Annotated in this window: 54 protein-coding genes and 1 tRNA gene (2 of these 55 only partly in view); 41 read left to right on the forward strand and 14 right to left on the reverse strand. The window is 68.1% G+C overall.

Translation table 11 applies throughout. The features are described 5' to 3' along the window. The 4 genes from AC1DBE_RS13535 to AC1DBE_RS13550 form a co-directional block, all read left to right on the forward strand. On the forward strand, positions 1-248 hold the final stretch of the coding sequence (locus AC1DBE_RS13535) for a DMT family transporter (RefSeq protein WP_476970860.1). It extends 658 nt beyond the left edge of the window; the window shows 248 of its 906 coding nt (coding positions 659-906); the start codon falls outside the window, past its left edge; the stop codon is at positions 246-248. A 109-nt stretch (positions 249-357) separates the two neighbouring features. Beyond that, entirely contained in the window at positions 358-1,557 is a 1,200-nt protein-coding gene (locus tag AC1DBE_RS13540; protein WP_476970885.1) for a glycosyltransferase, read from the forward strand. Positions 1,558-1,680: 123 nt separating this feature from the next. Then, positions 1,681-1,754, forward strand: a tRNA-Ile gene (locus AC1DBE_RS13545). Positions 1,755-1,961: 207 nt separating this feature from the next. Then, a complete protein-coding gene (locus AC1DBE_RS13550; protein ID WP_476970861.1) occupies positions 1,962-3,152 on the forward strand; it encodes an acyl-CoA dehydrogenase family protein in 1,191 nt (396 codons plus the stop codon). 53 nt (positions 3,153-3,205) lie between these two features. Here the strand turns inward: AC1DBE_RS13550 and AC1DBE_RS13555 are convergent, their stop codons facing one another. Beyond that, positions 3,206-3,778, reverse strand: coding sequence for a murein hydrolase activator EnvC family protein (locus tag AC1DBE_RS13555; protein WP_476970862.1), 573 nt, complete (start codon positions 3,776-3,778; stop codon positions 3,206-3,208). 458 nt (positions 3,779-4,236) lie between these two features. Between AC1DBE_RS13555 and rpsB the strand changes: the two genes are divergently transcribed. The 6 genes from rpsB to AC1DBE_RS13585 all read left to right on the forward strand — a co-directional run bounded on the left by rpsB (position 4,237) and on the right by AC1DBE_RS13585 (position 9,195). Further along, positions 4,237-5,109 carry a 30S ribosomal protein S2 gene (gene rpsB / locus AC1DBE_RS13560; protein WP_476878717.1) on the forward strand — a complete coding sequence of 291 codons (873 nt, stop codon included), beginning with the start codon at positions 4,237-4,239 and terminating at the stop codon, positions 5,107-5,109. A gap of 143 nt (positions 5,110-5,252) precedes the next feature. Beyond that, a complete protein-coding gene (gene tsf, locus AC1DBE_RS13565) occupies positions 5,253-6,089 on the forward strand; it encodes a translation elongation factor Ts (protein WP_476903780.1) in 837 nt (278 codons plus the stop codon). A gap of 136 nt (positions 6,090-6,225) precedes the next feature. Further along, positions 6,226-6,963 carry a UMP kinase gene (gene pyrH / locus AC1DBE_RS13570; RefSeq protein WP_476878719.1) on the forward strand — a complete coding sequence of 246 codons (738 nt, stop codon included), beginning with the start codon at positions 6,226-6,228 and terminating at the stop codon, positions 6,961-6,963. Positions 6,964-7,038: 75 nt separating this feature from the next. Further along, positions 7,039-7,596, forward strand: a complete 558-nt coding sequence (gene frr / locus AC1DBE_RS13575) for a ribosome recycling factor (RefSeq protein ID WP_476878720.1) — start codon at positions 7,039-7,041, stop codon at positions 7,594-7,596. Continuing rightward, positions 7,596-8,516: a phosphatidate cytidylyltransferase gene (locus tag AC1DBE_RS13580; RefSeq protein ID WP_476970863.1), complete on the forward strand. Its 921-nt coding sequence runs from the start codon at positions 7,596-7,598 to the stop codon at positions 8,514-8,516. Before frr ends, AC1DBE_RS13580 begins: the two co-directional genes overlap by 1 nt. A gap of 94 nt (positions 8,517-8,610) precedes the next feature. Next, positions 8,611-9,195 (forward strand): DivIVA domain-containing protein, encoded by a 585-nt coding sequence (locus AC1DBE_RS13585; protein ID WP_476878733.1) that lies wholly within the window; start codon positions 8,611-8,613, stop codon positions 9,193-9,195. 89 nt (positions 9,196-9,284) lie between these two features. On the opposite strand, the gene AC1DBE_RS13590 is transcribed toward AC1DBE_RS13585, so the two are convergent. The 4 genes from AC1DBE_RS13590 to AC1DBE_RS13605 are packed head-to-tail and all read right to left on the reverse strand — an operon-like array spanning position 9,285 to position 13,124. Next, complete coding sequence (locus tag AC1DBE_RS13590) at positions 9,285-10,751, reverse strand: sodium/solute symporter (protein WP_476878722.1); 1,467 nt, start codon at positions 10,749-10,751, stop codon at positions 9,285-9,287. Between the two features lie 7 nt (positions 10,752-10,758). Continuing rightward, a complete protein-coding gene (locus tag AC1DBE_RS13595; RefSeq protein ID WP_476878723.1) occupies positions 10,759-11,169 on the reverse strand; it encodes a DUF485 domain-containing protein in 411 nt (136 codons plus the stop codon). Then, entirely contained in the window at positions 11,166-11,885 is a 720-nt protein-coding gene (locus AC1DBE_RS13600; RefSeq protein WP_476878724.1) for a LytR/AlgR family response regulator transcription factor, read from the reverse strand. Before AC1DBE_RS13600 ends, AC1DBE_RS13595 begins: the two co-directional genes overlap by 4 nt. A 21-nt stretch (positions 11,886-11,906) precedes the next feature. After that, positions 11,907-13,124 (reverse strand): sensor histidine kinase, encoded by a 1,218-nt coding sequence (locus AC1DBE_RS13605; protein WP_476970864.1) that lies wholly within the window; start codon positions 13,122-13,124, stop codon positions 11,907-11,909. Positions 13,125-13,351: 227 nt separating this feature from the next. Between AC1DBE_RS13605 and AC1DBE_RS13610 the strand changes: the two genes are divergently transcribed. Together AC1DBE_RS13610 and AC1DBE_RS13615 are read left to right on the forward strand one after the other, a co-directional pair. Further along, complete coding sequence (locus AC1DBE_RS13610) at positions 13,352-13,732, forward strand: DUF485 domain-containing protein (RefSeq protein WP_476903781.1); 381 nt, start codon at positions 13,352-13,354, stop codon at positions 13,730-13,732. Beyond that, positions 13,729-15,345, forward strand: coding sequence for a solute symporter family protein (locus AC1DBE_RS13615; RefSeq protein WP_476878727.1), 1,617 nt, complete (start codon positions 13,729-13,731; stop codon positions 15,343-15,345). Before AC1DBE_RS13610 ends, AC1DBE_RS13615 begins: the two co-directional genes overlap by 4 nt. A 155-nt stretch (positions 15,346-15,500) precedes the next feature. Here AC1DBE_RS13615 and AC1DBE_RS13620 read toward each other — a convergent pair whose 3' ends face one another. After that, a complete protein-coding gene (locus AC1DBE_RS13620) occupies positions 15,501-15,974 on the reverse strand; it encodes an Lrp/AsnC family transcriptional regulator (protein WP_476878728.1) in 474 nt (157 codons plus the stop codon). A gap of 196 nt (positions 15,975-16,170) precedes the next feature. On the opposite strand from AC1DBE_RS13620, the gene pdhA reads away from it, so the two are divergent. The 3 genes from pdhA to AC1DBE_RS13635 are packed head-to-tail and all read left to right on the forward strand — an operon-like array spanning position 16,171 to position 19,738. Beyond that, a complete protein-coding gene (gene pdhA / locus AC1DBE_RS13625) occupies positions 16,171-17,349 on the forward strand; it encodes a pyruvate dehydrogenase (acetyl-transferring) E1 component subunit alpha (RefSeq protein ID WP_476970865.1) in 1,179 nt (392 codons plus the stop codon). Further along, the gene (locus AC1DBE_RS13630) at positions 17,349-18,359 is read left to right on the forward strand and encodes an alpha-ketoacid dehydrogenase subunit beta (RefSeq protein ID WP_476878730.1); all 1,011 of its coding nucleotides are present in this window, start codon (positions 17,349-17,351) and stop codon (positions 18,357-18,359) included. Before pdhA ends, AC1DBE_RS13630 begins: the two co-directional genes overlap by 1 nt. Beyond that, complete coding sequence (locus AC1DBE_RS13635; protein ID WP_476903782.1) at positions 18,356-19,738, forward strand: dihydrolipoamide acetyltransferase family protein; 1,383 nt, start codon at positions 18,356-18,358, stop codon at positions 19,736-19,738. The genes AC1DBE_RS13630 and AC1DBE_RS13635 overlap by 4 nt, the downstream gene beginning before the upstream one ends. Positions 19,739-19,817: 79 nt before the next feature. Here AC1DBE_RS13635 and AC1DBE_RS13640 read toward each other — a convergent pair whose 3' ends face one another. Continuing rightward, positions 19,818-20,441 carry an SACE_7040 family transcriptional regulator gene (locus AC1DBE_RS13640; protein ID WP_476878732.1) on the reverse strand — a complete coding sequence of 208 codons (624 nt, stop codon included), beginning with the start codon at positions 20,439-20,441 and terminating at the stop codon, positions 19,818-19,820. Positions 20,442-20,616: 175 nt separating this feature from the next. Between AC1DBE_RS13640 and AC1DBE_RS13645 the strand changes: the two genes are divergently transcribed. The 7 genes from AC1DBE_RS13645 to AC1DBE_RS13675 are packed head-to-tail and all read left to right on the forward strand — an operon-like array spanning position 20,617 to position 28,633. Next, on the forward strand, positions 20,617-22,224 hold the full coding sequence (locus AC1DBE_RS13645; protein WP_476880144.1) for a carboxyl transferase domain-containing protein: 1,608 nt from the start codon (positions 20,617-20,619) through the stop codon (positions 22,222-22,224). Between the two features lie 7 nt (positions 22,225-22,231). Beyond that, a complete protein-coding gene (locus AC1DBE_RS13650; RefSeq protein WP_476970866.1) occupies positions 22,232-24,391 on the forward strand; it encodes an acetyl/propionyl/methylcrotonyl-CoA carboxylase subunit alpha in 2,160 nt (719 codons plus the stop codon). A 52-nt stretch (positions 24,392-24,443) separates the two neighbouring features. After that, positions 24,444-25,607, forward strand: a complete 1,164-nt coding sequence (locus tag AC1DBE_RS13655; RefSeq protein WP_476970867.1) for an acyl-CoA dehydrogenase family protein — start codon at positions 24,444-24,446, stop codon at positions 25,605-25,607. A 20-nt stretch (positions 25,608-25,627) separates the two neighbouring features. Next, entirely contained in the window at positions 25,628-26,425 is a 798-nt protein-coding gene (locus tag AC1DBE_RS13660; RefSeq protein ID WP_476970868.1) for a CoA transferase subunit A, read from the forward strand. A 2-nt stretch (positions 26,426-26,427) separates the two neighbouring features. Continuing rightward, on the forward strand, positions 26,428-27,189 hold the full coding sequence (locus AC1DBE_RS13665) for a CoA transferase subunit B (protein WP_476970869.1): 762 nt from the start codon (positions 26,428-26,430) through the stop codon (positions 27,187-27,189). Further along, positions 27,186-27,803, forward strand: coding sequence for a MaoC family dehydratase (locus tag AC1DBE_RS13670; protein WP_476880683.1), 618 nt, complete (start codon positions 27,186-27,188; stop codon positions 27,801-27,803). Before AC1DBE_RS13665 ends, AC1DBE_RS13670 begins: the two co-directional genes overlap by 4 nt. Next, the gene (locus AC1DBE_RS13675) at positions 27,800-28,633 is read left to right on the forward strand and encodes an HpcH/HpaI aldolase/citrate lyase family protein (RefSeq protein WP_476970870.1); all 834 of its coding nucleotides are present in this window, start codon (positions 27,800-27,802) and stop codon (positions 28,631-28,633) included. The genes AC1DBE_RS13670 and AC1DBE_RS13675 overlap by 4 nt, the downstream gene beginning before the upstream one ends. A gap of 432 nt (positions 28,634-29,065) precedes the next feature. On the opposite strand, the gene AC1DBE_RS13680 is transcribed toward AC1DBE_RS13675, so the two are convergent. After that, complete coding sequence (locus tag AC1DBE_RS13680) at positions 29,066-29,908, reverse strand: response regulator transcription factor (protein WP_476970871.1); 843 nt, start codon at positions 29,906-29,908, stop codon at positions 29,066-29,068. Next, positions 29,905-31,512, reverse strand: a complete 1,608-nt coding sequence (locus AC1DBE_RS13685) for an ATP-binding protein (protein WP_476970872.1) — start codon at positions 31,510-31,512, stop codon at positions 29,905-29,907. The genes AC1DBE_RS13680 and AC1DBE_RS13685 overlap by 4 nt, the downstream gene beginning before the upstream one ends. A gap of 173 nt (positions 31,513-31,685) precedes the next feature. Between AC1DBE_RS13685 and AC1DBE_RS13690 the strand changes: the two genes are divergently transcribed. From AC1DBE_RS13690 to AC1DBE_RS13750, 13 genes are all read left to right on the forward strand, one after another. Beyond that, entirely contained in the window at positions 31,686-32,690 is a 1,005-nt protein-coding gene (locus tag AC1DBE_RS13690) for a Bug family tripartite tricarboxylate transporter substrate binding protein (protein WP_476903787.1), read from the forward strand. Positions 32,691-32,692: 2 nt separating this feature from the next. After that, a complete protein-coding gene (locus tag AC1DBE_RS13695) occupies positions 32,693-33,214 on the forward strand; it encodes a tripartite tricarboxylate transporter TctB family protein (RefSeq protein ID WP_476880063.1) in 522 nt (173 codons plus the stop codon). After that, positions 33,207-34,739, forward strand: a complete 1,533-nt coding sequence (locus AC1DBE_RS13700) for a tripartite tricarboxylate transporter permease (RefSeq protein ID WP_476880064.1) — start codon at positions 33,207-33,209, stop codon at positions 34,737-34,739. Before AC1DBE_RS13695 ends, AC1DBE_RS13700 begins: the two co-directional genes overlap by 8 nt. Before the next feature lie 117 nt (positions 34,740-34,856). Further along, on the forward strand, positions 34,857-36,041 hold the full coding sequence (gene dxr / locus AC1DBE_RS13705; protein ID WP_476970873.1) for a 1-deoxy-D-xylulose-5-phosphate reductoisomerase: 1,185 nt from the start codon (positions 34,857-34,859) through the stop codon (positions 36,039-36,041). A 39-nt stretch (positions 36,042-36,080) separates the two neighbouring features. Next, positions 36,081-37,412, forward strand: a complete 1,332-nt coding sequence (locus AC1DBE_RS13710; RefSeq protein ID WP_476970874.1) for a M50 family metallopeptidase — start codon at positions 36,081-36,083, stop codon at positions 37,410-37,412. 132 nt (positions 37,413-37,544) lie between these two features. After that, positions 37,545-38,291, forward strand: a complete 747-nt coding sequence (locus tag AC1DBE_RS13715) for a MarR family transcriptional regulator (protein ID WP_476970875.1) — start codon at positions 37,545-37,547, stop codon at positions 38,289-38,291. Continuing rightward, entirely contained in the window at positions 38,288-38,848 is a 561-nt protein-coding gene (locus AC1DBE_RS13720; protein WP_476970876.1) for a hypothetical protein, read from the forward strand. Before AC1DBE_RS13715 ends, AC1DBE_RS13720 begins: the two co-directional genes overlap by 4 nt. 50 nt (positions 38,849-38,898) lie before the next feature. Next, a complete protein-coding gene (locus AC1DBE_RS13725; RefSeq protein ID WP_476880397.1) occupies positions 38,899-39,192 on the forward strand; it encodes a YciI family protein in 294 nt (97 codons plus the stop codon). Positions 39,193-39,254: 62 nt separating this feature from the next. Further along, positions 39,255-40,421 carry a flavodoxin-dependent (E)-4-hydroxy-3-methylbut-2-enyl-diphosphate synthase gene (gene ispG, locus AC1DBE_RS13730; RefSeq protein WP_476970877.1) on the forward strand — a complete coding sequence of 389 codons (1,167 nt, stop codon included), beginning with the start codon at positions 39,255-39,257 and terminating at the stop codon, positions 40,419-40,421. Next, on the forward strand, positions 40,384-41,295 hold the full coding sequence (locus AC1DBE_RS13735) for a GNAT family N-acetyltransferase (protein WP_476970886.1): 912 nt from the start codon (positions 40,384-40,386) through the stop codon (positions 41,293-41,295). Before ispG ends, AC1DBE_RS13735 begins: the two co-directional genes overlap by 38 nt. A gap of 377 nt (positions 41,296-41,672) precedes the next feature. Further along, positions 41,673-43,478, forward strand: a complete 1,806-nt coding sequence (locus AC1DBE_RS13740; RefSeq protein ID WP_476879513.1) for a proline--tRNA ligase — start codon at positions 41,673-41,675, stop codon at positions 43,476-43,478. Between the two features lie 20 nt (positions 43,479-43,498). Beyond that, positions 43,499-44,293, forward strand: a complete 795-nt coding sequence (locus AC1DBE_RS13745) for a sulfite exporter TauE/SafE family protein (RefSeq protein WP_476879514.1) — start codon at positions 43,499-43,501, stop codon at positions 44,291-44,293. 84 nt (positions 44,294-44,377) lie between these two features. Next, a complete protein-coding gene (locus tag AC1DBE_RS13750; RefSeq protein WP_476970878.1) occupies positions 44,378-45,784 on the forward strand; it encodes a pyridoxal phosphate-dependent decarboxylase family protein in 1,407 nt (468 codons plus the stop codon). Here the strand turns inward: AC1DBE_RS13750 and AC1DBE_RS13755 are convergent. The 3 genes from AC1DBE_RS13755 to AC1DBE_RS13765 all read right to left on the reverse strand — a co-directional run bounded on the left by AC1DBE_RS13755 (position 45,781) and on the right by AC1DBE_RS13765 (position 48,891). Continuing rightward, positions 45,781-46,848, reverse strand: a complete 1,068-nt coding sequence (locus AC1DBE_RS13755; protein WP_476903791.1) for an aminoglycoside phosphotransferase family protein — start codon at positions 46,846-46,848, stop codon at positions 45,781-45,783. The genes AC1DBE_RS13750 and AC1DBE_RS13755 overlap by 4 nt on opposite strands. 20 nt (positions 46,849-46,868) lie before the next feature. Further along, positions 46,869-47,600: a VIT1/CCC1 transporter family protein gene (locus AC1DBE_RS13760; RefSeq protein WP_476879517.1), complete on the reverse strand. Its 732-nt coding sequence runs from the start codon at positions 47,598-47,600 to the stop codon at positions 46,869-46,871. Between the two features lie 154 nt (positions 47,601-47,754). Beyond that, on the reverse strand, positions 47,755-48,891 hold the full coding sequence (locus AC1DBE_RS13765) for a DUF4439 domain-containing protein (RefSeq protein ID WP_476970879.1): 1,137 nt from the start codon (positions 48,889-48,891) through the stop codon (positions 47,755-47,757). Positions 48,892-48,979: 88 nt separating this feature from the next. On the opposite strand from AC1DBE_RS13765, the gene AC1DBE_RS13770 reads away from it, so the two are divergent. From AC1DBE_RS13770 to trxA, 6 genes are all read left to right on the forward strand, one after another. Then, entirely contained in the window at positions 48,980-49,594 is a 615-nt protein-coding gene (locus AC1DBE_RS13770; RefSeq protein WP_476970880.1) for a ribosome maturation factor RimP, read from the forward strand. Further along, positions 49,594-50,574: a transcription termination factor NusA gene (gene nusA / locus AC1DBE_RS13775; protein ID WP_476903792.1), complete on the forward strand. Its 981-nt coding sequence runs from the start codon at positions 49,594-49,596 to the stop codon at positions 50,572-50,574. The genes AC1DBE_RS13770 and nusA overlap by 1 nt, the downstream gene beginning before the upstream one ends. A gap of 205 nt (positions 50,575-50,779) precedes the next feature. Next, positions 50,780-51,121: a YlxR family protein gene (locus AC1DBE_RS13780; protein WP_476880634.1), complete on the forward strand. Its 342-nt coding sequence runs from the start codon at positions 50,780-50,782 to the stop codon at positions 51,119-51,121. A gap of 152 nt (positions 51,122-51,273) precedes the next feature. Continuing rightward, complete coding sequence (gene infB, locus AC1DBE_RS13785; protein ID WP_476903793.1) at positions 51,274-54,138, forward strand: translation initiation factor IF-2; 2,865 nt, start codon at positions 51,274-51,276, stop codon at positions 54,136-54,138. Between the two features lie 240 nt (positions 54,139-54,378). Next, positions 54,379-54,888 (forward strand): 30S ribosome-binding factor RbfA, encoded by a 510-nt coding sequence (gene rbfA, locus AC1DBE_RS13790; RefSeq protein ID WP_476880628.1) that lies wholly within the window; start codon positions 54,379-54,381, stop codon positions 54,886-54,888. Between the two features lie 152 nt (positions 54,889-55,040). Further along, the gene (gene trxA, locus AC1DBE_RS13795) at positions 55,041-55,484 is read left to right on the forward strand and encodes a thioredoxin (RefSeq protein ID WP_476970881.1); all 444 of its coding nucleotides are present in this window, start codon (positions 55,041-55,043) and stop codon (positions 55,482-55,484) included. On the opposite strand, the gene AC1DBE_RS13800 is transcribed toward trxA, so the two are convergent. Together AC1DBE_RS13800 and AC1DBE_RS13805 are read right to left on the reverse strand one after the other, a co-directional pair. Further along, positions 55,461-55,658, reverse strand: coding sequence for a hypothetical protein (locus tag AC1DBE_RS13800; protein WP_476880630.1), 198 nt, complete (start codon positions 55,656-55,658; stop codon positions 55,461-55,463). The two genes, trxA and AC1DBE_RS13800, sit on opposite strands and share 24 nt — an antisense overlap. Before the next feature lie 93 nt (positions 55,659-55,751). Then, a protein-coding gene (locus tag AC1DBE_RS13805; protein ID WP_476903794.1) for a pyridoxal phosphate-dependent aminotransferase crosses the window boundary here: on the reverse strand, positions 55,752-56,205 show its 3' end. 710 nt of this gene lie beyond the right edge of the window; 454 of the gene's 1,164 nt are visible here — the last part of the coding sequence; the start codon falls outside the window, past its right edge — the gene reads right to left on this strand; the stop codon is at positions 55,752-55,754.

Here is a 56,205-nt window from a genome sequence, read left to right on the forward strand (position 1 = left end):
GTGCCTACTCCGGCGGGCCGCCGGACCTGGTGATTGCCGGCCTGACCGTCATCGACCCGATCATCGGCATCGCGATCGGCATCGTGATCCTGGGCGAACTGCGCTCCGACGTCCACGCCGTGACGGCGATTGCCATGGGCGCGGCCGCTCTCCTTGCTATCGTGGGAGTGATCGCCCTTTCCCGGCACCACCCCGAGGTCACCAAGCGCAAGAAGGACGCGCGCAAGGCCGCGGGTCGGCTGTCCTAGGGGCGGCGCCACAGACTTCAGGCGCAGGCCCGGCGCCTGCACCGACGGCCAGCGGGCCTCACCAGCCCCGCTGACCGCCCCGTGACCACCAGGAGCCCTCCCCGTGACCATGCCCGTGAACGACCACCCCGACAAACCGCTGACCATCCTGATTGCGGCCGACACGTATCCGCCGGACGTCAACGGTGCCGCGCAGTTCGGCTACCGGCTGGCCAAGGGCATGACCGGCCGCGGGCACGACGTCCATGTCCTCGCCTGCCGCGCCAGCAAGGGAAAGAGCTACAGCGAGTTCCGCGACGAGGCCACCGTGCACCGCCTGCGCTCCCACTCCGTGCCGACCCACGAATACTTCCGGATCACGTTCCCATGGGAGATCAAGAAGGAAATCGGGCTGCTGTTTGACCGGATCCAGCCGGACGTAGTGCACATCCAGAGCCACTACATGATTGGCGAGCACGTCCTGTACGAGGCTGTCCGGCGCGGCATCCGCATTGTTGCGACCAACCACTTTATGCCGGAGAACCTGAACCCGTTCCTGCCCTTCCCGCAGTGGTTCAAGGACATCGTGGGCCGCGTCTCCTGGCGGGACATGGGCAAGGTGATGGGCCAGGCCGACGTCGTGACGACCCCGACGCCGCTCGCCGCCAAAGCCATGCACCAGCACGCCTTCCTCCGCAAGGTCCTGCCGCTGTCCAACGGAATCGATGCCGCGGCGTACGAGCTGCTGCCCGGCGAGGAGGCAACCAGGCACTCCAGCCCCACTGTCCTGTTCGTCGGCCGCCTCGCCGAAGAGAAGCACATCGACGTCCTGATCGATGCCGTATCCAAAACGCCGGCCAGCCTGGACGTCCACCTGGAGATTGTCGGCGGCGGCGAGGTGCGGCCCGCGCTCGAAGCGCAGGTTGACCGGCTCGGCCTCAAGGACCGGGTGAAGTTCCTCGGACTGGCCAGCGATGAAGAGCTCCGCCGGGCCTACCTCAGCGCGGACCTGTTCTGCATGCCCGGCACAGCTGAACTGCAGTCCCTTGTCACCCTCGAGGCGATGTCCGCGTCCACCCCCGTGGTGCTGGCCGATGCCATGGCGCTTCCGCACCTGGTGCGCGACGGCGAGAACGGCTACCTCTTCACGCCGAACGACAGCAGCGACCTCGCCGCGAAGATCGAAAGCGTGCTGTCGCTGCCGGCGGACGAACAGGCGGCCATGGGCAAGGCGAGCCGCAGCATGGTGGAAAGCCACAGCCTCGGGCGCACGCTGCAGACCTTCGAAGACATCTACCGCGGGGCCAGCTACGACGACCTCGTCGTCTAGGCGAACGGCGGGGCGGCCCGACGCATCCCGGCGCTAGTGCCCGGGCCGGGCCGTCTACTATTGCTAGAGTGTTTTTGCCCGGATCACTCCGGCCCGCCACGGGTCCGGGGTCGCCGGGCCCACGGGGCTATAGCTCAGCTGGTTAGAGCGCGGGACTCATAATCCTAAGGTCCTCGGTTCAAGTCCGAGTAGCCCTACAACAATCCGGATGCACCGGACCCACCCCGGCCGGCGGGGCCGCAGCAGGCGCGCATGCGCAGGCTGCGGCCCTTTTTTGTGCCCCGAAACAGGCAGCCAGATACTTGCCAGCAGGTCCGAACCTGCGATATGTTACTGGTGAGTAACTTAATGCGGCGTGACGCCGTACCCTTTTGATCACTGCTGATCACGAGTGAAGGAACAACATGTCCAAAGCTGCAATCGACATCAACAACCTCCCCTACGCGGACGGCGACTTCTTCGCTTTCGAGCAGCTGCTCAGCGGCAAGGAGCAGGACCGGCTGGCGGAGGTGCGGGAGTTCATGGCCCGCGAGGTGAAGCCGATCGCCGTGGACTGCTGGAACCGCGGGGAATTCCCCATGGAGCTGATCCCTAAGCTGGCAGAGATCGACCTGGTCAGCCCGGTCCGCCGCCAGGGCTACTCCAACCTCTTCGCCGGCATCCTCCACGCCGAGGCCACCCGCGCCGACACCTCGATCGCGACCTTCATGGGCGTGCATGACGGGCTGTTCACCGGTTCCATCGAGGCCCTCGCCTCCCAGGAGCAGCAGGAGGCCTGGCTGCCGGATATCTACTCCCTGAAGAAGATCGGCGCGTTCGGCCTGACCGAGCCTCTGGGTGGCTCCGACGTCGCCGGCGGCACCCGCACCACCGCCCGGCGGGAGGGCGACAGCTGGATCCTCAACGGCGCCAAGCGCTGGATCGGGAACGCCACCTTCTCCGACTGGGTAGTCATCTACGCCCGGGACCTGGCCGACAACCAGGTCAAGGGCTTCCTCGTGGACACCAAGACCGAGGGCTTCAGCGCCACGAAGATCGAAAACAAGATCTCGCTGCGCACCGTCCAGAACGCTGACATCACCCTCAGCAACGTTGTGGTCCCGGACTTCTTCAAACTGGCCAACGCCAACAGCTTCCGCGACACCAACAAGGTCCTCAAGGTCACCCGGCTGGCCGTTGCGTGGCAGGCCGTGGGCCAGCAGCTCGCCGCTTTCGACGTCGCCCGCCGCTACGCCGTCGAGCGCAGCCAGTTCGGCCGTCCGATCGCTTCCTTCCAGCTGGTCCAGCACCAGCTGGTGCAGATACTGGGCAACGCCGTCAGCTCGATGGGCATGATGGTCCGCCTCTCCCAGCTCGAGGACGCCGGCGAGGCCAAGGACGAACAGTCCGCCCTCGCCAAGGCGTTCACCACGGCCCGAATGCGCGAAAGCGTCGCCATCGGCCGAAGCCTGCTTGGCGGCAACGGGATCGTCACGGACTACGAGATGGCCAAGGTCTTCTCCGACGCCGAGGCGATCTACTCCTACGAGGGCACCCACGAGATCAACACCCTCGTCACCGGCCGGGCCATCACGGGCATTTCGGCCATCGTCTAGGCCCCGCCGGCCGGCGGCGATGCCCCGGCCTGACGCGGCACCACTGCGGCCCTTCATCCCGAGCCCCCCAGCCCGTCACCGGGTCGTACGGGCGGCAGCAGGATGGAGGGCCGCAGGTCCATCACGAAGGCCAGCGGGTTGACGTAGTCCTCCCCGCGCCGCACGCCCCAGTGGATGCACGGTGTACCGCCACAATGGCCGGGCAGTGAACGTCCCACCACAGCCCCGCGGACCACGGCCTCGCCGGGGTGAAGGTTGCTGGAAACGGGTTCGAAACTGCTCCGCAGCCCGCCGCCGTGGTCGATCGTGACCACCGGCCGGTCCACCACAAAACCGACGAAGCTGACCGTGCCCGAGGCCGGTGCGGTGACCGCGGCGCCGTCGGACGCCGCCTGCAGATCCACGCCCCGGTGCCCGCTCAGCCAGGGCCGGTCCGGCGGATCGAACGCCCGCAGCACCGCCGGCCTGGGGGAGAGGGGCCAGGTCCATCCCCCGGCGGGAACCGCGGTGCCTGCCAGTGCGGGCGCCGCTGCCCGTGCGGGCGCCGCTGCCCGTGCGGGCGCCGCGGCCGGCGTCGCCAGGGCCAAAACGAGCAGCAGCGCTGCCGGAAGTGCGGGTATCCTCATGCCGCCAGCCTGCCGCGGTCCCCGCCGGCCGAGAAGCCCGCGACGCCGCTATGTGGATTCCCCTCGAGCCTCCTTCCCGCAGCCCCGGGAGGGCCCCTAAACGGTCCCTGAGTGCGGGTGCGCTGTAGTACACTTGGTGGAGCAGTTTGCTGTGCCCTCATGCCTTATGCCACTCCGATGGTTCATTCCGATGATCCGTGTGCGTGGCCGGGCAGCACGTCTCATTCAGGAGTGCGGGAGCAGTGGCTGACTACGCGTATCCAGCCCTCCCTATCCGAAGCCCGGCTTCCGGGTGTGGAGGACTGCGCCTCTTACGGTCCGGCCTAGGCCTGGATGAGGGGTGCGGTGGATGCCAGGAGGAACACCCGCCTGGGTGTTGCTAATCAACCGTCAACTATTGGCAGGGTAAGAGGGTCCATGGGCTCTCTCATGAATGACCTGCCGGAAGGAGCGTCGGCATGCCCGTCGTAACTATGCGCCAGCTGCTTGACAGCGGCGTCCACTTTGGACACCAGACCCGTCGTTGGAACCCGAAGATGAAGCGTTTCATCTTCACGGAGCGCAACGGCATCTACATCATTGACCTCCAGCAGTCGCTGTCCTACATCGACCGTGCCTACGAGTTCGTAAAGGCCACCGTTGCACACGGCGGCACCGTTCTCTTCGTCGGCACCAAGAAGCAGGCACAGGAAGCTATTGCCGAGCAGGCCACCCGCGTCGGCCAGCCGTACGTCAACCAGCGTTGGCTCGGCGGTATGCTGACCAACTTCCAGACGGTTTCCAAGCGCATCCAGCGCATGAAGGAACTCGAAGAGATCGACTTCGACGACGTCGCCGGTTCCGCTTACACCAAGAAGGAACTGCTGCTTCTCCGCCGCGAGCTGACCAAGCTGGAAACCAACCTCGGTGGTATCCGCAACCTGACCAAGGCGCCTTCGCTCCTCTGGGTTGTCGACACCAAGAAGGAACACCTCGCCGTTGACGAGGCCAAGAAGCTGAACATCCCGGTTGTTGCCATCCTGGACACCAACTGCGATCCGGACGAAGTCGATTTCCCGATCCCGGGCAACGACGACGCCATCCGCTCCGTCAACCTGCTGACCCGCGTTGTCGCCGACGCCGTTGCTGAGGGCCTCATCGCCCGCAACCAGCGCGCCACCGGCACCACGGAAGCCCCGGAAGAGCCGCTGGCCGAGTGGGAGCGCGAGCTCCTCGAAGGCAGCAAGGCTGAAGAGGCTGCCGCTCCGGCCGCCGCTGAAGCTGCCGCTCCGGAAGCAACCGAGGCTGCCCCGGCCGCCGAAGCTGCTCCGGCCGCCGACGAAGCCAAGTAGTCAGACAAATAAATCTGGATCTCCCCGCCCGCTTCAGGCAGTTGCCTGCAGCGCAAGGGGTACCGACAGGATGGCTGCTCACTGGGTGAGCAGCCGTCCTGTTGGTCCGTACACCACATAAATTTCTAGACAGAGGGGTTCACATGGCGAACTACACTGCCGCTGATATCAAGGCTCTGCGCGAGCGCACCGGCGCCGGCATGATGGATGTCAAGAAGGCTCTTGACGAAGCCAACGGTGACGCCGAGAAGGCCATCGAAATCATCCGCATCAAGGGCCTCAAGGGCGCCACCAAGCGCGAAGGCCGCTCCACCGCTGAAGGCCTGGTTGCTGCCAAGGTCAACGGCGGCGTCGGCGTGATGATCGAGGTCAACTGCGAGACCGACTTCGTCGCCAAGGCTGACAAGTTCATCCAGCTCGCCGACAAGGTGCTTGCCGTTGCTGTTGAGTCCGGCGCTGCCGACCTCGACACCCTGCTCGCCACCGAGGTCGACGGCAAGCCGCTGTCCGAGGTTGTTATCGAAGAGGGCGCAGTGCTGGGCGAGAAGGTTGTCGTCCGCCGCATCGCCCGCATCGAAGCCCCGACGGTCGACGCGTACCTGCACAAGACCTCCAAGGACCTCCCGGCCCAGGTCGGCGTGCTGTTCGCTGTTGACGGCGAAGGCGAAGCTGCTGCCACCGCCGCCCACGACGTCGCCGTGCACGTCGCTGCCATGGCTCCGAACTACCTGACCCGCGAGGACGTTCCGTCCGAGCTGGTCGAGTCCGAGCGCCGCATCGCCGAGGAAACCGCCAAGGCCGAGGGCAAGCCCGAGGCTGCGATGACCAAGATTGTGGAAGGCCGCGTGACGGGCTTCTACAAGGGCGAGGTCCTCGTTGACCAGGCATTCGCCAAGGATGCCAAGAAGTCTGTCGCCCAGGTCCTCGAAGAGGCCGGCGTCAAGGCAACCGGTTTCACGCGTTTCCGCGTCGGTTCCTAAGTAGGACACGCTGAGGGGGTGGTCACTGCGGTGGCCACCCCTTTTGCATGCACCCGGGAACGCTGGCCCGGGGCGGAATGCAGCCTTTGGTCCCCGGCACGATAATCTTTTCAAAGCTCACCAACGGGAAGGCACCATGGAAACCGTCAACAATTCAGCCCAGCCAAAGAAGACCAGGCGCCGCGTGCTCCTGAAGCTGTCCGGCGAGGTTTTCGGCGGCGGCAAACTGGGCGTTGACCCGGACACTGTCCGCGGGGTCGCCAAGCAGATCGCGGCCGCTGTGCCCGACGTCGAGGTCGCGATCGTCGTCGGCGGCGGRAACTTCTTCCGCGGCGCCGAACTCTCGCAGAGCGGCATGGACCGCTCCCGCGCCGACTACATGGGCATGCTCGGCACCGTCATGAACTGCCTGGCCCTGCAGGACTTCCTGGAGCAGGCGGGCGTGGAGACCCGCGTCCAGAGCGCCATCACCATGGGACAGGTTGCGGAGGCCTACATCCCGCGCCGCGCCATCCGCCACATGGAGAAGGGTCGCGTTGTGATCTTCGGCGCCGGCGCCGGACTCCCGTACTTCTCCACCGACACCGTCGCCGCGCAGCGCGCCATGGAGGTGCACGCCGACGTCGTCCTGATGGCCAAGAGCGGGGTCGACGGCGTCTACACCGCCGACCCGAAAAAGGACCCCACCGCCGAGAAGCTGCACAGCCTCAGCTACGACGAGGCCCTCCGCCGCGATATCCGCGTGATGGACCAGACGGCGATGACCATGTGCAAGGACAACAACCTGACCATGGTGGTGTTCGGCATGGAGGGCGAGGGCAACGTGACCCGGGCCATCCGCGGCGAGGACCTGGGCACCGTAGTCACCCCCTAGCTGCGGCTAGGATGTTTTTTAGGACAGTTCCGCACCCCGGGCAATGGGGCGCGCACTATTTTCTGAGGAGAGACCGTGATCGAAGAAACCTTGCTCGAAGCCGGGGACAAGATGGACAAGGCGGTTGAGGTAGCCAAGGAAGACTTCGCCTCGATCCGCACCGGCCGTGCCACCCCGGGCCTGTACAACAAGGTCATGGTGGAGTACTACGGTTCGCCCACGCCGCTGCAGCAGCTGGCGTCGTTTGCCGTCCCGGATGCGCGCACCATCCTCATCACCCCGTTCGACAAGACCGCACTGCGGGACATCGAACGCGCCCTGAGCGACTCCGAGGTCGGCGCCAACCCCTCTAACGACGGCAACGTCATCCGGATCACCATCCCGGAACTGACGAAGGAACGCCGCAAGGAATACGTCAAGATCGTCAAAGCCAAGGGCGAGGACGCCAAGGTCTCCATCCGCAACATCCGCCGCAAGGCCAAGGAAACCCTGGACAAGCTGGTCAAGGACGGCGAGGCAGGCGAGGACGAGGGCACCCGCGGCGAGAAGGAACTGGACGCCCTGACCAAGTCCCACGTCGACGGCATCGATGAGCTGCTCAAACGCAAGGAAGCCGAGCTGCTCGAAGTCTGATGGCGGACGAGGAACAGGCCCCCGGACCGCGCGTCCGGGTACGGGGGAAAGAGCGGAAAAATCCCACGCCCAAGGCCGGCCGGAACCTTCCGGCCGCCACGGCGGTGGGCCTCGCCATGCTCTTTGCCGTCCTGGGGGGCCTGCTCTTCCTGCCCCTGGCCTTTGTCATGATCGTCACGGCCTTCGCCGTGTTCGGTGTCTGGGAAGTCTTCCGGGCCCTCGAAGCCTCCGGCACCCGGCTGCCGATCATCCCGGCCATGACAGGCACCATCGCCATGCCGCTCGCGGCCTACTTTGGCGGCCCTGAAAGCCTGATGTTCGCCATGCTGCTTAGCAGCGTGGCGGTGCTCCTGTGGCGCTCCCTGGAAGGTGCCGCCGGATCCGCCCGCAGCATCTTCGCCGGCGTCTTCACCATGGCCTGGGTGCCGTTCCTGATCAGCTTCGCCGTGCTGCCGCTGCATGCCTCCGGCGGAGTCACCCCGATCGGGCCCTGGCCCGGCGGCGTGGTCCCGATCGGAGCCTGGGAGATCGGGACACTGCTGCTGCTGGTGGTCTCCAACGACACCTTCGGCTACCTCGTGGGCGCCTCCCTCGGCAAACACCCGATGGCCCCGAAGATCAGCCCGAAGAAATCCTGGGAGGGTTTCGGCGGATCCATTGCCGGCGCCGTGGTGGTCGGCATCCTCGCCAGCATCTACGTCCTCGGTGAGCCCTGGTGGTTCGGTGCGGCCCTGGCCGTGGGAATGGTTGCCGCCGCAACGGCGGGTGACCTCGCCGAGTCCATGGTCAAACGCGAGCTGGGCATCAAGGACATGGGCAACATCCTGCCGGGCCACGGGGGAGTCATGGACCGGCTGGACTCCATCGTGTTCGCTTCACCGGTGGCCTTTATGATCTTCTCCGCCGGAGCCGGCGGCTAACACACCCCTCCCCGCTCCCGGTGCCTAGAATGGTGCCGAGCAATCACGCCTGAACGTGGCGCAACCAGAGCCGAACGGCATCGAAGGAAACAACATTACAGTGGACATTCAACGGCAGATCCCGGCCTCCTTTGACCGCGTGCAGCGGAACCAGTACGGCTACAACGCCAAGCAGGTGGACCAGTTCCTGCAGCGCGCCCGGGTTTCGTTCGAATCGCCGCACGCCGCCGGACGCTCCATCAAAAGCGCTGACGTCCGCGCCGTCTCATTCGACCCCGTCAAGGGCGGCTACTCCGCGGCCGGCGTCGACGCGGCACTGGACCGCCTCGAGGACGCCATGGCGCGGCGGGAACGCGACGAGCTGATCGGGGAGCGCGGCGAGGACGCTTGGCTCCGCGAAATCGGCCGGCTCGCCGGACTGCTCCGCGGCCGGCTGCACCGTCCCGACGGCCAGCGCTTCCGCCGCCCGGCCAAGGGCAAGGTGCGCAGCTACAACACCACCGACGTCGACGATCTCTGCCACGAACTGATCGGCTACCTCGAAGAGGACCAGCCGCTGAGCGTCGACAACATCCGCCGCGCCGTCTTCCGCCCCGCCGTCGGCCGCGAAGGCTACGAGGAAAACCAGGTGGATGCGTTCCTCGACCGGGTGGTCGAGCTGATGGCCGCCATCGACTGACCCGTTCCCGCGCCGGCGCGCCAGCTAACGCGCCCGGCCGACTAGCGGCCGACTAGCGCCCGACTAGCCCGCGGCAAGCGCCCGGCGGACTAGCGTTCAGTGACGAGCGGCCGTTCCGGGGTATGCAGCCGGGTCATCAGCCGGGTGATGGTCCGCGGCACCCGGCCCTGGGTGGCGCGCGACACCAGCACCATCACCGCGAAGGCGGTCGGGACCGTCCAGGCGGCCGGCTGGGCCAGCCAGGACGGCGTCCCCGCGGCGCCCAGCACGGCGCCCGCGATCATGGCGCCGCCGCAGGCGGCCGCCCCCGTCAGCATCCCGGCGATCGCCCCGGCGTCGGTCAGGCCGCGCCACCAGATGCCTAGGAGCAACACCGGGCAGATGGTGGAGGCCGTAAAAGCGAAGACCAGGCCCACACTGCCGGCCAGCGCCGTGGAGTCCGTCATACTGGCGATCCCGAGCGGAACCACGGCCGAGATCAGCGCCGCGAGCCGGAAGCCCCGCACACTGCCGCCGAGCACGTCCTGGCTGATGACGCCGGCCAGGGACACCACCAGCCCCGACGTGGTGGACAGGAACGCCGCGAAGGCCCCCGCCACGACGAGGGCCGACAGCAGGTCCCCCGCCGGCCCCCCGATCATCCGCCCCGGGAGCAGGAGCACCAGGGCATCGGCCTGGCCGCTCTTGGCCAGGCCCGGCGCGAAGACCCGGCCGATCAGGCCGTAGGCCGTCGGGAAAAGGTAAAACACCGAGAGCAGGCCCAGGACAATCAGGGTGGTCCGGCGGGCGGACTGCCCGTCGGGATTGGTGTAAAAGCGCACCAGCACGTGGGGGAGCCCCAGCGTCCCGAAGAGCAGGGCCACCAGCAGGGAGATGTTCTGGTACGGCCCGGCGGCGGCCAGCGCCGTCGGATTCACGGCGGGCTCCGCGGCGGCGGGTGAGCCCGTGCCGGCCAGGACGAACAGGATAAAGAGGACCGGGACGGCCAGCGCGGTCAGTTTCAGCCAGTACTGGAAGGCCTGGACGAAGGTGATGGACCGCATCCCGCCGGCCACCACCGTCACGCAGACGACGGCCACGACGGCCACCTGACCCACCCACGCGGGCAGCCCGGTGGTGATCCGGATGGCCAGGGCGGCGCCGTGGAGTTGCGGGACGATGTAGAGCCAGCCGACCAGCACCACCACCAGGCTCGTGACCCGGCGCACCGCCCTGGAATCCAGCCGGGCCTCGGTGAAATCAGGGATCGTGTAGGCCCCGGAACGCCGCAGCGGGGCGGCCACAAACAGCAGGAGCATCAGGTAGCCGGCCGTGTACCCCACCGGGAACCATAACGCGTCCGTGCCCGAGAGCAGGATGAGTCCGGCGACGCCGAGGAAGCTCGCGGCGGAAAGGTATTCGCCGCCGATCGCCGAGGCGTTCCACCACGGTCGCACGGTGCGGGAGGCGACGTAGAAATCCCCGGTGGTCCGGGAGATCCGCAGACCGTAGAAACCGATCATGGCGGTGGCCAGCGACACGGCGGCAAATGCGGCAATGCCCACGACCGGGTTCACCGGCGGCTCACCTGTCCCCGGCCAGGTCGCGGTAGCGTGCCTCGTTCCGCGCCGCCGTGCGGACATACAGCCAGGCGCTCAGCCCAATGACCGGGTAGATCCCCGCGCCCAAAAGGACCCAGTCGAACGGTAGTCCGGCGATGCGCAGCTCCGCCAGGCCCGGCACCAGCGCCAGCATCAGGGCGAACGCGACGAGGATCAGCAGGAAGCCGGCGGCCACCACGATGCCCAGCCGCAGCTGCGAGCGGATGAGGGACCGGATGAAGACCTGCCCGGCGTCGGATTCCTCGGCGGCCTCCCGGGTGTCCGCGGCCGTCCGGCCGGCGAAGTCCGTCCTGGCGGCGCCGGCATCGGGGCTGCCCGCGGCCAGGCTTCCCGGGTTCAGGCTTCGGGGTGCGGTGACACGGACCCGGGTCATGCCTGCGGCCGGATCCGGGTCGCCTCAAGCTTCTCCCGGACCGGGGGCAGGTGCCGGCGGCTGATGGGCAGCTCCGCGCCGGTGACCGTGACGCTGGGCCGGGCCGCTGCAAGCTTCATGTGGCTGACGTGGTTCAGGGCGATCAGGTAGGACCGGTGGATCCGGAGGAACCCGGCGTCGGACCACTGCTGCTCCAGGTCCGCCAGCGGCACCCGGATCAGGTAGCTGGCGTCGGCGGTGTGCAGCCGGGCGTAGTCGCCCTGCGCCTGGACGTAGGTGACGTCGTCGCGGCGGATCATCTTGGTGGTCCCGCCCAGATCAACGGTGATCATCTCCGGAACCGGCGCCCCTTCACGGAGCAGTTCGCTGATCCGGCCGACCGACTTGGCCAGCCGCTCGGCCCGGACCGGTTTGAGCAGGTAATCGACCGCTGCCAGTTCGAAAGCCTCAAGCGCGCACTCCTCGTCGGCCGTGACGAAGACGACGGCGGGCGGCTTGGCCGAGCGGGAGATGACCCGGGCGATGTCCAGCCCGGAGAGCGCCGGCATATGGATGTCCAGGAAGACGGCGTCGACGTCTTCGGATTCGAGGGCGCGCAGCGCCTCGGCGCCGGAGGACGCCCGGTGGATGGCCCCGATCCGCTCGTCCCGGCCCAGCAGGAAGGCCAGTTCCTCGACGGCGGGCAGCTCGTCGTCGGCGACGAGGACGTTAATCATGGTTCTAGGGTACTGCCGGGTTCACGCGTCGTGGCGCGGCTGGGATTTGGGCACGCGCATGGTGATCAGCGTGCCCTCGCCCGGCGCCGTCTCAATCACCAAGCCGGTATCCTCGCCGTACACCTGCCGCAGCCGGGCATCGACGTTGCGCAGGCCCACGTGGTCGCCGTCGGTGTGTCCGGCCAGGACGGCCCGCAGGTTCTCCGGGTCCATGCCGACGCCGTCGTCCTCGATGGTGACCTCCGCGAAGGCGCCGGAGTCGTTGGCGGTGATGGTGATGTGGCCCGGGCCTTCCTTGGCTTCGAGCCCGTGGCGGACGGCGTTTTCCACCAGCGGCTGCAGGCTCAGGAACGGGATCACGGTACTGAGCACCTCCGGGGCGATCCGCAGGCTGACCTGCACCCGGTCGCCGAAACGGGCGCGCTCCAGGAGCAAGTACCGGTCGATGCAGCGCAGTTCCTCGGCCAGGGTGGTGAAGTCACCGTGCCGCCGGAACGAGTAGCGGGTGAAATCCGCGAACTCCACCACCAGTTCGCGGGCGCGGACCGGGTCCGTATTGATAAAGGACGCGATTGCGTTCAGTGAGTTGTAGATGAAATGCGGGCTGATCTGGGCCCGGAGCGCCCGGACCTCGGCCTCCATCAGCAGCGTCCGGGACGCGTCCAGTTCCGCCAGCTCCACCTGCGTGGCCACCCAGTCCGCCACCTCGCCGGTGGCGCGGACCAGCCCCGCCCCGGCGGCCGGTGCGAACGCGGCCACCACGCCCGCCACCCGGTTGCCGGCCTTGATCGGCGCGATCACGACCGCGCGCTCCGCCCCGGCAGCCAGCGGCGCCCGGGACCCGCCGATGGCCAGCAACTGCAGCTCCCCGGCCGGGATCACCGCCGTGTGGCCGCCCTCCAGCACCTTAGCGGCGAGGCCCATCAGGGCCGGCTTGAGTTCTTCGCCACCGCCGTCCCAGGCCAGGACGCCGGTGGTGTCGGTGATCGCCAGGGCGTCGCAGCCAAGCAGGCTCCGGAGCTGGCGGCTCGCCTTGGCGGCGCCGGCCGGGTTCAGCCCGGTGCGCAGGTGCTGGCCGGCCCGGGACGCGGCGTGCAGCGTCTTGTAGGTGGCCCGCTCGGCGTCGGTGCCCAGCTCCCGGAAGGAACGCAGGACCTTGAGTCCCACGGCGACGACGACGGCGATCGCCAGCGCGATCACGGCGATCGCCGCGGCGGAGAGGAGGGGAGAGTCCGGCATGCTGCCAGCGTAGCGCGGCGGGTGCGGACAGGCGGCGGAGGCTGCGCGGACGGGCACGGTGCGCCGTTGGGCGCAGCGTGGCGACCGTTGAGCGACAGTAAACACGGCGGTGCTGGAATGTAACACGCGTCACGGTGCACAGTGATTGCAGTCACACAAGGCCGGACGTCTGTTTCCCGGAACCCGGGTAACCGGTTGTGGCTCGCCAGTCTCAATGAGGAGGAACGATGGGTCACGAAGCCCAAGAAACGGACGCACCGGCGTTCGTGGACTTTAAGGAAGTCCAATCGACGGAGCGGTTCCAGGAACTGCGCAAACGTCACCGCAGCTTTGTCTTTCCGATGGCCATCGCATTCCTGCTGTGGTACTTCGCCTACGTCCTGCTGGCCGACTACGCCGTGGGCTTTATGTCCACGAAGGTTTGGGGGAACATCAACATCGGCCTGATCCTGGGCCTGCTGCAGTTCGTGTCGACGTTCGCCATCACCGGCTGGTACGTCAGCTACTCCAACCGGAAGCTGGACCCCATCGCCTCCGAGATCCGGCATGAGATTGAGGGCCACGAATTCGACAAGCACGGCAACCCAGTGAGCGGAACGGCACAATGACACTTATGGTCCCCGCGGTCAACGTCGCCGCGCTCAAAGACACCACCCTCCTGAACATGGGCATCTTTGCCGTGTTCGTCGCGGTCACCATGGTGATCGTGTTCCGCGCCAGCCGCAACAACAAGACGGCGGCCGATTACTACGCCGCCGGCCGTTCCTTCACGGGCTCCCAGAACGGCACCGCAATTGCCGGCGACTACCTCTCGGCGGCGTCCTTCCTGGGCATCACCGGAGCCATCGCCATCAACGGCTATGACGGCTTTATGTACTCCATCGGCTTCCTGGTTGCCTGGCTGGTGGCCCTGCTGCTGGTGGCCGAACTGCTCCGCAACACCGGCAAGTTCACCATGGCCGATGTGCTGTCCTTCCGGCTCCGGCAGCGCCCGGTCCGCATCGCCGCCGCCATCTCCACCCTGGCCGTGTGCTTCTTCTACCTGCTGGCCCAGATGGCCGGTGCCGGCAGCCTGATCTCCCTGCTGCTGGGCATCAGCGACTGGGGCGGACAGGCGCTGGTGATCATCGTCGTCGGCGCCCTGATGATCATGTACGTCCTGATCGGCGGCATGAAGGGCACCACCTGGGTCCAGATCATCAAGGCCATGCTCCTGATTGCCGGCGCGGCCGTAATGACCTTCTGGGTCCTGGCGATCTACGGCTTCAACCTCTCCGACCTCCTCGGCGGCGCGGCGGAAACGGCCAAGAACCCGGCCGTCCTCAACCCGGGCCTGCAGTACGGCAAGTCGGATACGTCCAAGCTGGACTTTATGTCCCTGGGCCTGGCCCTCGTGCTGGGCACCGCCGCCCTGCCGCACGTGCTGATGCGCTTCTACACGGTCCCGACCGCCAAGGAAGCCCGCAAGTCCGTGGTCTGGTCCATCTGGCTGATCGGGCTGTTCTACCTGTTCACGCTGGTGCTGGGCTACGGTGCCGCGGCCCTCGTCGGGGCGGACACGATCAAGAGCGCTCCGGGCGGGGTCAACTCCGCGGCTCCGCTGCTGGCCTTCCACCTCGGCGGCCCGCTGCTGCTCGGCTTCATCTCGGCGGTGGCCTTTGCCACGATCCTGGCCGTGGTGGCCGGGCTGACCATTACCGCCGCGGCGTCGTTTGCGCACGACATCTACGCCAACGTCCTGGCCAAGGGCAAGGCCGATCCGGAAACCGAGGTCCGGGTGGCCCGGCGCACGGTGATTGTGATCGGCATCCTGGCTATCGCCGGCGGTATCTTCGCCAACGGACAGAATGTCGCGTTCCTGGTTGCGCTCGCGTTCGCCGTGGCGGCCTCGGCCAACCTGCCCACCATCATCTACTCGCTGTTCTGGCGCAGGTTCACCACGCAGGGCGCGATCTGGAGCATGTACGGCGGCCTCGGCTCGGCCATCATCCTCATCGCACTTTCCCCGGTGGTGTCCGGTGCCAAAACCTCCATGATCCAGGGTGCCAACTTCGCGATCTTCCCGCTGAGCAACCCCGGTATCGTCTCCATCCCGCTCGCGTTCTTCCTGGGCTGGCTCGGCACGGTGCTGGACAAGCGGCGTGAAGACACCACCAAGCAGGCCGAGATGGAAGTCCGCTCCCTGACCGGGGTGGGCGCAGAAAAGGCCAGCAACCACTAACCCGGGGCCGGACCGCAACCAACACAGCGGAACCAGTAAGGCGGAGCTCCCGTGCAGTGTGCACGGGGGCTCCGCCTTTGCGTGTTCGGGCCGGAAGCCGTAGCCGGAAACCGGTGCCGGTTGCGGGGGCGCCGCGGTCTCAGGTGTCCGCGGGCTCAGGTGTCCGCGGAACCGCGTTCCAGCAGAGGCTGGATCCGGAACGGGATCAGTTCGCCCATGGCCAGGGCCGTGTCGGTACGGTCCACGCCCACGCAGGCCAGGATTTTGCCGTTGATCCGGAACAGGTCCTCGGCGTCCAGGGCCACCACCCGGAGCAGCAGGTCAGCCGACCCGGTCAGGCCGTACCCCTCGAGGATCTCCGGGATCCCGGCCAGTTCCACCGCCAACTGGCCCAGCTTCTGCTGCTGGACATGGACGGAGATGAACGCCATCAGGGGATAGCCCAGCGCGGCCGGATTAATCCGGCGCTCAAAGGAGAGGAAGACGTGCTTCTTCTCCAGCTGGGCCATCCGGGCCTGCACGGTATTCCGGGACAAACCCAGCTTCTGGGCGAGTGCTACGACGGTGCGGCGGGGATCCAACGCCATGGCTGAAAGCAGGCGGGTGTCGGTGCCATCCAAAGCTTGCATAATGCGCAACGTTAGCACGGTCACGAAACCCCCGGCAGGGCATAATGCTCAACTTTTTCGAAGGTGGTTGTACCCAATGGCTCTTGTGAGTAGGGTCACAATTATCCGGGGCAACGGCGCCCGGGTGGCCGTCGCGCGTAGGAACCACAAGTTCCGCGGGCAGGGTCAGACGACGTCAGAAGGTTGCGGACAAACTGTGTTTACCGACGACGCGGGCAAGGGCGGCATTGCCGCCGGCGGCCCCGGGAACAGTGCAGAATCAAACAGGCGCTCGGGCGGCGATCTCGTCCAGCTCATCACCCCGGGGGGTGAACGTGTAAGCCATCCTGAGTTCGACTCCTGGGTGCAGGACGTCAGCGACGAGCAACTCGCCTCGCTCTACCAGGACATGGTGGCCATCCGCCGGATGGACGCCGAGGCCACCGCCCTGCAGCGCCAGGGTGAGCTTGCCCTCTGGCCGCCGCTGCTGGGCCAGGAAGCGTCGCAGATCGGCTCGGCCCGTGCCCTCCGCGACGACGACTTCGTCTTCCCCAGCTACCGCGACAACGGCGTCGCCTACTGCCGCGGCGTCCAGCCGGCAGACATCGTCAAGGCCTGGCGCGGCAACGCCCTCGCCGGCTGGGATCCGTACACCGTCAACGTGGCGACCCAGCAAATCATCATTGGCGCCCAGTCCCTGCACGCCACCGGATACGCCATGGGGATCCAGAACGACGGCGCCGACTCGGTGGCCGTAGCGTACTTCGGCGACGGCGCCACCAGCGAAGGCGACGTCAACGAGGCCATGGTGTTCGCGGCCAGTTTCCAGGCCCCCGTGGTGTTCTTCTGCCAGAACAACCACTGGGCCATTTCCGAGCCCGTGATGCTCCAGTCCCACATCCAGATCGCGGACCGCGCCTCCGGCTTCGGCATCCCGAGCATGCGGGTGGACGGCAACGACGTCCTCGCCGTGATGGCGGCCACCCGGATCGCCATCGACCGGGCCCGCCGCGGCGGCGGCCCCACCTTCATCGAAGCCGTCACCTACCGGATGGGACCGCACACGACGGCGGACGACCCCACCCGCTACCGGGACGCCAACGAGCTTGAGGACTGGGCCGCCAAGGACCCGATCGCCCGGCTCAAGGCCCTCCTCGAACGCAAGGGACTCCTGACGGCGGAACTGGAAACCGCCGTCGCCGCTACGGCGGACGCCGTGGCCAAGGAACTGCGCTCCGGCACCATCAACATGCCGGAGCCGCAGCCCCTCGACATCTTCAAGCACGTCTACAGCACGCCCAACTCCTGGCTGGACCGCCAGCAGGACCACTACACCCGTTACCTGGCTTCCTTCGGCGATCCCGCAGAAGCCGCCTCCGAAGAAGGTGCACGCTGATGACCCAGATGACCTTTGCCCGCGCCATTAATTCCGGCCTGCGCAAATCCCTCGAAAACGATCCCAAGGTGATCCTCATGGGTGAGGACATCGGGGCCCTGGGCGGCGTCTTCCGCATCACCGACGGACTGCAAAAAGACTTCGGCAAACACCGCGTTGTGGATACCCCGCTGGCCGAATCCGGCATCCTCGGCACCGCCGTCGGCCTCGCGTACCGCGGCTACCGCCCTGTGGTGGAGATCCAGTTCGACGGCTTCATCTACCCGGCCTTCGACCAGATCGTCAGCCAGGTCGCCAAGATGCACTACCGCACCCAGGGCGCCGTGAAGATGCCCATCACCATCCGGGTGCCCTTCGGCGGCGGGATCGGTTCGCCCGAGCACCACTCCGAGTCGCCCGAGGCCTACTTCACCCACACCTCCGGCCTGCGCGTGGTCAGCGTGTCCAACCCGCAGGACGCCCACACCATGATCCAGCAGGCCATCGCCTCGGACGATCCCGTGCTCTATTTCGAACCCAAGCGCCGCTACCACGACAAGGGCGAGGTGGATGAGTCCCTCGACCTCTCCGCGGCCCTGTCCATGGAGAAGGCACGTGTGGTCACGGAAGGCACCGACGTGACCCTGGTTGCGTACGGTCCGCTGGTGAAGACCGCCCGCGACGCTGCCCTCGCGGCCGCCGACGAGGGTGTCTCCGTCGAAGTGATCGACCTGCGCTCGCTGGCCCCGCTGGACTTCGCGACCCTGGAAGCATCCGTGCGGAAGACCGGCCGGCTCGTTATTACCCACGAGGCCAGCCAGTCCGGCGGCCTCGGCGCCGAGGTGGCCGCCAGCATCACCGAACGCTGCTTCTACCACCTCGAAGCCGCCCCCGTCCGGGTCACCGGCTTCGACGTGCCGTACCCCTACTCAAAGCTCGAAATGCACCACCTGCCGGGCCTGGACAGGATCCTCGACGGCGTCGACCGGGCCCTGGGCCGCCCCAACTCCCTTAGCGGGCTGGAAGGATGACCGCCACCATGATCAAGGAATTCCGGCTCCCGGACCTCGGCGAAGGCCTGACGGAATCAGAAATCGTCGCGTGGAAGGTCGGTGTGGGGGATACCGTCACGCTCAACCAGATCATCGCCGAGGTTGAAACCGCCAAGGCCGTCGTCGAACTGCCCTCGCCGTTCGCCGGCGTCGTGACCGCGCTGCACGAGCAGCCCGGCACCGTCGTGGAGGTCGGCAAGCCGATTGTCTCCTTCGAGATTGAGGGCGACGACGGCGACGCCGGCGCGGCCCCCGCCAAGCGCGAGCCGAACCTCGTCGGCTACGGTGCCGTGCTGGAGGGCTCGGGCCGCCCCGCCCGCCGTGCCCGCACCTTCGCCGCCGCGGCACCGGCGGCCTCCGCTGTGGCCGAGGCTCCGGCGCCGGCTGCTGCGGAACCCGGCGCAACCCCCCAGGCGGAGGCCGCGGCCGAAGCCCAGCCCGCCGCCCACACTGACTCCGCCGGGGAGCGTCCGCGCTCCACCCCGCCGGTGCGCAAACTGGCCAAGGACCTCGGCGTTGACCTCGGCGCCGTCACCGGGACCGGAGAGCGGGGCCTGATCACCCGCGACGACGTGCGGAACTTTGTAGGTGGAGGCGACCTCCCGGTGGCGCCCCAGGACCTGGCCGGCAGCCAGGCCGGCGCCCCGGCCCAGGGCGCCCGCGAAACCCGGACGCCCATCAAGGGGGTCCGGAAGTTCACCGCGGCCGCTATGGTCTCCAGTGCCTTCACCGCACCGCACGTGACCGAATTCCTGACCCTCGACGTCACACCCACCATGGAGCTGCTGGCGCGGCTGAAGGCCAGCCGCACGTTCGCCGGTTACAAGCTGACGCCGCTGACCCTGGTGTCCAAGGCGGTGCTGATCGCGCTGCGCAACCACCCGACGCTCAACGCACGGTGGGACGAGGCCAACCAGGAGATTGTGCAGTTCAACTACGTCAACCTCGGTATTGCGGCCGCGACGCCCCGCGGCCTGACCGTGCCGAACATCAAGGACGCGGACCAGATGTCGCTGCTGCAGCTCTCCACGGCGCTGACCGAGCTGACCGACACGGCCCGGGCCGGGAAAACCGCCCCCGCGGACCTTGGTGGCGGCACCATCTCCATCACGAACATCGGTGTTTTCGGCATTGACGCGGGAACGCCCATCCTCAACCCGGGCGAGGCAGCCATCCTGGCCCTTGGCGCGGTGCGGAAGATGCCGTGGGAGTACCAGGACCAGGTGGCGCTGCGGCAGGTTATGACCTTGAGCCTGTCCTTCGACCACCGGCTGGTCGACGGCGAGCAGGGTTCCCGGTTCCTCCAGGACCTCGGCGCCATCCTTGCTGACCCCGGTATGGCCTTGGCGATGGTCTAGGGATTCCGGACCAGGGCCGGGCGCCCACCCTCGGGTGGACGCCCGGCCCTTGGTATGTCGGGGCGCCTTTGTGGGGGCGTCAGCCGGCGGGAGGCGTGGGTGGGGCCGTCAACGCGGCCAGCGCCATGCTCTCAAGCAGGGGCCGCGCACGCTTGAGGGCCATCCGCCGCCCGTGGTTGCGGACCGAGTGCGGTGTGGAGTTGATCAGGCCGAACGTGGCGTGCGCGCGCATCCGCAGTTCGGCGGGATCCGTGTCCGGGTGCAGCCCGGCCAGGACGTCCACCCAGAGCTCGACGTAGTTGCGCTGCAGGGTGCGGACCTCGGCCTCGTCGGCGTCGTCGAGGTTGCTGAAGTCCTGGTCCTGGACCCGGATGACGTCGGAGTTGCTCAGGGCGAAGTCGACGTGGAATTCGACCAGGCCGGCCAAGGCCGCGGCCGGTCCGCCGGAGCCAGCAACCACAGTCCGGCCGCCGTCCAAGAGGTCCTGGCTGACGCTAAGCAGGAGCGCGCCGAGGACGGCCTGCTTGCCGGCGAAGTGGCGGTAGACGGCGGGACCGCTGACTCCCGCTGCAGCGCCAAGGTCCTCGAGCGAAACACGGTTGAAGCCGTCGGCGGCGAACAGGGCGGCAGCCGCGGTCAGGAGGGCCTTCCGGCGGTTCTCCTTGGCCTGGCTTCGCTGGGTTGTCTGGCTGGACTCAGTCACCGGCGCGTCCCTCTCGACTGCTCTGGATAAAAGGGGTGTTGGTTGAAGCTGTCCTGTGTTGGACATCACAGTTAATAGAGACTAACCTAAAACTCAGTTATGCGTTACTAACCGAAATAGCCGGAGGGTCCGTACTGCGGGCGCCGGCGCCGTGGCCGAGGGACGGAAGCAGTCGATGGAGACAATCGCCAGCCAGGTGGACCCGGGCAGCCCGGACTTCGCCGCGAACCGCGAGGCGCAGCTCGGGCTGGCCCGGGAGCTGAAGGAACGCCTCGCCGTCGCCGCGCTCGGCGGTCCGGAAAAGTCCCGCGAACGCCATGTGGCCCGCGGCAAACTGCTGCCCCGCGAACGGATCGACCAGCTGCTTGACGACGGCAGCCCCTTCCTGGAAATCGCGCCGCTCGCCGCGGACGGTATGTACGAAGGCGACTCGCCGGGTGCCGGCGTGATTGCCGGCATCGGCCTGGTCCACGGCCGCCAGGTCCTGGTGATCTCCAACGACGCCACGGTCAAGGGCGGCACCTACTACCCGATGACCGTGAAGAAACACCTCCGGGCGCAGGAAATTGCCCTGGAGAACCGGCTGCCCTGCATCTACCTCGTGGATTCCGGCGGAGCGTTCCTGCCCAAGCAGGACGAGGTCTTCCCGGACAAGGAGCACTTCGGCCGGATCTTCTTCAACCAGGCCAAGATGTCCGCAGCCAAGATCCCGCAGATCGCCTCTGTGATGGGATCCTGCACGGCCGGCGGGGCCTACGTTCCCGCGATGAGCGATGAGACAGTGATTGTCCGCAACCAAGGCACCATCTTCCTCGGCGGCCCGCCTCTGGTGAAGGCCGCCATCGGCGAGATCGTTACCGCCGAGGAGCTTGGCGGCGGCGACGTGCACTCGAAGATCTCCGGCGTGACGGACCACCTCGCCGAGAACGATGAGCATGCCCTGCAGATCGTCCGGGATATCGTCTCCACCCTGCCGAAGCCTGCCGCACCGGTTTGGGACGTGGACACCGCCGTCGAACCCCTGGCCGATCCGGACGAGCTGTACGGGGCGGTCCCCACCGACGTCAACGCCCAGTACGACGTCCGCGAGGTCATCGCCCGGCTGGTGGACGGCAGCCGCTTCCATGAGTTCAAAAAGAACTACGGCACCACTCTCGTGACCGGCTTCGCGAAGCTGCACGGCCACCCGGTAGGGATCGTGGCGAACAACGGTGTGCTGTTCAGCGAATCCTCGCTCAAGGGCGCGCACTTCATCGAACTCTGCGACCAGCGCGGCATCCCGCTGATTTTCCTGCAGAACCTCTCCGGCTTTATGGTCGGCAAGGACTACGAACAGGGCGGCATCGCCAAAAACGGCGCCAAGATGGTCACCGCCGTCGCCACCGCCCGCGTACCCAAGCTGACCGTCGTCATCGGCGGGTCCTTCGGGGCCGGCAACTACTCGATGTGCGGGCGGGCATACTCGCCGCGCTTCCTGTGGATGTGGCCGGCATCGCGGATCTCCGTCATGGGCGGCAACCAGGCCTCCAGCGTGCTGGCCACCGTCAAGCGGGACCAGTACGAGGCCCGCGGCGAGGAGTGGTCGGCCGCGGACGAGGAAGCGTTCAAGGCGCCCATCAAGGCCCAGTACGAGGACCAGGGCAGTCCGTACTATTCCACCGCCCGCCTGTGGGACGACGGCGTGATTGACCCCGCGGACACCCGCACCGTCCTGGGACTGGCGCTCGACGTCGTTTCCCGCACCCCGCTGCCGGAGACCTCCTTCGGCCTGTTCCGGATGTGAGCCAGCAATGACCCTTTCAACACCCAACGGGCCGCTGTTCGGCACGGTCCTTGTCGCCAACCGCGGCGAGATCGCCTGCCGTGTGATCCGTACCCTGCGCGCCCTCGGCATCCGTTCGGTGGCTGTCTATTCCGACGCCGACGCCGGCGCCCGCCACGTGCAGGAGGCCGACGTCGCCGTCAGGATCGGGCCGGCAGCCGCCGCCGAAAGCTACCTCAAGATCGAGGCCATCATCCAGGCCTGCCGCGAGACCGGCGCCGAGGCCGTGCACCCCGGCTACGGCTTCCTGAGCGAGAACGTCGACTTCGCCCGCGCCCTGGAACAGGCCGGCATCACCTTTATCGGCCCCGGCGTCGAATCCCTGAATGTTATGGGCGACAAGATCCGCTCCAAAAACCACGTCACCGGCTACGGCGTGCCCGTAGTCCCGGGCATCGCCGAGCCGGGGATGAGCGACGAACAGCTGATCGAGGCCGCCTCCGGCGTCGGCTACCCGCTGCTGATCAAGCCTTCCGCGGGCGGCGGAGGGAAGGGCATGCACGTCGTTGAACGTGCGGAAGACCTGGCGGCCACCCTCGCCACGGCCCGCAGGGTCGCGGCCAGCGCCTTCGGCGACGACACCCTGTTCCTGGAGCGTCTCGTCACCACCCCGCGGCACATCGAGGTGCAGGTCCTCGCGGACAACCACGGGAACGTCATCCACCTGGGGGAGCGCGAGTGCTCCCTGCAGCGCCGGCACCAGAAGGTCATCGAGGAGGCGCCGTCCCCGCTGCTGCAAGCCCTGCCCGATGGCGCCGCGATCCGGGCCCGCCTGGGCGAGGCCGCGTGCAACGCGGCCCGCAGCGTCAACTACTCGGGTGCGGGGACCGTGGAGTTCCTGGTCTCCGACAACGCCCCGGACGAGTTCTTTTTTATGGAGATGAACACCCGGCTGCAGGTGGAGCACCCGGTCACCGAGATGGTCACCGGCGTGGACCTGGTCGAATGGCAGGTCCGGATCGCCGCGGGGGAGGAACTCACCGTGCGGCAGGAGGACGTCGTACTCACCGGGCACTCGGTGGAAGCCCGAGTCTACGCCGAGGTGCCGGAGAAGAACTTCCTGCCGTCCATCGGGCAGGTTGTGCTGTTGGACGAGATGCCCGGTCCCGCGAATGGCAGGGTCCGTGTCGATTCAGCCCTGCTGGAGGGCCTCCAAATCTCCAGCAGCTACGACCCGATGATCGCCAAGGTTATCGCGTGGGGCGAGGACAGGGCGGAGGCTTTGGACACCCTCGACCAGGCGCTCGCCGGCTACACCGCGCTGGGGATCGACACCAACGTCGAATACCTGCGGCTGCTGATCAACGATGCCGACGTCCGAGCCGGCCGCCTCGACACCGGCCTGATCGAACGCAAGATGCCGGACTTCAACTTCCGGCGGGCGGGCGACTTTGAGTTGGCCACTGCAGCCGTCTTCGCTGCTGCCATGCACGAGCATGAAACGCAGAATGCCGGGGCGGGTCCCTGGCATCTCGGCAACGGATGGCGGCTCGGTGTCGCTGCACCGCGCCGGATCAGTCTCGGAACGCCCGACGGCGGAATTGCCACAGTGGAGGTGTCCGGCTCGGTAGGGCAACGGACAGCCATGGTCAGCGTCAATGGCGGCCCGCGACGTCCGGCGTCATTTCGGTCCACCAAGCGAGGCGCCACGGAGTTGACCTTGGGCGACGAATCGCGCAGTTACGCGCTGGCGCCGGTCCGCCGGGGGCCAGTCCCACCGGGTCCCGGCAACCCGATGCCAACCGAAATCTTCCTCGGCAACGGAGGCTGGTCCTGCCGTCTTGAGCCGCTGACCCGCGAGACCCGGCTCGCCCGGGTGCTGGCCGCCGTCGAACGCGAGGAAGGCGCCGCGGACCCGGCGGTGCGCTCGCCGATGCCCGGCACCGTGGTCTCCGTGTCCGTGAGTGACGGGGACGCCGTCACCGCCGGCCAGGTCCTGCTCTCGGTGGAAGCCATGAAGATGGAACACCAGCTCACCGCGCCCCTCGACGGCACCGTCCACATCAGCGCCGCCACCGGCGACCTCGTCAAAGCCGACCAGGTCCTCGCCACCATCCATCCGCACGAACCCTTGGCCGCGGAGGACGCGGCCGAGGAGTCCGTCGTCGCCGTCGGCGCGGCGGACTAGCAGCCACAGCGTCAGCCCCACCAAAGCCACCCCCAGACACAGGAGTCACCCCATGCCAGATTTTGAACTCAGCGAGGACTACCAGGACCTCAGCGACACCGTCCGTGAATTCGCCGACCAGGTGGTGGCCCCCGTCTCCGCCAAGCACGACGAAGAGCACAGCTTCCCCTACGAAGTCGTCTCCCAGATGGCCGACATGGGCCTGTTCGGCCTGCCGTTCCCGGAGGAGTTCGGCGGCATGGGCGGGGACTACTTCGCCCTGGCCCTGGCCCTCGAACAGCTCGGCCGGGTGGACCAGTCCGTCGCCATCACCCTCGAAGCCGGCGTCTCGCTCGGCGCCATGCCCATCCACCGTTTCGGCAATGAGGCCCAGAAGCAGGAATGGCTGCCGCTGCTTGCCTCCGGCAAGGCGCTCGCCGGCTTCGGCCTGACCGAACCGGAAGCCGGCTCGGACGCTGGCGGAACCAAAACCACCGCCCGGCTCGAAGGCGGGGAGTGGGTCATCAACGGCAACAAGGCCTTCATCACCAACTCCGGCACCGACATCACCAAGCTGGTCACCGTCACGGCAGTGACCGGCCAGCAGGAACGCCCGGACGGCAGCATCAAAAAGGAAATCTCCACCATCCTGGTCCCCACCAGCACCCCCGGATTCACCGCGGAGAAGGCCTACAACAAGGTCGGCTGGAACGCCTCGGACACCCACCCGCTGACCCTTGACAACGTCCACGTTCCCGAAGAAAACCTGCTCGGAACCCGCGGCCGCGGCTACGCCAACTTCCTCTCCATCCTGGACGAGGGCCGGATCGCGATCGCCGCGCTGGCCGTCGGCGCCGCCCAGGGGTGTGTGGACCAGTCGGTGAAATACGCCAAGGAACGCAGCGCCTTCGGCCAGAACATCGGCAAGTACCAGGCCATCGCGTTCAAGATCGCCCGGATGGAAGCGCGCGCCCACACCGCCCGGTTGGCCTACTACGACGCAGCGGCCCGGATGCTCGCCGGAAAGCCGTTCAAGACGCAGGCCGCCATCGCTAAGATGGTCGCAGGCGAGGCAGCCATGGACAACGCGCGGGACGCCACCCAGGTGTTCGGCGGCTATGGCTTCATCAACGAATTCACCGTGGCGCGCCACTACCGCGACTCCAAGATCCTCGAAGTCGGCGAAGGCACCACGGAGGTCCAGCTGATGCTGATCGCCCGCGAACTGGGACTGTAGCCGGCCGGAAGGATTCTCCGATGATCAACAAGGTTGTTGCCAGCGCCGCCGAGGCCGTCGCGGACATCCGCGACGGCGCCTCCCTCGCCGTCGGGGGTTTCGGGCTGTGCGGAATCCCGGCAGCCCTGATCGAGGCCCTGCACGGCAGCGGCGCGACGGACCTGGAAACCGTCAGCAACAACTGCGGCGTCGATGACTGGGGGCTGGGGATCCTGCTCAAGGACGGCCGGATCCGCCGGACCATCAGCTCCTACGTGGGCGAGAACAAGGAATTCGCGCGCCAATACCTTGCCGGCGAGCTCGAAGTCGTCCTGACTCCGCAAGGAACCCTGGCAGAGAAGCTGCGCGCCGGCGGGGCCGGGATCCCCGCCTTCTACACGCCGGCCGGCGTCGGGACCCAGGTGTCCGACGGCGGGCTGCCGCAGAGGTACGACGCCGACGGGAACGTCGCGGTCGCCTCCGCCGCCAAGGAGGTGCGGAGCTTCCACGGCGCCGACTATGTGCTGGAAGAAGCCCTGACGCCCGATTTCGGGCTGGTCCACGCCTGGAAGGGTGACCGGCACGGAAACCTGGTCTTCCACGCGACCGCGATGAATTTCAACCCGCTCTGCGCCATGGCCGGGAGGATCACCATCGCCGAGGTCGAGGAACTTGTGGAGCCGGGGGAGCTGGACCCCGAACACGTCCACGTCGCCGGAATCTTCGTCCAGCGGGTTGTCCTCGCACCGCAGGGGGAGAAACGCATCGAAAAGCGCACGGTTGCCGTGACCGGTGGCCCCGGTGCGGCACAACGTTCGCCAGGCCAGGCAGGAGCATAGCGATGGAACCGAACAAGCCCCAGGACGCCGCGCCCCGCCCCGAAGCGGTCCGGCACGAGTACCGGCCCTCCGCCGTCGAACATCCGGCCGGTGTGCAGGGCAAAGGCTGGACGCGCAACGAACTGGCGGCCCGGGTGGCGCAGGAGCTGCACAACGGCCAGTACGTCAACCTCGGCATCGGGATGCCCACGCTGATCCCCAATTACATTCCGGCCGGGGTCGAAGTGGTGCTGCATTCGGAGAACGGGATCCTCGGCGTCGGGCCCTACCCGGCCGAGGATCAGATCGATCCGGACCTGATCAACGCCGGCAAGGAAACAGTCACCGTCAACAAGGGCGCCGCGTTTTTCGACTCGGCGGCGTCCTTCGGGATGATCCGTGGCGGGCACGTGGATGTCGCGGTGCTCGGCGCCATGGAAGTGGCGCAGAACGGGGACCTCGCCAACTGGATGATCCCGGGCAAGATGGTCAAGGGCATGGGCGGCGCGATGGACCTGGTGTTCGGCGCCAAGAAGGTCATCGTCATGATGGAGCACGTGGACCGCAACGGCAACCCGAAAATTGTGGAGCAGTGCACCCTGCCGCTGACCGGCAAAGGCTGCGTGGACCGGATCATCACCGACCTCGCCGTGATCGACGTCGTCACCGAGGGCGGGAAATCCCGGCTGGTGCTGCGGGAGCTGGCTCCGGACGTGACCGTGGAGGACGTGGCCGCCGCCACCGGCGCCGAACTATTCGAGGAAGACCAGGAACTTACCGTATGACGACGAATGCAGCGCCCGAAACCGGTTCAGGTGCCGGCCGCAGTGCCGGCCGCAGTGCCGGCCGCAGTGCCGGCCACGGCACCGGCGGCAGTGCCGGTCCCCGGGTGATTGAACAACGCGGTCTCTACTTCGAGGAACTCGAAGAGGGGGTGGTCTACGCCCACCGGCCCGGCCGGACCGTGACGGAGACGGATAACGTCCTGTTCACCACCATGACCATGAATACCCAGGCACTGCACCTGGACGCTGCGTGGAGCGCCGGGCAGCCCTTTGGCCAGCGCCTGATGAACTCCATGTTCACCCTCGCCACCGTGGTGGGGCAGTCGGTCCCGCAGCTGACGCAGGGGACCATCATCGCCCAGCTGGGACTGACCGACGTGTCCTTCCCGCACCCGCTCTACCACGGGGACACGCTCTACACCGAGACCGTGGTGACCGGCAAGCGGCTCTCCTCCTCCCGGCCCGGGCAGGGGATCGTGACCATGCAGCACACGGGCCGGAACCAGGACGGTGTGGTGGTGGCGCTGGCGACGCGCAGCTGCCTGATGTGGACACGCGAGGCGCACGCCGCGGCCGAGCCGGAAACCGCGCAAAAGGGGACAATAAAGGCATGAGCTTCCTGATGGGCCCGGCCCTCCTGTTCTGCCCCGCCGACCGCCCCGAGCGCTACCAGAAGGCGGCCGGGCGCGCCGACGCCGTCATCCTTGACCTCGAGGACGCCGTGGCGCCGGCCGACAAGCAGCGTGCCCGCGGCGCCATCCTGGCCCAGCTGGGCTCCGCCGGGGACGGCCCCGAGCTCGACCCGAGCCGCACGATTGTCCGCGTCAACCCGGTCGGAACCGACGAGTTCGAGAAGGACCTGCACTGCCTCAAGCACACGCCTTACCGGCACGTCATGCTGGCCAAGGCCGAGAGCGCCGCACAACTGCGGGCGCTTGAGGGATACAGTGTGGTCGCCCTGTGCGAGACGGCGGCGGGCATCGTCAACGCGGCCGCGATCGCCGCCGAGCCGAACGTGGTGGGCCTGATGTGGGGCGCCGAGGACCTGCTGGCGTCGCTCGGCGGCACCTCCAGCCGGAACGACGACGGCGGTTACCGCGCCGTGGCCCTGCACGCGAGGTCCACGGTCCTGCTGGCTGCCCGGGCCGCCGGCAAGGAAGCCGTCGACTCCGTGTACGTGAACATCCCCGATCTCGAGGGACTCGCGGCCGAGGCCCACGACGCCGTCGCCTCCGGGTTCGGCTCCAAAGCCTGCATCCACCCCAACCAGGTGGCCGTGGTCCGTGACGCGTACGCCCCTTCCGAGGCCGACGTCGCAGCGGCCGAAGAACTCCTGGGCGCCGCTACGGCCGCGGGCACCGGCGTGTTCCAATTCAAGGGCAAGATGATCGACGGGCCCATTCTCAAGCACGCCGAAGCCACCCTCCGCCGCGCAGGCCGGTAGGCCCGGGGTTCGGGGCGGGGTCCCGGGGCGATGCCCTGATATGGGTCCGAGCCCGCAGGAACGCGTCGATTCGCCACAAATAGCCGGATTGGTGGGCCGGTTAGCGCCCATTTGTGGCAAATCGACGTCGGGTACCGGCAACCCTGGCTGCTCGCGCCCCGTTCCGGTCTTCCGCGCTGCATCTTGGTCTCGGGTGGTTGGCACCTGCGCTGCGTCGACTTCGGGCGATCACAGGGCCAGAACAGAAGCCCTACCTGCTGGAGCTCGTCGGTTCGCCACAAATGGCCGGATTGGTGGGCTCGTAGCGGCCATTTGTGGCAAATCGACGTCGTGTGAAGCGAGCGGGCCACTCAATATGTAGCAGCGGCGCCCCTTCGTCCGGTCGCGACCCTGGCCCAAGCGGCGCCCAGATCCGGCACATCCCAACCGACCCTAGCGCCGCCACAGGTAGCGGTTCTCCGGGCGGCCGGCAGCACCGTAGCGCGGCGTGAGCCGGGCGAAGCCTGTAGCCACCAGATACTCGAGGTAGCGGCGGGCGCTGACCCGTGACAATCCAAGCCGGAGGGCCAGGCCTGCTGCGGACTCGTCGCCGGGGGTGTCCTGCAGGGCTTCGATGACCGCGTCCAGGGTGGGCCGGGAGAGTCCCTTGGGTAAGCGCGCCGGACTCTCCGCGACCCCAGAAAATCCGACGGCCCCTGGCAACCCGGCCCTCGGCAGCCCAGCCGCCGGCTCCCCGCCGTCAGCCCCATGGCCGCCCTGGTTCCCGTGACCCCCGTGACCCCCCGGACCGCCGCGACCGGACAACGTGCCGGACAACCGCGGAGGGCGCGCCGGGGCCACGATTCGGTCGATCCGCTCCTGGTCCAGGGGGCCAGCGGAGGCACCGGCGGCGAGTTCGTCGCGCAGTGCCACATAACGGTCCAGCCGGTCGTTCAGCGCCTGCGACGTGAACGGTTTGACGAGGTAGTGCAGTATGCCGCCGGCCATTGCCGAGCGCACGGTTTCCAGCTCACGCGACGCCGTGATCACCAGGACATCAACGGGCTGCCGGGGCCGATTCCGGAGCGCCTGCAGGACGTCGAGCCCCGACATGTCCGGCAGGTGGATATCGAGGAGAACCAGTTCGGGCAGCAGTTCCGCGGCGAGATCCAGGCCCTGTTGCCCGGTGTGCGCCGTGCCCACCACCTCGAACCCGCCACGGGCCAGCAGGAAGCCATGGTGGATCCCCGCCACGGCCACGTCATCGTCAATGATGAGGGTGCGTATGCCACTCATGGTCGTCCAAGTACCGCCTCTGGTGTCCCGGCGCCGGCTGACCCGGACACCTCTGTCCTGAAAACAACCGTAAAGCAGGCGCCGCCGAGCGCCGAACGGGACACCACTGCGCTGCCACCCCGGCGCCGGGCCACACGCTGGACCAGGGCCAGGCCGAGCCCCCGGGTGTTGATCCCGTCCGGTTCCTTGCTGGTCACTCCGGCCTCGAACACCGCTTCCCGGTCAGCCGCCGGAACGCCCGGCCCGTCGTCGTCCACCGTGAGCGTGCGTCCGCCGGGACCCTCGGCGAGGGCGACGGCGATGGTGCTGTCATAGCCGACGGCGTCCACGGCGTTGTCGATCAGGTTGCCGAGCACTGTGATGGCGTCGTCCGTGCCATCCGGGGTGCAGACCGACGCCGGGTCAACCTCGATGTCGATGCCCCGCTCCGCGCACACCGTGGACTTGGCGATCAGCAGGGCCCGGACGCCGTCGTCGGTAATCCCCGCCGCGAGGGGCCGGTCCACGAACGCGGCATCGCTTTGGCTGCGGCCGAGGTAATCAACGGCCTTCGCCTGTTGGCCGAGCTCCAGCAGGCCGGAGATGACGTGCAGCTTGTTGGCGAATTCGTGCGCCTGGGCCCGCAAGGCCTGCGTCACGTCCAGGGCGCCGTCGCGGTCCCGGAGCATTGTGTGCAGTTCCGTCCGGTCGCGCAGGATCAGCACCTTCCCCACTTCCCGCCCGTCCACGGTGGCAGCATTCACCTTGCCCAGCAGGATGCGCTCGCCGGAAAGCACCAGCTCGTCCGTAGCGGACCCGGCCGCGAGCAGGCGGTGGATCCCCGGCTCGAGCGAGTCGGTGGCAGCGGTGCCAAGGATCTCCTCGCCCACGTCCAGCAGCCGCCGCGCCTCATCGTTCACCAGCGCCACTTTGCCGTCGGCGTCGACCGCCACGAGCCCTTCGCCGAGGCCGTGGAGCATGGCGTCGCGGGTCTCGAGCAGCGCCGCGATGTCCTCGGGCTCGAGCTTGTAAATCCGCCGCCAGACCAGCTTCGAGACGTACATGGCGCCCAGGGAACTCAGGAGTGCGGCGCCCAGCAGCCAGCCGAACAACAGCGGCAGGTCCTCGTTCAGGTCCGCCGCCAGGGTGCTCTCCAGCACCCCCACCGACGCGGAGCCGATGACGGTGCCCCCGCGGTCAAAGATCGGAACCTTGACCCGCCAGGACTCGCCCAGGGTCCCTGTCTGGGTGCCGACATAGACGTCGCCGGACAGCGGCACGGAGGGGTCGGTGGAGACATGCTTGCCGATCTCCTCCGGGTTCGGGTGGGACTGCCGGACGCCGTTGCGGTCGGTCACCACCACGTAGGTGACGTTGGAGGCCTGCCGGATGACCTCGGCGATCGGCTGGATGGTCTGCGCGGGGGAGTCGGTGCTGAAGGCGTCCACCACGGAGGGAAGCCGGGCCACGCTGTCGGCGACGCCGATCATCCGGCTCTTGTACGCGTCGCGGAGCTGTTGTTCCTGCATCCGGATCGTCACGGCACCCACGACGGTGAGGACGGCCAGAACGATTCCGAGCTGCAGGGCCACCAGCTGAAAGCGCAGCGGAATCCTGTGAAACATGTCACAAGTGTCCCATCCGGCACCGGCCAGGCAGGACGGATGACGCCGTCCGGCCGTGACCAATATGACCACTACTACCTCTACGTCCGAATACTGTTCCCCGGCGGGACCCGCCCCTACGGTCGGGGAAGTGATTCCAATGATGTGCATCACATTTCGTACAAGGAGAGATAATGACGTCCCACCTCAACTTCACCCGCCGGGCCGCCCTCACGGCCGGTGCCGCAGGCCTCGTGCTCGCGATGTCCGCCTGCGCCGGAGGAGGCGCCGCTGCCGGGTCAGGCTCTGACTCCGTCAAGAAGCTCAGCATCATCGTCCCCGCCAACCCGGGCGGCGGCTGGGACCAGACCGGCCGCGCCATCCAGGCGGACCTGCAGTCCAACAAGCTCGTCTCCTCCGCCCAGGTCACCAACATCGGCGGCGGCGGCGGAACCAACGGCCTGGCCAAGCTCGCCACCGAAAAGGACGCCAACACCCTGATGGTGATGGGCTACGTGATGGTCGGCGCTGTGGAGACCAACGGGGCGAAGACCCGGCTCGAGGACACCACCCCGATCGCCCGCCTGACCGAGGAACCGCTGGTGCTCGTGGTGCCGGCCTCCTCGAAGTACCAGACCGTGCAGGACCTCGTGGCGGACATCAAGGCCAACGGCAAGGGTGTCGCCATCACCGGCGGCTCGGCCGGCGGCGCAGACCACATCCTGGCCGGCCAGATCCTGAAGTCCCAGGGCGTCGAGCCGGAGAAGCTGAACTACATCGGCTACTCGGGCGGCGGCGAATCCATCGCGGCGCTGCTGGGCAACAAGGTGCAGGCCGGCATCTCCGGCATCGGGGAATACGCGGAGCAGGTCAAGGCCGGCAAGGTCCGCGCGCTCGCCGTCTCCGGCAAAGCCGAAGTTCCGGCGCTGCCCGGCATCAAGCCCCTCAAGGAGCAGGGCATCGACGTCGTCCTGACCAACTGGCGCGGCGTAGTGGCGCCCGGTTCGATCGACGACGCCCAGCGCACCAAGCTCACCGAGCTGGTCACCAAGCTGCACGAGTCCGAGGCCTGGAAGTCCACCCTGAAGAAGAACAACTGGGACGACGCCTTCCTCGCCGGTGACGGCTTCAAGACCTTCCTCACCGACGACATCAGCAAGGTCAAGACCACCCTGACGCAGATTGGCCTGGTCAAGTAACAATGTCTTCGCAAGTTCTCACGCCCGCCAAACGGCCCACGGGGGAGATCCTTTTCGCCCTGGTGTTCGTAAGCGTGGGCGCGGCAGGACTCCTGACGGCGGGATCCATCCCGATCCCGCCGTCGGAGACCGGCATCGGCCCGCGTGCCTTCCCGTACATCGTGTGCAGCGTCCTGGTGCTGGTGGGCCTCGGCATCGTCATCCAGGTCCTGCGCGGCAAAGTCGGCCAGGCCGAGGAGGGTGAGGACCTCGATGTCACGGCCAAAACGGACTGGATCGCGCTGGCCAAGCTCGTCGCCTTCGTTGTGCTGCACATCTTCCTGATCGAACCGGCAGGCTGGCCAATCGCCGCAGCCGTGCTGTTCAGCGGATCCGCCTGGACCCTCGAGGCCAAGCCGCTGTGGAAGGCCATCCTGGTCTCGGTGATCATGGCCCTGGTGCTGCAGTACGTCTTTGGCGGCCTGCTGGGCGTCTCGCTCCCGCCGGGTCCGCTGCTTGAGGGGGTGCCGTTCTTCCATGGATAGCTTTATGCTCCTGCTCGAAGGCTTCACGACCGCGCTTCAGCCGGTCTACCTGCTGTACGCCCTGGGGGGCGTGTTCGTCGGTACCGCCGTCGGTGTGCTGCCGGGCATCGGGCCGGCCATGACGGTGGCCCTGCTGATGCCGATCACCTATGCGCTGGACCCGGCGGCGGCCCTGATCGTGTTCGCCGGTATCTACTACGGCGGCATGTACGGCGGCTCCACCACCTCCATCCTGCTCAACACCCCGGGCGAGTCCTCCTCGATTGTCACCGCCCTCGAGGGCAACAAAATGGCCAAGGCCGGCCGGGGAGCAGCAGCGCTGGCGACGGCGGCGATCGGCTCGTTCATCGCCGGCACCATCGCCACCGTGCTGCTGTCCTTCCTGGCCCCGGTGGTGGCGGATCTCGCCGTCGGGCTCGGCCCGGTCGATTACGTCGCACTGATGGTGGTGGCGTTCCTGACCGTTGGCGCCCTGCTGGGCGCCTCCGTACTGCGCGGGCTGGCGTCACTGGCCCTGGGGCTGTTCATCGGCCTGATCGGAATCGACGACAGCACCGCCCAGCAACGGTTCACGTTCGACAACCCCAACCTGGTGGACGGCATCGACATGGTGCTGGTGGCCGTGGGCCTCTTCGCCCTGGGTGAGGCGCTGTACGTGGCCTCCAAGCTCCGGCACGGGCCCGTGGAAGTCATCCCCGTCAGCAAGGGCAAGAACGCCTGGCTGTCCAGGGAGGACTGGAAGCGGTCCTGGAAGCCCTGGCTGCGCGGGACGTTCATCGGCTTCCCGATCGGCACCGTGCCGGCCGGCGGTGCCGACGTCTCCACCTTCCTGTCCTACGCCGCCGAACGCCGGCTCGCCAAGGGCGCCCACAAAGCGCAGTTCGGCAAGGGCGCCATCGAGGGTGTCGCCGGTCCGGAGGCGGCCAACAACGCCGCCGCCGCCGGCGTCCTGGTCCCGCTGCTGACCCTGGGCATCCCGACGACGGCCACCGCCGCCATGATGCTCACCGCATTTCAGCGCTACCAGATCCAGCCCGGGCCGCTCCTGTTTGAAAACCAGGGCGCACTGGTCTGGACCCTGATCGCCTCGCTGTACGTGGGCAACCTGATGCTGCTGGTCCTCAACCTGCCCCTGGTGGGCCTCTGGGTGAAGATCCTGCAGATCCCGCGGCCGTTCCTGTACGCCGGCATCCTGGTGTTCGCGGCGCTGGGCGCCTTCTCGGTGAACTTCTCGCCGAGCGACGTCGGTGTCCTCCTGGTGGTGGGCATCCTGGGCTACTTCATGCGCCGCTACGGTTACCCCGTGGCGCCCATGGTGGTGGCGATGATCCTGGGCCCGATGTTCGAAGTGCAGCTGCGGCGCTCCCTGCAGCTCTCCCAGAACGACCCCTCGGCCCTGTTCTCCACGCCGTTCGCCGTGGTGGTCTACGCGACCATGGCCCTGATCTTCCTGGGCTCCTGGTGGCTTCGCCGCCGGCAGGCAGCCCTGGAAGCGGTCACGGAGAAGGAGTCCGTGTCCGTCTGACCGATCCAGTTGGCAGTTCGCGGCAGTGTTGGGCAAACACTGCCGCGGACTGCCAACCCGCGTCCGGACGGCGTGCCCGGGGAATCCGGTGCCGCCGCCGTGCGGGATACTTAAGAAATGCAGCCGCGCACAATCGTCCTCCTTGGTTCCACCGGTTCCATCGGCACCCAGGCCATCGACGTCGTCGACGGCGCCCCGCACCTTTTCGAGATCGTGGCGCTCAGCGCCGGCGGCGGCAACCCTGAACTTCTGGCGCGCCAGGCCGTACACACCCGGGCCCGCGCCGTCGGCGTCGCCACCGGCGACGCCACAGCCCTCCAGCAACTGATCGACGACGCCGCCCGTGCGGCCGGCGTCGCAGGCTACCGGCCGGAGATCATCACCGGCCAGGACGCGTCCACCCGGATCGCGGAAATCCCGGCTGACGTGGTGCTCAACGGCATCACCGGGTCCATTGGGCTCGCCCCCACCCTGGCCGCCCTGAAGTCCGGCGCCACGCTGGCCCTGGCGAACAAGGAATCCCTGATCGTGGGCGGTGCCCTGGTCAAGGCGGCCGCCCGCGACGGCCAGATCGTCCCCGTTGATTCCGAGCACTCGGCGATCGCCCAGTGCCTCCGGTCCGGAACGGCGGCCGAGGTGGACCGGCTGGTCCTCACCGCCTCGGGCGGCCCCTTCCGCGGAATGACCCGGGAGCAACTGCAGGACGTCAGCCCGCGGGACGCCCTCGCGCACCCCACCTGGGACATGGGCCTGATGGTCACCACCAACTCAGCGAGCCTGGTCAACAAGGGCCTGGAAGTCATCGAGGCCCACCTGCTCTTCGACATCCCGCTGGACCGCATCGACGTTGTGGTGCACCCGCAGTCCGTGGTGCACTCGATGGTCCAGTTCGTGGACGGTTCCACCATCGCCCAGGCCTCACCCCCTGATATGCGCCTGCCCATCGCCCTGGGCCTCGGCTGGCCGGACCGGGTGGCCGGCGCCGCCAGCCCGTGCGACTGGAGCAAAGCCACCAGCTGGACCTTCGAACCCCTCGACACCGTCGCCTTCCCGGCCGTGGACCTCGCCAAGGATGCGGCCCGGCAGGGCAGTACCTTCCCGGCGGTATTCAACGCCGCCAACGAGGAGGCCGTGATGGCGTTCCACGCGGGCCGGATCCGCTTCACCGATATTGTCGATACCATCGAAGCCGTCCTCAGCGAGCATTCAGGATCCTCCGGGTTAACGGTCGAATCCGTACTGGATGCTGAAAAGTGGGCACGCGCGCGGACGCTTGAGCGTTTGGCCGTGGGAAGTGCCTAAGAAGCAGCCGACCGATGCCCAGGAAGTAGCAAGCCAAGCATGAGCCCCGTTGTCCTCTTTATCCTCGGCGTAGTTTTCGTCGTGATCGGCATCGCCGTGTCCATCGCCCTGCATGAAGTGGGGCACCTGGTGCCGGCCAAGCTCTTCAAAGTGCGCGTCACGAAGTACATGATCGGTTTCGGCCCCACCCTCTGGTCCAAGCGCCGCGGCGAAACCGAATACGGCATCAAGGCCATCCCGCTGGGCGGCTTTGTGTCCATGATCGGCATGTACCCGCCAAACAAGACCGACGGCAGCGTCCGGCCCTCCGGCACCGGGATGTTCCAGTCGCTGGCCACCGACGCCCGCTCCCTGGCGCACGAGGAAATCGGCCCCGACGACGCCGGCCGGGTCTTCTACCGCCTCCCGGTCTGGAAGAAAATCATCATCATGCTCGGCGGCCCGGCGATGAACCTGCTGATCGGCGTCGTGCTCACCGCCGTGCTGCTGATGGGTTTCGGCGTTTCGGAATCGACCACCACAATCGCCGACGTCTCCAAGTGCCAAGTGAAGGCCGGCCAGACGGTCGACCCCAACTCCGGGGACTGCAAACTGACTCCGGCCGCCGCGGCGGGGCTGAAGCCGAACGACCGCATCACCTCGTTCGATGGCAAGGCCGTCACCAGCTGGGACGAGCTCACCGGCTGGATCCGCGCGTCGGCGGGCAAGCAGGTGAGCCTCATCGTGGAGCGCGACGGCGCCCCGGTCACCACCACCGTCACCCCGGTGCTTTCCGCCCGGCCCGTGGTCGGCACCGACGGCCGGCAGGCCAAGGACGCCGACGGCAAGCTGCGCTACCAGGACGTTGGCTTCCTCGGCATCGGCGCCCAGACTGCGCTTGTCCCGCAGCCGGCGTCGACCGTGCTGCCGATGGCGGGCGAGAACATCCAGCAGATCGCCGGCGTTGTGTTGAACCTGCCCGCTCGCGTGGCCGGGGTTGCGCAGGCGGCCTTCAGCGAGGAGCCCCGAGACCCCAACGGCCCGATCAGCGTGGTCGGGGTGGGCCGCGTCGCCGGCGAGGTCGCCGCCATGGAGCAGGTCCCGCTGCAGAGCCGCTTCGCCGCCCTGGTGGGGCTGCTCGCCGGGCTCAACTTCGCGCTGGCCGTGTTCAACTTGGTGCCGCTGCTGCCGCTGGACGGCGGCCATGTGGCCGGGGCGCTATACGAGGGAGCCCGACGCCGGATTGCCAGGCTGTTTGGCCGGCCCGATCCGGGCGCGTTCGATATCGCCAAGCTGCTGCCGGTGACCTACGTGGTGGCCGTGCTGCTGATGGGCATGTCGGCGCTGCTGGTCTACGCGGACATCGTCAAGCCGGTCAACCTGTTCGGCTGATCCCGCGGCACGGGCCCCGGGATCATAACAGCCGGTTCAGACTGACTTTTCTTTCTCAGCTTATTTCGGCTGATTATGAATAATCAGTTATAAACGGTTGATCTTTGGATATCAGCTGTCTATGGTTGGCGTATGTACGTCATGACCATCGACCAGCGCGGCAGCAGCTCCGACGTCGACCGCGTCCCCGCCCTGCTCGCTGAACTCGCGGACCTCCAGCCGGGTGCCCACTTTGAGCGCTCCGTCGGGGACGAACTCCAGGGCGTCCTGACGAACCCCGGCACCGTGGTGGACATCGCCCTTCATGCCCTTCGCAGCGGCCGCTGGTACGTCGGGATCGGCGTCGGCAACGTCGACCGGCCGCTGCCACCCAGCCCCCGGGAAGGAGCCGGACCGGCCTTTGTGGCGGCCCGCCTCGCCGTGGAACGGGCCAAAGCGGCCTCGTCCCATGTGCCACTGGCCGTCGCCGCCGGGGGACCACGGCGGGGGACTGCCGCGGCTCCCGGGCCGGCCGGCACGGACCGCGGGACGGACACTGGGCCCGGCGCCAGGGAATGCGCGAACGCCGAGGCGGTGCTGCGGCTGATCGGGCGGGTGGTCCTGGACCGGACGGCGGCACAGTGGAAGGTGGTGGACGTCCTGCGCGGCATCCAGGACGGCCGTGGAGGGACCCACGGGAGTGTCCACGGCACCCAAAAAGCCGCCGCCGGCCAACTCGGAATCACCGAACAGTCGGTGAGCCGTGCCCTGCTTCGCTCCGGCTGGCAGGAAGAATGGGCCGCACGGCCCGCCGCGGAGATGCTCCTGGCGCTGGCCGACGGCCTGACCGCCGGGACGGACAACCCCGCCCGGCCAACCCTGAGCGAAGGAGACCGGTGAACGCCCTATGGATTGCGGTGGCCCTGCTGGCCGCCGGGTTTGCCGGCTGGCCCGTCACGGCGCTGGTGTTCCGGCTCGCCCGGACCATCGATGACCGCTCGGACAGCCGCAGCGATGCGGACGGCACGACAGCCGCTGAACGATCCGCCACGGACGGGGCGGTCGACGGCGAGATCACCCGGCCGGCGCCGGCGGCAGTTACGCCCTCCCGGACGCCCTCCGCGCCGGCAGGCTCCGCGCCGGGCACGGCCGAACCCACCCCTCCGGGCGATGCGCCGGACGTGACATCGGGTKAGACTCCTGCCAACGGCGCAGGGACGCGCATCCTGCGCGGCGGGGCCATTATCGGTGTCCTCGAGCGGTTGGCGGTCTGCCTTGCCATCCTCACCGGCCAGCCTGTCGCGATCGCCTACGTGGTGGCAATCAAGGGCCTCGGCCGTTTCGCGGAGCTGAAGGAAACCCCCGTGGCCGCGGAGCGGTTCATCATCGGCACCCTGACCTCCCTGCTGTGGGCCGCCGGTGTCGCGGCGCTGGTCAAGGTGCTCTTCCTGGGGTGATGCGGGGGGAGCGGATGGGAACCCGGCGGGCAGGGCGATAGGGTATTCACATGACTGTTTTTGCTGTTGAGTACGTTTTTGATGCCGAGTCCGCCGAAATCCGCGACGCCACCCGGCCCGCGCACCGCGAATGGACCGCAGCACTCGCGCAGGAGGGAACCCTTCTCGCCAGCGGACCTTATACGGATGGCGCCGGCGCCCTGCTGCTTTTCAAGGCCGACGATGAGCAGGCCCTCAACGAACTCCTCAAGCAGGACCCTTACGCCGGTACCGGTGCCGTCTCCGGCACCCGCACGATGGCTTGGGCTCCCGTGACCGGCCTCCTGGCCGGCCACGCCGCCTAGCCTCTTCCCGCCCACCCGCCATCGATATTTCGACTTAGAATTCGATTCACAGAGGAGTCCACGTGACCTCGGTCAGCCTGGGAATGCCGTCGGCACCGCCCCCCGTTCTTGCCCCGCGCCGGAAGACCCGCCAGATCAAAGTGGGCTCGGTGGGCGTCGGATCCGATTCGCCGATCAGCGTGCAGTCGATGACCACGACTCCGACCACGGACATCAACGCCACCCTGCAGCAGATCGCCGAACTGACAGCCTCCGGCTGCGACATCGTCCGGGTGGCCTGCCCGTCCGCCGATGACGCCGAGGCCCTGCCGATCATCGCCCGGAAATCGCAGATCCCCGTGATCGCGGACATCCACTTCCAGCCCAAATACGTCTTCGCCGCGATTGAGGCCGGTTGCGCCGCGGTCCGCGTGAACCCCGGCAACATCCGCAAGTTCGATGACCAGGTCAAGGAAATCGCGCGGGCGGCCAAGGACCACGGCACCTCCATCCGGATCGGCGTCAACGCCGGGTCGCTGGAGCCGGGCATCCTGAAAAAGTACGGCAAGGCCACCCCGGAGGCCCTGGTGGAATCCGCCGTCTGGGAAGCCTCCCTGTTTGAGGAACACGGCTTCCACGACTTCAAGATCTCCGTCAAGCACAACGACCCCGTCATTATGGTGGCCGCCTACGAGATGCTCGCCGAAAAAGGCGACTGGCCGCTGCACCTCGGTGTGACCGAGGCCGGCCCCGCCTTCCAGGGCACCATCAAATCGGCCACCGCCTTTGGCGCCCTGCTCTCCCGTGGCATCGGTGACACCATCCGGGTGTCCCTCTCCGCCCCGCCGGTGGAGGAAATCAAGGTGGGCAACCAGATTCTGCAGTCCCTGAACCTGCGCCCGCGCAAGCTCGAGATTGTGTCCTGCCCCTCCTGCGGCCGCGCCCAAGTGGATGTGTACACGCTCGCCGAGCAGGTCACTGCCGGCCTGGAGGGTATGGAAGTTCCGCTCCGCGTCGCCGTGATGGGTTGTGTGGTCAACGGCCCCGGCGAGGCCCGGGAAGCTGACCTCGGTGTGGCGTCCGGCAACGGCAAGGGCCAGATCTTTGTCAAGGGCGAGGTCATCAAGACCGTGCCCGAGGACCAGATTGTTGAAACACTGATCGAAGAGGCCATGCGTCTCGCTGAAGAGATGGGGGAGTCCGATGGCGAAGATGCTGACCAGGGTGGCCCCGTGGTTAGCGTCTCGTAAGGACGGCGCCGCTACCGGCGCCATCGAGGGCCTTCCCGAGGGCATCGGCGTGCGCGTCCTGCAGGGCGCGGACACCGGCGCCCTGCAGGAGCTTGCCGGCCAGGATGCGATCGCCAACGTCTTCATCCTGTCCCATCTCGAGTCCGCCGGGACGGCGTCGCCCACCGCCGGCGGCGCCAGTATCTTCGGTGTGTTCGACGGCGATGCCCTGGTGGGTGCGTGCTGGGCCGGGGCCAACCTGGTACCGGTGCAGCTGGACCCTGATCTGGCCGTTGTGGTCGCTGCGGCGGCGCACCGGACCGGGCGGCGCTACGCCTCCATCTTTGGCCCGGCCGAGGCCGTCCTGGCGCTTTACGCGGCACTGGAGCAGCTGGGCCACACGGCGCAGGAACTCCGTCCCGAGCAGCCCCTGATGACCATCGCCGGGCCGCCCCTGCTGGAACCGAATCCCGCGCTGGGGTTCGGCCGGCTCGCCGACTTTGACCAGATCCTTCCTGCGTGCGCGGCCATGTTCGAGGAAGAAGTGGGGTATTCGCCTTATCTTGGCGGCCGCGACTACTACAGCCGGCGGGTCCGGGGCCTGATCCGGGCCGGCCACTCGCTGGCGCATCTGGGCCCGGACGGCGAGGTGGTGTTCAAGGCCGAGCTCGGGGCGGTAACAGCGGAGGTGACGCAGGTCCAGGGTGTCTGGATGAATCCGGCGTTCCGCGGGCTGGGCCTCAGCGCTGGCTACATGGCCGCCGTCGTGGTCCTCGCGCAGACGCTGGCGCCGGTCACCAGCCTGTACGTAAACGACTTCAATGCCCGTGCGCGGGCCAGCTATACCCGGGTCGGATTCCGGCAGGTGGGGACTTTCGCGACCGTCCTGTTCTAGACACCTTCTTGACACCCGCTTTTGACAAAAATGTGGGTGGAGACTCTTGTTTTAGCGACGTGGATCACATAGGTTCTAGCTAGCCGCGCTGAGCAGGCGCGAGCGGTCTCAGGAATGAACCAACCACTGGCTGCAGGGACCGCCCGAAAGGGCAGGATCAGGTACACCGGCAGCCGTGGACAGAGCGGCTCTGGGGTCGCAGGGGCCACGCCATCACAGGATGACCAGCCGGAAACGGCCAGGGGCTTCCGTGTCATGGCGTGGCTCTTCCCATTCCCGGCGGGATTTCCGGCGGTGGCTTGGCGGTAGATTAGTGTCTGGACATTTTCCTAACTACCGGTCCGCCCCCGCACTTCCTCAGAAACGGATACCTTTCAGTGGTCCTTCGACTTTCCAAGCTATTCCTGCGCACCCTGCGTGAAGATCCCGCCGACGCCGAGGTAGCCAGCCACCGGCTCCTGGTCCGTGCCGGCTACATCCGCCGGGCCGCTCCGGGCATCTACACGTGGCTGCCGTTGGGGCTCAGCGTGCTGCGCCGGGTCGAGGAGATCATCCGCGAGGAAATGACCGCGATCGGAGCGCAGGAAGTCCACTTCCCGGCGCTGCTGCCCAAGGAACCCTACGAGGCGACCAACCGCTGGACCGAATACGGCGAAGGCATCTTCCGGCTCCAGGACCGCAAGGGCAACGACTACCTGCTGGCGCCGACGCACGAGGAAATGTTCACCCTCCTGGTCAAGGACCTGTACTCCTCGTACAAGGACCTGCCGCTGAGCATCTACCAGATCCAGAACAAGTACCGCGACGAGGCCCGTCCGCGGGCGGGCCTGCTGCGCGGCCGCGAGTTCATCATGAAGGACTCCTACTCTTTCGACGTCGACGACGCCGGCCTGGACGCCAGCTACGCCGCGCACCGCTCCGCCTACCTGAAGATCTTCGAGCGCCTCGGCCTGGAGGTCGTCCCGGTTGCCGCCACGGCTGGTGCCATGGGCGGGTCCAAGAGTGAAGAATTCCTGCACCCCACCGAGATCGGCGAGGACACCTTTGTGCGCTCCGCCGGCGGCTACGCAGCCAACGTCGAGGCCGTCACCACCGTTGTGCCCGCCGAGATCGACTTCAGCAACGCCCCGGCGGCCGAGGTCCGGGACACCCCGGACACCCCGACCATCGAAACCCTGGTCGACGCCGCCAACACCCTGGTTCCCCGGAACGACGGCGGCGAGTGGACCGCCGCCGACACCCTCAAGAACGTCGTTCTCGCCGTGACGCTGCCCACCGGCGAACGGCAGCTGGTGGTCATCGGCGTCCCCGGCGACCGCGGCGTCGACCTCAAGCGCGTCGAAGCCAACATTGGGGCCTTCCTGCCGATCGCCGGCGAAATCACGCTGGAGGCCGCCAACGAGGAAGACCTCAAGAAGCAACCGCTCCTGGTCAAGGGCTACATCGGCCCCGGCCTGGCCCTGGACGCGCCGCTGCTGGGCGCCGAGGGCGCCGCCAAGCTGCTCTACCTCGTGGACCCACGGGTTGTCCGCGGCTCCGCCTGGGTGACCGGCGCCAACGAGGCCGGCAAGCACGTCTTCGGCCTGGTCGCCGGCCGCGACTTCGGCTGGGACGGCGTCATCGAGGCCACTGAGGTGCGCGCCGGCGATGCGGCACCGGACGGCTCCGGCCCCCTGGAGACCGCGCGCGGCATCGAGATGGGCCACATCTTCCAGCTCGGCCGCAAGTATGCCGCTGCCCTGGACCTCAAGGTCCTGGACCAGAACGGCAAGCAGGTGGTGGTTACCATGGGCTCCTACGGCGTCGGCGTCACCCGTGCTGTGGCCGCGCTGGCCGAGTCCAACCACGATGACAAGGGCCTGGTCTGGCCGCGCGCCGTCGCGCCGGCCGACGTCCACGTTGTCGCCGTGGGCCGCGGCGAGGAAATCTTCGCGGCAGCGGAGCAGCTGGCACTCGACCTCGAGGCCGCCGGACTCGAGGTTATCTACGACGACCGTCCCAAGGTCTCCCCGGGCGTGAAGTTCGGCGACGCCGATCTCGTGGGCGTTCCGACGATCCTCGCCGTCGGGCGCGGACTGGTGGACGGTGTGGTGGAGATCAAGGACCGCCGCAGCGGCGAAGCCGAGAACGTGGCCGTGGACAAGGCTGTCGACTTCGTCGTCAACGCCGTCCGCGGCAACTGACCCTCCCGGCGTTGCAGGGAATGGTCTCCGGACTTGAATCCATCCAGCTCGCCACGCTCATCCTGGTCATTGTGGCCGGCTTCGCGGCCGGCTGGGTTGACGCGGTGGTGGGCGGCGGCGGACTGATCCAGCTCCCGGTGATGCTGCTGGTGCCCGGGATCAGCCCGGTCCAGGCGCTGGCCACCAACAAGATGGGCTCCATCTTCGGCACCACCACCAGCACCATCACGTTCTACCGGCGCGTCCGGCCTGACCTGCGCACCGCCATACCCATGGCGGTGATTGCGCTGGCCGGGAGCTTCGGCGGGGCGGTGCTCGCGGCCAACCTGCCCGCCAGCGTGTTCAAACCGATCATTGTTGCCGCGCTGATCGCCGTCGCCCTCTTCACCGCGTTCCGGCCCAACGTGGGGGAGCTGACCCAACTGCGGCACAACGGCCACCGGCACTACGTGGTGGCCTGCCTGATCGGCGCCGTGATCGGGTTCTACGACGGCCTGATCGGACCCGGCACTGGATCCTTCCTGATCATCGCGCTGGTCTCCGCGATGGGCTACGCCTTCCTGGAGGCCAGTGCCAAGGCCAAGATCGTCAACATGGCCACCAACGCCGGCGCCCTGATGTTCTTCCTCCCGCACGGGTCGCTGCTGTGGGGCCTTGGCCTAGTGCTGGGGGCCGCCAACATGGCCGGCGGCTACCTTGGCGCCCGGACGGCGGTCAGCCGGGGCAGCAAATTCATCCGGATTGTGTTCCTTGTGGTGGTCGGCGCGCTGATCATCAAGCTCGGCTCCGACGTCTGGCACGACGCCTTCGCCTGACCCTGTCAGCCCCGTCAGCCCCGTCAGCCCTCAGCCCCCTGGGCTGCCCTCCCGGTTGCGTGCGGTCAGGCGTAGCATGCAGCTATGGCTGACGGCCAGGATCCCTACGACGACGCCTTGGAGGCGGCCGTGCGGTATGCCCGCGCCTGGCTGGCCAGCCAGTCGAGCCGCAGGGTGGCCCCCACGGCGACGGCGGCCGACCTGGCTGCCGGGTTTGGCGGCCCCTTGCCGGACACCGGAACCCCGGCCGCCGACGTCGTCGGGTTCCTCGCGGAGCGGGCGGAGCCGGGGCTGATGGCGATGCCGTCCGGCCGTTTCTTCGGCTGGGTGATCGGCGGCACCCTTCCGGCCGCCCTGGCCGCGGACTGGCTGGTCAGCGCCTGGGACCAGAATGCGGTGCTGCGCTATGCGGCGCCGGCCGTTTCGGCGATTGAGGAGGCCGCCGGGAACTGGATCGTCGGGCTGCTGGGCCTGCCCGCGGAGTCCGACGTCGGCTTCACCACCGGCGCCACCATGGCGAACTTCGCCGGCCTGGCCGCGGCCCGCTGGCGGTTGATGGACGACGCCGGCTGGGACCTTGAGCGCGACGGGCTGTTCGGCGCGCCCAGGATCCGCTGCCTTGTAGGCAGGGAACGGCACGACTCCGTGGACCTGGCCCTGCGGTACCTCGGGCTCGGCACCCCCACCCCGGTTCCGGCCGACCGGCAGGGCAGGATCATTCCGGCCGAACTGGAGCGGGAACTGGACCGGCAGGAGGGACCCGGCCCCGCGCTGGTCTGCCTGCAGGCCGGAAACCTGCACTCCGGAGCGTTCGACCCCTTCGCCGAGGCGGTCCGGGTGGCGAAAGACCACGGCGCCTGGGTCCACGTGGACGGGGCTTTTGGGTTGTGGGCCGCCGCCGTGCCCGAACTCGTGGACCTGACGGCCGGGATGGACCTTGCCGACTCCTGGGCCACCGATGCCCACAAGACGCTCAACGTGCCCTACGACTGCGGGATCGTTGTGGTCCGCGACCGGACGGCACTGCGCTCCGCCATGGGGGTGCACACCAGCTACCTGATCCGGGCCGGGGACGGGGCAGGGGATCCGCTCGAGACCGTCCCCGAACTTTCCCGCCGGGCCCGCGGCGTTCCGGTCTGGGCGGCGCTGAAGTCACTGGGCCGCGCAGGGGTGGCCGGCCAGGTCAGGACCCTGGTGCAGCGCGCCGGGGAACTGGCGCGGCGCCTAGCGGCGGTTGACGGGGTGGAGGTCCTGAACGACGTCGACTACACACAGGTTTCGCTGGCCTTCGGCGACGACTCCACCACCCGCGCCGTGACAGCCCGGATCATCGCCGACGGGCGGGTCTGGATGTCCGGCTCGCACTGGCAGGACCGGGACATCCTGCGGATCTCGGTCAGCAACTGGAGCACCGGCGACGGCGACGTGGAGACCGCCGTCGACGCTGTCCGCGACGCACTGGCGGCCGTCCGGGAACAGCCGACCAGTTAGCCCGGCAGGCTGACGGCGTCGCCCGGCTCGGGTAGCTCTTGCGGGACCGGCAGGCCCTCAAGGGTCTTCCCGGTGAGCGTGCTCGCCACCCAGAGGGAGCGGGACAGATCGCCGCCGTGGCCGCGTTTGGCCGCGTACCACAGGGCATTGTCCACCTCCCGGGCTACGGCCCACTGCCGCGCCGTTTCGCCGTCGAGGCCACCGGCTGCGCTGAATTCGGCGCAGCGAGCCAGCAGCGCGGGTCCGGCGCCTGCACGGGGGAGTTCGGCCAGCCGGTTCCAGAGCAGCGGGGCCACGGCGAACTCCGCCTCCCCGATCATGGGCTGCGGGTCGATTGCGGTGAAGCCGCAGGCTCCGGTCTCCCCGCCGGCGGCATCCACAGCCACGGACCGCTCAGGCGAACCGGGCCGGGCAAGGATGTTCAGGAAGTGCAGATCGGTGTGGACCAGCACGTCCGTGCCGGACCGCCGGCCCACCGCGCCCCGGGTCTGGCAGACCTCCAGGGCGGCTTCCAGCAGCCAGCGCGGGAAGGGCCGGCCCAGCCGTTCCCAGGTTTCCGGAAATTCATCGCTCCATTGCTCGGCCCGGGCCGCCACATGGGCGAACTCCCGCCATTCGGGCCGGCTATCCGGGACAAGGCCCAGCTGGCGCATCAGGCCGCCCCAGACCCCGGCGGCGGCGTCCAGGGGTACATCCTGCAGCGAGCGGGCCGCGTCGAGCCGTTCCAGCAGGAGCGCGCCCGCGTCCGGGTCATCCGCGAGGACCCGGACAGCGCCGCGCCCGGCCCACAGTGCGAGGGCATGGCGTTCCAGCAGGGCTTCCTCGTGCGGGTAGGCGATCTTCAGGGCAGCGGCAACGCCGTCCGAGCGCCGGACCGGGACGACGATTGCGCCGTGGCCGTTCCACGGAAGGGCATCCGGGGGCAGGTCGGCTGCGAGCTGCCACTGATCCAGGCACTGGCTCAGCAGAGCGGGGAGCGACGCCAGCCAGGCGCGTCCCTCGCAGCTCGAGCCGTAGCGGCGGCTGAGGTCCGGCGGAATCGGAACGGCGGCTGGACTGGTCATTGCCCCAGCGTAGTGGCCGGTCAGGCCGCGATGCCGCTGGCCCCGAGCCAGTTGCCGATCAGGAACGTCGCCACCAGCGCCGCAGCGCCGCCGATGACCACCCGGACGGCGGCCTTCATTTTCGACCCGCCCCCGATCCATGCACCGAGGGCTCCGGTCGCCGCGAGGGCAATAAGGACGGCCACGAATGTCAGGGGGACGCGGATGTTTTCGGGAGGCAGCAGGATGGCCAGCATGGGCAGGATCGCGCCGATCAGGAAGGCGATGGCGGAGGCGAAGGCCGCGTGCCAGGGGCTGACGATGTCCGTTTCATCGATGTGCAGTTCGGCGGACAGGTGGGCGCCCAGGGCATCGTGCGCGGTGAGTTCGGTGGCCACCGTGCGGGCGGTCTCCGGGCTGAGCCCCTTAGCCTGATAGATGGCGGCCAGCTCGGCCAGTTCTTCCTCGGGCTGTTCGGCCAGTTCGCGGCGCTCCTTTTCGATCAGCGCCTCCTGGCTGTCCTTTTGGCTGCTGACCGATACGTACTCGCCCAGCGCCATCGAGATGGCTCCGCCGACCACGCCTGCGGCGCCGGCGATGAGGATGGGACCCGAATCCGTGGTGACACCAGCGACGCCGACGACGATCGCGGCGACCGAGACGATGCCGTCATTCGCGCCCAGGACACCTGCGCGAAGCCAGTTGAGGCGGTGCGCAATGTCGTTGTGGTGGGGCTCGTTGTCATGAAGGGCTGCTGCGCCGCTGAGTTCCATGGGTACAGCAAATCATCGGCGGCCCGGGCTGGCCAGTATTGGAAGGCTAAGCAAGGTAAGCCGGACCTTGCCTCCGCCGGCCAGCGATCGGCCCGGCGATCGACCCGCGATCGGTGACGGATCGGCGAGGGATCAGCCCCGAAGCGGCCGGGTGTCAGCCGGCCGGCAGGGTGGGGAACGATCCCGGATCAGCGGCCAGCCCGGGGATAGCATCCGTTGTGGCGCCCCAGGCCGCGGCCCGCCGCGCCGCGTCGAGCAGCCCGGCGATGGCCCAGGTCCGGGTCGTCCCGTCGCTGAAGGCCACCAGATCGCCGTACGCGGGGAGCGCCGCCGTTTCCAGCGCGGCCAGCCCGGGGCCGGGGGAGGCGAGGAACGCCGGATCCAGGGCGTAGCCGGGCTCCCGGGGCGGTATCGGGGCGCAATGGGCGCGGCTCCAGGACTCGGCCCCCGAAATCAGGGCCTCGTGCCGCGCCAGGTAACCGGCCGCCGTCGTCGCCGCGGCGCCGTCAAGGCGGGTCAACGCCACCTGGTAGTCGTACACGGTTTCCAGCTCGGTGCGGATCAGCGCCGCGAGGGCGCCGGACAGGTCGGCGCTGCCGGCAGGGGCCCCGTCGTTTCCGCTGGCAGCGGCCGACGGCGATGCCGAGTCTGCGGGGCAGGAGGCGGCCGGTGCCGGTGCCGCGGCCTCCGGGGCCGCACCGGCCGGTGCCGGATCCGGGATGCCGGCAGCGGCGGCGAGCGACGTGGCCTGCAGCAGCTGGCCCGTCCCGACGGCGGCCAGCAGCCTGGCCATTCCGCCGTCGGCGGTCGCCGCGTCCGCGAGCCGTCGCTGACCGCTGCGGGCCAGCTCCGCAGCCAGCCGGGGCACGGTGGCGGGTGCCGGTGCTTGGGTCGCCGTGGAAGCGGACGGGGATCCCGTAGCCACCGCGGCGGTCTCCGGTCCGGAGCCCAGGAGGGCACGGGCCTGCGTTGTCAGCAAACTCACAGTGCGGGTGATGGAGGGCAGGACTGTCGCGGAAGCGGCGGGGCGGCCCTGCCCGGACGAGGGAGCATTGAGTTGTTGGCCGACGGTCCGCAAGTGCTGGGCGTCGGCAAGGGCGGCGGCGCGGGCACGCTCGGAAAAGGACACTTCCGGCGGTTTGGGCGGATTCCCGGGGCGAAACACCAGGCCCAGGCTCACCACCACCAGGGCGAGGCAGACCAGGACGGCAACCCTGGGCAGGTGCCGGGGCACCCTGACCCGCCGAAGTTTTTCCCTGCTGTCCTCATTCACAACAGACCATGTTGTCATGCCGGCAGGAAACTGAAGTGCACCATGGCCCCGGGAATATCGCTAGGCTAGTAGACACAACATCATCTAGCGGGAGGCGGGCGGCATCATGACCAACGCAGAAGCCACGACTTCGACAGACCGGACCGGGACGGGGAAGGCTGACGCCGCCCCCGCGCACAATCTGGAAGCCGAGCGCCTCTACGCGCTCCTGGAGCCCGCAGTCCTGGCGAACCGGCTGTACCTGGAAGACGTTTCCATCCATGTCGCCGGCGCCAACCGGGTGGTCCACGTGGTGGTGGACCTTCCGCAGGAAGAGACCGGCGGCGTCAGCCTGGACGTCATCGCAGAGATCTCCAAGACCCTCTCGGACACCCTGGACAACGATCCCGGCTCCGACTCGCGCCCCTACGACCTCGAGGTGTCCTCACCCGGCGTCGGGCGGCCGCTGACCGAGGAACGGCACTGGCACCGCGCCCGGGGCCGGCTTGTGACCGTGAACGTCATCCAGGACGACAACGTCACCGGCCGTATCCAGGCGGTGGACGACGGTGGGGTGACCCTGGTTCCCGAACTGGCCGTCAAAAAGGGGATGAAGCCCAAACAGGGCGAGCCCATCAAACTTCCTTTCGACAGGATCCGCAGTGGAAAAGTCGAGATAGAGTTCAGCCACCTCGAAGAGGCCGGTCTGGAGAACGACAATGGACCTTCCGAGGAGGCCTAATGGATATTGACATGAGCGCACTGAGACTCCTGGAGCGTGAGCGTGAAATCCCGCTGGACCTCCTGATTCCGACCATCGAGCAGGCCCTGCTGGTGGCCTATCACAAGACGCCGGGGGCCTTCGAGAAGGCCCGCGCCGAGCTTGACCGGAAGAGCGGCCACGTGACCATCTGGGCCACCGAGATCGACGACGACGGCGCACCCATCGGCGAGTTCGAGGACACCCCGGCCGGCTTCGGCCGCATCGCAGCGAGCACCGCGCGCCAGATCATCCTGCAGCGTCTCCGCGACGCCGAGGACGACAACGTGCTGGGCCAGTTCAAGGGCCGCGAAGGCGAACTCGTAGCCGGCACCATCCAGCAGGGCAACAACCCGCACATGATCCAGGTCAACCTCGGTACGGTGGAGGCGCTCCTGCCCCCGCCCGAACAGGTTCCCGGTGAGAAGTACACCCACGGCAACCGGCTCCGCGCGTTCGTGATCGACGTGCACCGCGGCACCAAGGGCCCGTCCATCACGCTCTCCCGCTCCCACCCCGGCCTCGTCCGGAAGCTGTTCGAGCTGGAGGTCCCGGAAATCGCGGACCGCTCGGTCGAGATTGTGGCACTGGCCCGCGAGGCCGGGCACCGCACCAAAATCGCCGTGAAGGCGAACACGCCCGGCATCAACGCCAAGGGTGCGTGCATTGGCGAAATGGGTTCGCGCGTGCGTGCGGTGATGAACGAACTGAACGATGAAAAGATCGACATTGTCGACTTCAGCGACGATCCCGCCGCGTTCATCGCCAGTGCCCTCTCGCCGTCGCGCGTGAATTCGGTCACCATCACGGACGAGGCCACCCGGTCCGCCCGCGTTGTGGTGCCGGACTACCAGCTTTCCCTCGCCATCGGCAAGGAAGGCCAGAACGCGCGCCTGGCGGCCAAGCTCACGGGCTGGCGGATCGACATCGTCTCCGACGCCGCGGAGAACCGCGACAAGTAGACCGCACCCGGGGTCCATCCACGGACTCCGGGGCCCAGCGTCCGCCGGCCGCCGAACGCCCTCCGTTTCGGGCGTCCGGGGCCGAAGGGGCTAGAATAGACATGACCGCGCCTCACGGCCGGTATCTGTGTGCCTCCGGCACGGCCGGTTTCTGACCGGAAGTACGGAGGACGGTAATGGCGTGGCTGGCAGGAAGATACTCGTAGTGGCAGAAGTGCAACACCTCGGGAATCAGCCGCAGCGCACGTGCATCGGATGCCGGAAGAAGGGGCTGCGGTCGGAGCTGCTCCGGCTCGTTGCCGACGCCGGCGGATCATCCGCCGTCGTAGTGGATGAACGACGCCGGATGGCTGGCAGGGGAGCATGGCTGCACCCCAGCGAAAAGTGCCTGGCACTGGCGGTCAAACGTCGAGCGTTCGGACGCGCCCTCAACGGCGCTGCCGGAACCGCCGACGTCGAACGCCGGATCATGGCAGGCACGCAAGCAGTGGACACCCCGGTGGCCGCAGCAACAACCGTCCAACCTGAAAGCGGGTCAGAAAACTGATGGAAACCCGATGAGTTCCCGGCCATGAGTGCGCAACGATGACAACTTTGTTGCGCTCTGCAATGGGCCTTCCAGCTGCACTCGCGGCGGAGGCCCGCAGTAAGAAGTAGACGGTTCGTGCCTGGCTCGGTGCGGACCGAGACAGGAGAAATGTGGCCAAGGTCCGCGTACATGAGCTTGCTAAAGAGCTCGGTATTACTTCCAAAGATGCAGTAACCAAACTGCAGGAACTGGGCGAATTCGTTCGCTCCGCCTCTTCCACCATTGAGGCCCCCGTGGTGCGGAAGCTCCGCAACGCCTACCCTGACGCGCCTGCAGCTTCGAAGTCCGAAGCGCCCGCGTCTGCCCCCAAGGCCAGCCCGGCCGCGACACGTCCGGCGCCCGCGCCGGCCCCCGCCGCCCCGAAGGCTGCCGAATCCAAGACTGAAGCTCCGGCTGCACCGGCTGCCCCGGCACCGGCTGAAGCGCCTGCAGCGGCCCCGGCCGCTCCTGCCGCCGACGCCGCTGCTGCTCCGGCCGCTGGCGCCAAGCCGGGCGCACGCCCGGCCCCGAAGGCTGAAACCCCGGCTGCCCCGGCACGCCAGGGCGGTTCGGCTCCCCGTCCGGGCGGACCCCGTCCCGGTAACAACCCGTTCGCCACGTCCCAGGGCATGCCCCGCGGCCGCGGTGGCGACAACGAACGCGGCGCACGTCCGGGTAACAACCCGTTCGCGCCGTCCCAGGGCATGCCGCGTCCGGGCGGAAGCCGCACCGAAGGCGACCGCCCCGGCGGCCCCCGTCCCGCAGCAGGCGCAGGTGGCCCCCGTCCGGGCGCTCCGCGTCCCGCCGGTGCTGCCGGTGCACGTCCGGGCGCACCGCGTCCGGCCGGCGCTCCCGGCGCCCGTCCCGGAGCCGGCGGAAACCGTCCGACTCCCGGCATGATGCCTAACCGCACCGAACGACCGGCACCCGCAGGTGCAGGCCGTCCCGGTGGCGGCCGCGGCCCGGGCCGTCCGGGTGCTCCCGGCACCGGTGGACCCGGCGCAGGCGGCGGCGCTCCGGCCGGCGGTGGCTTCGGCAAGGGTGGCCGCGGTCGCGGTGGTACCCAGGGTGCCTTCGGTAAGGGCGGCGCAGGCCGTGGCAAGCAGCGCAAGTCGAAGCGTGCCAAGCGCCAGGAACTGGAGCAGATGAGTGCTCCGTCGCTGGGTGGCGTGAGCGTACCCCGCGGCGACGGCAACACCGTTGTCCGGCTCCGCCGCGGCTCGTCCATCACGGACTTCGCCGACAAGATCGAGGCAAACCCCGCCGCACTGGTGACGGTCCTCTTCCACCTCGGTGAAATGGCCACGGCCACGCAGTCGCTGGACGAGGAAACCTTCGCGCTGCTCGGCGAGGAGCTTGGCTACAAGCTGCAGGTTGTCTCGCCGGAAGACGAAGAGCGCGAGCTGCTCTCCGGCTTCGACATCGACTTCGAAGCCGAGCTGGAAGCCGAAGGCGACGACGACCTCGAGGCACGTCCTCCGGTAGTCACCGTCATGGGCCACGTCGACCACGGTAAGACCCGACTGCTCGATGCCATCCGCAAGTCCGACGTTATGGCGGGCGAGCACGGCGGCATTACGCAGCACATCGGTGCGTACCAGGTCACCCACAACCACGAGGGCACAGATCGCAAGATCACCTTCATCGATACCCCGGGCCACGAGGCGTTCACCGCCATGCGTGCCCGTGGTGCGAAGGTCACCGACATCGCCATCCTCGTGGTTGCAGCGGACGACGGCGTTATGCCCCAGACCGTTGAAGCCCTCAACCACGCGCAGGCGGCCAACGTGCCGATCGTTGTGGCTGTGAACAAGATCGACAAGGAAGGCGCCAACCCGGACAAGGTCCGCGGCCAGCTGACCGAGTACGGCCTGGTTCCGGAAGAGTACGGTGGCGACACCATGTTCGTTGAGGTCTCTGCCCGCCAGAACCTCAACATCGACGAGCTGCTCGAGGCCGTCCTGCTCACCGCGGACGCTGCCCTGGACATGCGCGCCAACCCGAACAAGGATGCCCGCGGTATCGCGATCGAAGCCAACCTGGACAAGGGCCGCGGTTCCGTGGCCACCGTCCTGGTGCAGTCCGGTACGTTGCACGTCGGCGACACGATTGTGGCAGGCACGGCCCACGGCCGCGTCCGCGCCATGTTCGACGACGACGGCAGTGCACTTACCGAGGCCGGCCCGTCCCGCCCCGTGCAGGTGCTGGGTCTGTCCAACGTCCCGCGCGCCGGTGACACCTTCTTCGTGACCGCTGACGAGCGCACCGCCCGCCAGATCGCCGAGAAGCGTGAAGCCGCCGACCGCAACGCCGCCCTGGCCAAGCGCCGCAAGCGCATCAGCCTGGAAGACTTCGACCAGGCCGTCGCCGACGGCAAGATCGACACCCTCAACCTCATCCTCAAGGGTGACGTGTCCGGTGCCGTCGAAGCCCTCGAGGACGCGCTGCTCAAGATCGACGTTGGCGAGGGTGTCCAGCTCCGCGTTATCCACCGCGGTGTCGGTGCGATCACGCAGAACGACGTCAACCTGGCAACGGTCGACTCCGCCGTTATCATCGGCTTCAACGTCAAGCCCGCCGAGCGTGTTGCCGAACTGGCAGACCGCGAAGGCGTGGACATGCGCTTCTACTCCGTCATCTACGCAGCAATTGATGACATCGAAGCAGCCCTCAAGGGCATGCTCAAGCCGGAGTACGAAGAGGTCCAGCTTGGCACCGCCGAGGTCCGCGAAGTGTTCCGTTCCTCCAAGTTCGGCAACATTGCAGGCTCGATCGTCCGCTCGGGTGTTATCCGGCGCAACGCCAAGGCCCGCATCAGCCGCGACGGCAAGATCATCGGCGACAACCTCACCGTTGAGACGCTCAAGCGCTTCAAGGACGACGCCACCGAGGTCCGCACGGACTTCGAGTGTGGTATCGGTCTTGGCTCGTACAACGACATCAACGAAGGTGACATCATCGAGACCTTCGAGATGCGCGAGAAGCCGCGCGTCTAAGGTGTGGCTTCACGGGTGGGGCCGTCGGAATTTTCCGGCGGCCCCGCCCCTTCGCTGGGCGGMAATGGATCTGCGATCCATTGCCGCCCAGCTTCGGTAGGCCCGATGCCACTCCCGGGCCGCCGGAGAAATTCCAACGGTGGTCCGTCGTTGACTCACCATAGTGCGTGGCAGAAAACTGAAACGAGCGACCCCGCCCCATCGGCGCCGTCGTACATCCAAAATTTTTTAGGAGTGGAAATGGCTGATCCCGCACGGGCTGCCAAGTTGGCGCAGCGGATTAAGGTTGTTGTTGCCGAGGCGCTGGGGCGCCGGGTGAAGGATCCCCGGCTTGAGGGCGTGACCGTCACCGACGCACGTGTGACCAACGACCTGCAGCACGCCACGGTCTACTACACCGTCTTCGGCGACGAGGTTGCCCAGTCGGACGCCGCGAAGGGCCTGGAGAAGGCCAAGGGGGTGCTGCGCCAGGAAGTGGGCCGCAACATCACCGTGCGGCTGACGCCGACGCTGGAATTCGTCGCCGACCAGATCCCGGTTGTGGCCTCCAACCTCGAAGAGCTCCTGCGGGCCGCCAAGAAGCGCGACGCCGAGGTAGCTGCCCTCGCGGCCGGTGCCAAGCACGCCGGCGACGCCGACCCGTACAAGAGCGACGTCCCCGAGGACATTGAACTCGACGAAGACGACTTCGATGAGGAAGATACCGACCTCACCGTTGACCGCGACGTCGACGAGGACAGCAACAAGTAGTCCCCACCCGCCATCACCAGCACTGGCCGGACCCGGCAACGGGGCCGGCCAGTGCCGTCTGGGCCCGGAGGACTTTGGACCCTAGGCCCCGGCCTGGCCGGAGTGTCCCGTGGAACCATGACTGCGGGCGAACCCGCGGGCGGCGGCCGGCCGTGACGACGGCCCTGACCAAGTGCCCGGCGTGCGGCACCACCAACCGTGTCCCGGCTACCGGGTCCGGCCGTCCGCGCTGCGGCAAATGCCACGCGGACCTGCCCTGGATCGTTGAGGCCGGCGACGGCGACTTTGCCGCGGTCGCCGAGCACTCCCCGGTGCCTGCCCTGGTCGATTTCTGGGCCGCCTGGTGCGGCCCGTGCCGGATGGTCAGCCCCGTGCTGGACAAACTGGCCCGGGAACGCGCCGGACGGGTCAAACTGGTGAAGGTCGACGTCGACACCTCGCCGGACCTGTCCCGGCGCTTCGACGTCCAGGCCATCCCAACGATGCTGGTGGTGTCAGGCGGGAAAGTGGTGGCCCGCCAAACCGGGGCGCCGCCGGCAGCCGCACTGGCTACCTGGCTCGATACCGCACTGTCAGCGCCGCCGTCGGGCGCCTAAACCGCCTAACAACGGTGAGCCCATGCCCAGCAGGAAGCCGAAGTCATACCAGTTGCCGGCCCGTCCCGTGTTGTAGAAGGGGAACTCGCGCCAGGCGCCGAACACGTGCGCAATCAGGATGATCCAGGCCGTGATCCCGTTCCAGATACCCCACAACAAGTCCTGCCACCACATGAGGTCCTCCTCCCGGGCCGCCGCGCACCCGCCCTGAATCCGCCCGCACCCGCGTCCGGTCAGGCTACTGCCTGGCCCGGCCGCGCGGTAGGACTAGAGGGCCCCTCCGCGGGCGGGAAGCCTGCCGACGCCCTCCACAAGCTCCGCCTGGCCCCCGCACAGGGCAATCCGGATCCAGCCCTCGCCGATCGACCCGAACGCGGTACCCGGGGCGAAGGACACTCCGGCGTCCGCGAGGAAGCGCCGCACCCAGGACCGGACGTCGCCGCCGCTGACGTGCGAGACGTCCGCCCAGAGGTAAAAGGCGCCCTGGGCCGTGAGGAAGGGAATGCCCTTGGATTCCAGCACTGCTGAGGCGGCGTCCCGGTTCGCGCGGTAGTGCGCGTGGGCGTGGCTGACGTAGTCCTGCGGTCCGGTCAGGGCCGCGAGGGCAGCGTACTGCGAGGGTGATGCCACGCAGGAGACGATCGCCTCCATCACGTTGTTCATCTGCTGTTCGAGCCCGGGCGGGCAGACCAGCGCGCCGATCCGCAAGCCCGTCAGGCCG

The organism is Arthrobacter sp. 10T416 (genome assembly GCF_056394165.1).

Bases quoted from the DNA above. Each gene is read 5' to 3' on its own strand.
- AC1DBE_RS13595 (WP_476878723.1), bottom strand. From the start codon at position 11,169: ATGACCCGGGTCCGTGTCACCGCACCCCGAAGCCTGAACCCGGGAAGC.
- AC1DBE_RS13695 (WP_476880063.1), top strand. From the start codon at position 32,693: ATGTCTTCGCAAGTTCTCACGCCCGCCAAACGGCCCACGGGGGAGATC.
- AC1DBE_RS13550 (WP_476970861.1), top strand. From the start codon at position 1,962: ATGTCCAAAGCTGCAATCGACATCAACAACCTCCCCTACGCGGACGGC.
- rbfA (WP_476880628.1), top strand. From the start codon at position 54,379: ATGGCTGATCCCGCACGGGCTGCCAAGTTGGCGCAGCGGATTAAGGTT.
- AC1DBE_RS13665 (WP_476970869.1), top strand. From the start codon at position 26,428: ATGGAACCGAACAAGCCCCAGGACGCCGCGCCCCGCCCCGAAGCGGTC.
- AC1DBE_RS13610 (WP_476903781.1), top strand. From the start codon at position 13,352: ATGGGTCACGAAGCCCAAGAAACGGACGCACCGGCGTTCGTGGACTTT.
- AC1DBE_RS13765 (WP_476970879.1), bottom strand. From the start codon at position 48,891: ATGACAACATGGTCTGTTGTGAATGAGGACAGCAGGGAAAAACTTCGG.
- AC1DBE_RS13755 (WP_476903791.1), bottom strand. From the start codon at position 46,848: ATGACCAGTCCAGCCGCCGTTCCGATTCCGCCGGACCTCAGCCGCCGC.
- AC1DBE_RS13715 (WP_476970875.1), top strand. From the start codon at position 37,545: ATGTACGTCATGACCATCGACCAGCGCGGCAGCAGCTCCGACGTCGAC.
- AC1DBE_RS13630 (WP_476878730.1), top strand. From the start codon at position 17,349: ATGACCCAGATGACCTTTGCCCGCGCCATTAATTCCGGCCTGCGCAAA.
- AC1DBE_RS13725 (WP_476880397.1), top strand. From the start codon at position 38,899: ATGACTGTTTTTGCTGTTGAGTACGTTTTTGATGCCGAGTCCGCCGAA.
- AC1DBE_RS13735 (WP_476970886.1), top strand. From the start codon at position 40,384: ATGCTGACCAGGGTGGCCCCGTGGTTAGCGTCTCGTAAGGACGGCGCC.
- AC1DBE_RS13680 (WP_476970871.1), bottom strand. From the start codon at position 29,908: ATGAGTGGCATACGCACCCTCATCATTGACGATGACGTGGCCGTGGCG.
- AC1DBE_RS13635 (WP_476903782.1), top strand. From the start codon at position 18,356: ATGACCGCCACCATGATCAAGGAATTCCGGCTCCCGGACCTCGGCGAA.
- rpsB (WP_476878717.1), top strand. From the start codon at position 4,237: ATGCCCGTCGTAACTATGCGCCAGCTGCTTGACAGCGGCGTCCACTTT.
- dxr (WP_476970873.1), top strand. From the start codon at position 34,857: ATGCAGCCGCGCACAATCGTCCTCCTTGGTTCCACCGGTTCCATCGGC.
- AC1DBE_RS13645 (WP_476880144.1), top strand. From the start codon at position 20,617: ATGGAGACAATCGCCAGCCAGGTGGACCCGGGCAGCCCGGACTTCGCC.
- AC1DBE_RS13745 (WP_476879514.1), top strand. From the start codon at position 43,499: ATGGTCTCCGGACTTGAATCCATCCAGCTCGCCACGCTCATCCTGGTC.
- AC1DBE_RS13660 (WP_476970868.1), top strand. From the start codon at position 25,628: ATGATCAACAAGGTTGTTGCCAGCGCCGCCGAGGCCGTCGCGGACATC.
- AC1DBE_RS13675 (WP_476970870.1), top strand. From the start codon at position 27,800: ATGAGCTTCCTGATGGGCCCGGCCCTCCTGTTCTGCCCCGCCGACCGC.
- AC1DBE_RS13540 (WP_476970885.1), top strand. From the start codon at position 358: ATGCCCGTGAACGACCACCCCGACAAACCGCTGACCATCCTGATTGCG.
- AC1DBE_RS13620 (WP_476878728.1), bottom strand. From the start codon at position 15,974: ATGCAAGCTTTGGATGGCACCGACACCCGCCTGCTTTCAGCCATGGCG.
- AC1DBE_RS13690 (WP_476903787.1), top strand. From the start codon at position 31,686: ATGACGTCCCACCTCAACTTCACCCGCCGGGCCGCCCTCACGGCCGGT.
- AC1DBE_RS13670 (WP_476880683.1), top strand. From the start codon at position 27,186: ATGACGACGAATGCAGCGCCCGAAACCGGTTCAGGTGCCGGCCGCAGT.
- AC1DBE_RS13655 (WP_476970867.1), top strand. From the start codon at position 24,444: ATGCCAGATTTTGAACTCAGCGAGGACTACCAGGACCTCAGCGACACC.
- AC1DBE_RS13710 (WP_476970874.1), top strand. From the start codon at position 36,081: ATGAGCCCCGTTGTCCTCTTTATCCTCGGCGTAGTTTTCGTCGTGATC.
- AC1DBE_RS13615 (WP_476878727.1), top strand. From the start codon at position 13,729: ATGACACTTATGGTCCCCGCGGTCAACGTCGCCGCGCTCAAAGACACC.
- tsf (WP_476903780.1), top strand. From the start codon at position 5,253: ATGGCGAACTACACTGCCGCTGATATCAAGGCTCTGCGCGAGCGCACC.
- AC1DBE_RS13700 (WP_476880064.1), top strand. From the start codon at position 33,207: ATGGATAGCTTTATGCTCCTGCTCGAAGGCTTCACGACCGCGCTTCAG.
- AC1DBE_RS13770 (WP_476970880.1), top strand. From the start codon at position 48,980: ATGACCAACGCAGAAGCCACGACTTCGACAGACCGGACCGGGACGGGG.
- AC1DBE_RS13750 (WP_476970878.1), top strand. From the start codon at position 44,378: ATGGCTGACGGCCAGGATCCCTACGACGACGCCTTGGAGGCGGCCGTG.
- nusA (WP_476903792.1), top strand. From the start codon at position 49,594: ATGGATATTGACATGAGCGCACTGAGACTCCTGGAGCGTGAGCGTGAA.
- AC1DBE_RS13650 (WP_476970866.1), top strand. From the start codon at position 22,232: ATGACCCTTTCAACACCCAACGGGCCGCTGTTCGGCACGGTCCTTGTC.
- AC1DBE_RS13605 (WP_476970864.1), bottom strand. From the start codon at position 13,124: ATGCCGGACTCTCCCCTCCTCTCCGCCGCGGCGATCGCCGTGATCGCG.
- AC1DBE_RS13580 (WP_476970863.1), top strand. From the start codon at position 7,596: ATGGCGGACGAGGAACAGGCCCCCGGACCGCGCGTCCGGGTACGGGGG.
- AC1DBE_RS13600 (WP_476878724.1), bottom strand. From the start codon at position 11,885: ATGATTAACGTCCTCGTCGCCGACGACGAGCTGCCCGCCGTCGAGGAA.
- AC1DBE_RS13555 (WP_476970862.1), bottom strand. From the start codon at position 3,778: ATGAGGATACCCGCACTTCCGGCAGCGCTGCTGCTCGTTTTGGCCCTG.
- AC1DBE_RS13760 (WP_476879517.1), bottom strand. From the start codon at position 47,600: ATGGAACTCAGCGGCGCAGCAGCCCTTCATGACAACGAGCCCCACCAC.
- AC1DBE_RS13800 (WP_476880630.1), bottom strand. From the start codon at position 55,658: ATGTGGTGGCAGGACTTGTTGTGGGGTATCTGGAACGGGATCACGGCC.
- AC1DBE_RS13685 (WP_476970872.1), bottom strand. From the start codon at position 31,512: ATGTTTCACAGGATTCCGCTGCGCTTTCAGCTGGTGGCCCTGCAGCTC.